Source organism: Rhodococcus sp. ACPA1 (genome assembly GCF_002300195.1).
Taxonomy (GTDB): Bacteria; Actinomycetota; Actinomycetes; order Mycobacteriales; family Mycobacteriaceae; genus Rhodococcus_F; species Rhodococcus_F opacus.
In genome coordinates, this window is record NZ_NSDX01000001.1 from 230,687 (window position 1) to 288,357 (window position 57,671).

Consider the following 57,671-nt stretch of genomic DNA (forward strand, 5'->3'; position numbering starts at 1 on the left):
GCTCCGAGCGCCGCAGGCGACATCCGGTTGCAATGGTCCGGGGACACGGCTGGTCAGGGATACGGAATCAATCCGGACATCGGCGGAATGCGAATCTTCGACACGATGGCCGCGCGCGACCCGCACCTGTTCCTGCACTCGGGCGACGTCGTGTACGCCGACGGTCCGCTGAAGGAGTCCGTCACGCTGCCGGACGGACGCGTGTGGCGGAACACGGTCAGTGAGGCGAAGAGCGCGGTCGCGCAGACGTTGGACCAGTACCGCGGCCAGTACGCGTACAACCTCACCGACGACAACTACCGCAGGTTCAATTCTTCTGTGGCGCAGATCGTTCAGTGGGACGATCACGAGACCGTCAACAACTGGTACCCCGGCGAGATCCTCGATCTCGACGCATACACGGAGAAGAACGTGGACGTGCTGGCGCAGAGGGCATTCCAGGCGTACCACGAGTGGCTGCCGGTGGAGCCGGCCGACGCGGTCGACGGTCGGGTGTACCGCAAGATCGGGTACGGCCCACTGCTCGACGTGTTCGTCCTCGACATGCGCACCTACAAGGACGCGAACGGCGTCAACACCGGTGCGGCCGGGCAGATTCTCGGTGCGGCACAGAAAGACTGGCTGATCCGGGAACTCGGTGCGTCCACGGCGACGTGGAAGATCATCGCCAACGACCTCCCGCTCGGGGTGGTGGTCCCGGACGGCGACACCGCGTTCGAGGGCGTCGCGAACGGGGAGTCCGGTCAGCCGTCGGGCCGGGAATCCGAGATCGCCCAGGTGCTGTCGGCGATCAAGGCGGGGCGGATCTCCGGGACGGTGTGGCTCACCGCGGACGTGCACTACACCGCCGCGCACCGGTACTCGCCCGACCGCGCCGCGTACAAGGATTTCGACGAGTTCTGGGAGTTCGTCTCCGGTCCGCTCAACTCGGGCGGTTTCGGTCCCAACGACCTCGACGCCACGTTCGGCCCCGAGGCCGTGTTCGTGCACGCGCCGCCCGCACCCAACTCGTCGCCGCTCGACGGATACCAGCACTTCGGTGAGGTGTTCATCGACGGGCAGACGTCGGAGTTGCGGGTGGACCTCCTCGACGCGGCCGGGACGGTGCTCTTCAGTCAGCTGCTGCCGCCGCCGGCGCGCTGATCGTCTGAAGCAGGCCAGTCTGGATCTTCTGGACTGCTCGGCTGTTCGGTAAAGATTCCGCCGAGAGGGGCGCCGATCCGGAACTGCTCCAGGCGAAACACGCCGGTACCTCCCTCTTTGGGGCCGTAGTGCGCGACCGCTGCGGCAAGGAGGAGCATGCACGCGAGGGTGATCAGTGTCGTCATGGATTCGAGCTTCGCCAGAACTGGCTTTGAGTTGAATAGCCAAGAGGTTGATACTGGACTGCATGATGACTCGCGTACTCGGTGCACGCTCCCTGGCCAGGGACCTCGGCAACTGGCAGGACGACAGCGGCCGCCGGTCGGCGGCACGGCCCGCCTACCGGGCGCTGGCCGACGGGATCCGCCTGCTCGTGCACGACGGCCGCATCCCGCTGGGGGTCGCGTTGCCGAGCGAGCGCGAACTGGCGTCGATGCTGGAGTTGAGCCGGACCACGATCACGTCATCGTATTCGGTGCTCCGGGACGAGGGGTATCTCATCAGCCGTCAGGGGTCGCGCAGCACGGTCGCGCTGCCGCTCGGGGCACGGCAGAACGGGCTGATGTTCCGGGCGCACCAGCCCGGTTCCGACAGTTCGGTGGTCGATCTCAGCTATGCCGCGATGGCCGCGCCCGCGGAGGCGGTCGAGCAGGCCTACGCCTATGCGTTGCAATCGCTTCCGCAGTTCCTGCCGACGCACGGAATGGAGCCGGTCGGGATCGGCGCGTTGCGGGACGTGATCGCCGCCCGCTACCGGGCACGAGGGCTGGAGACCTCGCCCGAGCAGATCATGGTCACCTCCGGTGCCCAGCACGCGCTGCGGCTGCTCCTCAACGTGCTCACGGCGCCGGGGGAGCGGGTGCTGGTCGATCACCCCACGTACCCCAACGCGCTGGAGGCGATCCGCAGGGTCGGTGCGCGTCCGGTCCCGGTCCCGGTCCGTCCGGAGGGCGGGGCGTCCGGGGCGTGGGATCTCGACGGAATCCGCAGCGCCGCCCGGCAGACCGCGGCCCGGATGGCGTACCTGATCCCGGACTTCCACAACCCCACCGGACTGTGCCTCGACGCGTCCGGGCGGGCCGAATTGGCGCGGATCGCGCGCGACACCCGCATGACCCTGGTGGTGGACGAGACGATGGTCGACCTGTGGCTGGACGAGCCGTCACCGGGGCCGGTCGCGGCGCACGGCAGGGGAGCCGCGAAGTCGGAGGTCGTGACGATCGGGTCGGCGGCGAAGTCGTTCTGGGGCGGGCTGCGCGTCGGCTGGATTCGCGCCGATCCGGCGCTGATCACCCGGCTCGCCGGGGCGCGGGCCGCGGTCGATCTGGGCACGCCGGTGATGGACCAGCTCGCGGCGGCGCATCTGCTCTCCGACGACGAACTCGTCCTCGCACGTCGCCGGGCGGAGCTGCGGGAACAGCGGAGCGCGATGCTCGACGCTCTCGCCGACCGCCTGCCGGACTGGATCCCGACCATCGGTTCGGGAGGGATGTCGCTGTGGCTGCGCATGCCCGCGCCGGTGTCGACGGCGCTGGCCGCGACGGCCCCCAACTTCGGGGTGCTGCTGGCGGCGGGACCGCGGTTCGGTGTGGAGGGAGCGTTCGAGCGGTTCGTCCGGCTCCCGTACGCGCGGACGTCCGACGAGCTGCGCCGCGGTGTCGACTGCATCGCGGCAGCGTACGAGACGCTGGCCGTCGACCGTGAGCTCGCGGAACCGTCCCTCGTCGTCTGAGCCCGTGAGTGGCGAAGCGTGCCGGAACACGCTTCGCCACTCACGTGGGGATCAGGTCCAGACTGTGTCGATGTCGACGCCTTCGCGGGCAGGCGGGGTGGGTGCGCCGGCAGGGGTGCGGGAGAACCGCGGCGCCGGGGCGTGCTGGGTGACGCCGTCGAGGTCGATCAACGACCCGCGGGCGGCGATGTGCTCGTTGGACGGCGCCTCCGCGAACGTCAGCACGGGAGACACGCAGGCGTCGGTGCCGAGGAAGATGGCCGCCCACTCGTCGCGGGTCTTCGACAGGAACTTCTCGGCGAAGACCTTCTTCATCTGCGGCCACGCCGAGATGTCCATCTGCTGCGGCAGTTCGGCGGGGTCGAGTTCGAGGCCCTGCAACAGCAGGGCGTAGAACTGCGGCTCGATCGAGCCGACGGCCATGTACTTGCCGTCGGACGTCTCATAGGTGTCGTAGAACGGCGCGCCGGTGTCGAGCAGGTTGACGCCGCGCTCGTCGGACCAGACGCCGCGGCCGCGGAACGCCCACATCATGTGCGACAGCGCGAGTGCGCCGTCGACCATCGCCGCATCCACGACCTGGCCTTTGCCGGACGACTGGCGTTCCACCAGCGCCGACAGGATCCCGAAGATCAGGAACATCGAACCGCCGCCGAAGTCGCCGACCATGTTCAGCGGCGGCACGGGACGCTCACCCTTGCGGCCGATGGCGTGCAGGACACCGGTCAGCGAGATGTAGTTGATGTCGTGCCCGGCGGCGCTTGCCAGCGGGCCCTCCTGGCCCCAGCCCGTCATCCGTCCGTACACGAGCCGCTCGTTGCGCCCGAGGCAGACGTCGGGGCCCAGGCCCATGCGCTCGGTGACCCCGGGCCGGAAGCCCTCGATCACGACGTCCGCACGTTCGATCAGACCGAGGACCTTCTCGACCTGCTCGGGGTCCTTCAGGTTGGCCTCGACGACGCGACGACCACGCTGGATCTGGTCGTACGGGCCCTCCGGCGGAATCACTCCGGGACGCTGGACGCACACCACGTCGGCGCCGAGATCGGCCAGGAGGGCGGCGGCGTGCGGGCCCGGGCCGAGGCCTGCGAATTCGACGACGCGAATGCCCGCGAGCGGGCCCTTCTTCTCTGTAACTGGAGCAGACACGCGAGTTCCTCATTCCGGTGCGAGACAACCTGTCGAATCGACGTTAACTTGCGGGCGCACGGCCGTGTGCTCCGGGTCACGGGATACCGCCCCGGGTGACTCCGCGCTCTTGCCTGCCTGCGGGTCCGCGGGGCACAGTTGATTCATGAGTTTTCAGGGTGAGCTCGTGAGTTTCGTGGCCAGCACCGATCTGGACGTCTCGGAGATGTTCTACGTGGAGACCCTGGGGCTGACTCTCGTCTCACGGGACGAGTTCGCGTTGGCCCTCGATTGCAACGGCTCCCTGCTCCGGGTCACGCTGGTGCAGGCGAAGGCCGACACCGGGTACACCGTGCTGGGGTGGAAGGTCGCCGACCTGAACAAGGTCGTCGAATCACTGCGCAGCAAGGGCATCGAGTTCACCGAGTACCCGGGGATGGATCAGGACGAGCACGCGGCCTGGCGCGCCCCGGACGGCATCCGCGTCGCGTGGTTCCGGGATCCGCACGACAACGTGCTGTCGCTCTTCGAGGATCCGAACTGACCGGCGTCAGGGGCGGGCCGCACCGCGGCCGGCGAGTAGTGCCTCGGTAGCGTCCCACAACCGGGCCGCGAGTTCGGCGTCACGTGCATCCTTGCTCGCGTGAACAACCTTGCAACCCTTCACGTATTCGCCGGTGAACTTGCCGCTCTCCGTCGCGGTGGCGGTCCAGACCACCGTTTCCGCAGCCTTCGCGACGTCGGCGGTGAACGGGGTCAGGAGCGTCCCCACCACCTGGTGGCCGAACAGCAGACTCCGCCCGAGGGAGGTGCCGCGGACGAAGCCGGGGTCGGCGCAATTGACGACCAGCCTCGCGGGATCGGACCGGCGCGCCAACTCCCGCGTGAACAGGGTCAGGGCGAGTTTGGAGTTGTTGTACGCACGCTGGCCGTGGAACGTGTCCTTCGTGCCGTCGAGGTCGTCGAAGTCGAGGTGCCCGCCCCGATGTCCCGAGGAGCTGACGTCCACGATGCGTGCCGGATGCCGGTAACCGGCGGCGTCGGCGGTCGACGCCGCAGCCATCGCCGGAGCCAGCGACGTCGCCAGCACGAACGGCGCGAGGTAGTTCACGGCGAACATCTCTTCGATGCCGTCGACCGTCAGCTGACGATGCCCCACGTCGATGCCTGCGTTGTTCACCAGCACATCGATCCGCGGGAACCGGTGCAGCAGTTCCTCGGACAGCTTGCGTGCCCGGTCGAGCGAGGACAGGTCGGCGAGCGCCGAGTTCAGCCGGTCGCGGTCGGTGCTCTCGGACAGTTCGGCGATCACCGCGTCGATCTCGTCCTGGTCCCGGCCGACCAGGACGACGGTGGCCCCGCGGCGTGCGAGTTGGCGGCAGGTCTCCAGGCCGAGCCCCGAGGTGGCACCGGTGACCACCATGGTGCGGCCTGCGAGATCGTTCGACTCGGTCATTCTCGCCTCCCGAATGCAGGTCTCTACGAGAGTAGGGCAACCGGGAGGGTCGCACCGTGGAACGAACCGACGGTGCGGCCACGGGTCAGGCCGTTACGTATGCGGCTCGCCGCGGGTTCGGCCTAGCGTCGGTGCTCGTACCCCAGCCAGGCGCGTCGTCGCTCGCCGAGCGGATCGTTCTCCACCCGGCTCGTGTCGTCGATGATGAGCGTCTCCCGGCGCTCCGGCGAGTACCGGGGCCATCCGGGTGCGGGGGTCCCGTGCCGGGCGAAGTGCAGCCAGTGCGACTGGACGGTGTCGGTGACCGCCCGCAACCCGCGGCGGCCCCCGAGCGCGGTGAGCAGCCGCGCCCACGGCCCGGTCAATCCGAATACCGCGTACATTTCCGTCGCGTGGGTGGCGCCCAGTCCGAGGACACGGAGTAGCCGGGGTGCGAAGTCGTACCGGTAGCTGTAGGTCGGTGCGACGGTCGTGTGGCCCTGTGCGCAGAGGACGGACGGTTCCCAGAACGTCACGTCGCCGCCGAGGTCCGCTGCCGCACGCCGACCGGGATAACCGGGGTAGGCGGCGATGGCCCGTTCCTTCACCGACGCGTCCACGTGCGAGAACATCTTGTCGATCCGGGTGGGATCGGTGGGCAGGATGTTCAGGAACCGGGGAAAGACCCTGCCCTCGTGGCGGTTCGTGCCGATGATCAGCGGCACCGGGTGCCCGGAACCGGAAGCGAAGCAGTCGAGCGGATGCGTGGGAAGGAAGAAGCCGTCGACGACGGGCGCGAACGCGCGGGTTCCCGGTTCCTCGTCGGCGCCCCGGTGCGCCAGTGTCGTCCCCGCTTCGACGAAGTCGGCCGGGTCGGCGGTCTCGAGCCACGTCGCGGCCTCGGCGGGCGGGACCCCGGCGATCTCGAGGAACTCGCGCGACCACCGCGCGGCCCGTTCGGGGTGGTACGCGGACGCCACCGGAGGGCTTTCCGCGATGGCCCGAGCGAACAGTCCTTTCGCGGCCGGGGTGGTCATCAGTGTGGTGACGGCGTTGGCGCCCGCGGATTCGCCGAAGACGGTGACGTTGTCGGGGTCGCCGCCGAATTCGGCGATGTTGCGTTGCACCCATTCGAGTGCGGCCACCTGGTCGCGGAGTCCGAGGTTGGAGTCGAAAGGCCGTTCGGGGGTGGAGAATTGGGTGAAGTCGAGGTATCCGAGCGAACCGAGGCGGTAGTTGATCGACACGTAGACGATGTCGCCGCGGCGGACCAGCGACCGGCCGCTGTAGAGCGACGAGGACGAGGACCCGCCGGAGTAGGCGCCGCCGTGGATGAACACCATCACGGGTCGCGGCGATCCGGATGCGGACCTGGGTGCGAGCACGTTCAGGGTGAGGCAGTCCTCGTCGGTCCCACCACCCTGCGGTGCCGGGGACCCGAAGTGGAAGGCCCGCCGGACCCCCGACCACGGCTCGACCGGTTGCGGGGCCCGCAACCGCAGAGGCCCGACCGGGGGAGCGGCATAGGGTATGCCCCGCCAGGCAGTCAGGTCGTCGTCGATCCGGCGCCCTCCGACGGCGCCGGCATCGGTGTGGACCTCGAGAGCGCTCACAGGCCCTGCCCGTAGTAGCCCCGGTACCCCTCCCAGGCCAGCCTGCGCTCCCGGCGCGGATCGTCCTGGACGGTGGTGACGGTGTCGAACACGAGTGTTGCCCTCCTGTCGGTGTCGTACTTCGGCCATGACGCCAACGGTGTTCCCTGCGAGGCGAAGTGCAGCCAGTGCCGCTGCACGGTGTCCGTCACGTCCTTCAGTCCGCGACGACCGCCCGGCAGGGTGAGGCCGCGGCCGATCAGGGTGTCGGCGATGTCGAACACCGCGAACAGCTCGAATCCGTGTGTGGCGTCCAGTCCGAGCCATTTCATGGCGCGCGGGGCGAAGTCGAAACGATAGCTGAAGGTGGGGGCGAACGCGGAGTGGGCCTCGGCCAGTTCGATCGACGGCCTCCAGAACGTCAGATCGCCGCCCAGGTCGACGGCCGCGTCCGGCGCCGGGTAGCCGGGATACGCGGCGGTGACGCGGGCCTCGGCGCCCGGGTCGGTGAGTGCGAACATCCGCCCGATCCGGTCGGGGTCGGTCGGCAGCGCGTCCAGGAGTTTCGGGAACAGGGTGCCCTCGCGGGCATTGGTGCCGATGATCAGCGGAACCCGGTGTGCCGAGCCGTCGGCGAACGCGTCGAGCGGCGGCTTCGGCAGGAAGTCGCCGTCGATCACGGGGCCGAACGGGTGCAGTCCCGGCGTCTCCGACAGCACCTTCGCGCCGAGACGATTTCCGGCCCGGCCCAGTGCGCCGACCGGTGACGAGGTGAGCGCCTCCGCGGCGGTGTCCGGTTCGGCCCCGAGCAGCGTCACGTAATCGGATGCCCACTGGGCGGCGCGGTCGGCGGTGGTGACGAGGCCGGGGGCGGAACTCTCCGAGATCGCCCGAGCGAACAGTCCTTTCGCGGCCGGGGTGGTCATCAGTGTGGTGACGGCGTTGGCGCCCGCGGATTCGCCGAAGACGGTGACGTTGTCGGGGTCGCCGCCGAATTCGGCGATGTTGCGTTGCACCCATTCGAGTGCGTCCACCTGGTCGCGGAGTCCGAGGTTGGAGTCGAAAGGTCGTTCGGGGGTGGAGAATTGGGTGAAGTCGAGGTATCCGAGCGAACCGAGGCGGTAGTTGATCGACACGTAGACGATGTCGCCGCGGCGGACCAGCGACTGGCCGCCGTAGAGCGCGGTGGCCGACATGCCCAGCGTGTACGCGCCGCCGTGGATGAACACCATCACCGGACGCGACCCGGACGTGCCGGGCGTGGCCAGCACGTTGAGCGTCAGGCAGTTCTCGCTACTCGGCTGATACCTGCCCGGCCGGAGTGCGGTGAATTTCTTGTGCTGCACGGCGGCGTCGCCGAATTCGGTGGCGTCGAGTTCACCGGACCACGGTGTGACGGGCTGGGGTGCGCGCAACCGCAGCGGCCCGACCGGGGGAGCCGCGTAGGGAATTCCCCGCCACGCGACCAGGTCGCCGACTCGCCGGCCACGGACCACCCCTGCGGTCGTCCTCACCAGTGTGTCGGTCGTGAGAGTGTCAGACGCCATGTCGGAAACTATACGGAGACCGCCTGAGGGGGCGTTCACCTCCGGCGACGGTCTTCCGTTCGGCTCAGCGCCGCGCCTCCAGCAGTCGCAGCCACACCTCGCTCACGGTCGGGTACGACGGGACCGCGTGCCACAGCGTGTCGAGCGGCACCTTCCCGACCAGCGCGATGGTGGCGGCATGGATGAGTTCGCCGACGTCCGTGCCCGCGAACGTCGCTCCGACCAGGGTGTCGGTGGCCCCGTCGACCACGAGCTTGGCGTGACCGCTGAAATCGTCGCGGGCCAGTGACGAGCCGGCGACGGCGATGTCGACCTCGACGGTCTCGACGTCCACCCCGGCGTCGCGCGCCTCCTGCTCGGTGATCCCGACGGCCGAGACCTCCGGATCGGCGAACACCACCTGAGGGACCTGGCCGTGGTCGGCGATCGCCCGGAATCGGGACCCCTCCAGCGCCCTGCCCTCGGCGCGGGCGGCGATCACGTCACCGCACACACGGCCCTGGTACTTGCCCATGTGGGTGAGCAACGCGCGGCCGTTGGCGTCGCCGACGGCGTACAACCATTCGTCCGCCGTCGTCAGATGATCGTCGGTGGTGAGGTATCCGTGGGAGTTCAGCAGTCGCGCGTCGAGGCCGAGCGCCGATGTCGCCGGAGTGCGCCCGGTCGCGACGACGACCTCGTCGACGACGAGCGGATCCTGTCCCGCCACGTCCAGAGTCACCGGGCCGCCGTGGATACGGCCGATCCCCGTGTCCCGGGCGTCGGGCCGCTCGACGCCGCGAAGGTCCGCGCCGAACAGGATTTGCGCACCCTTCTTCTCCAGCGAGCGGGCCACCCGCTCACCGGCGAACGGCTCGTTCTTCGGGAGCAGTGCCCGGCCGCGCACCACCATCGTCAGTTCCTCGACACCGAGGTCCAGCAGCCACGTCGCGCTCTCACATGCCACGACGCCGCCGCCGATCACGGCGACCCGGCGCGGAACTTCTCTCAGGTTGGTGGCGTCCCGCGAGATCCACGGCAACGCCGCCCGAAGGCCGGGGGTGTCGGGGACCGCGGCGGTCGTCCCGGTCGCGACCACGACGGCGTGCCGGGCGCGCAGCTCGCGGGAATCGCCGACCCTCACCGTGCGGTCCCCGGTGATGCGTGCCGATCCGCGGATGACGTCGATCCCCTGCGAGTCGGCCCACATCACCTGCGACGAGTCGTCGTGGTTGCTGGTGAACGAGTCGCGTCGCGCCAGCACGGCGTCCACGTCGAGCGGACCGGCGGACACCCCGGGCATGTTGCGCGCGGCCCCGAGGACGTCACCCGGACGCAGCAGCGCCTTGCTGGGCATGCACGCCCAGTAGGAGCATTCCCCGCCGACGAGTTCGTGTTCGATCAGCGCCGCGGTGCGGTCGCTGCCCGCGATGGCGTAACTCGCCGCGTTCTCACCCGCGGGACCGCCTCCGATCACGATGACATCGAACTCTTCCGCGCCGCTCCCAGAGTCAGTCATACCTGTAACGGTAAGCCGGTCGGTGCTGGATGTCAGAGGTTCCGGCGGGCCTCTCGCGTTGTTACCCGCGGGTAGATAGTGTGGCGGAATGAGACGGCAGAAGATTCTGATCACCGGGGCCAGCTCGGGACTCGGCGAGGAGATGGCTCGTCGGTTCGCCGCCCAGGGGCGGGACCTCGCGCTGTGCGCGCGACGCGTCGACCGGCTCGAGTCCGTGCGCGACGAGTTGCAGGCGGCGCATCCCGGGATCACCGTCGCCGTCCGCGAACTCGACGTCACCGACCACGACGCGGTGGTCCGGGTCTTCGGCGAACTGCGCGACGAGCTGGGCGGACTAGACCGCGTCGTCGTCAACGCCGGACTCGGCAAAGGGGCCCGGATCGGAACGGGCCGGGCCGACGCCAATCTCGCCACCGCCCGCACCAACTTCGTCGGTGCCCTGTCGCAGTGCGAGGCGGCGCTCGGGATCTTCCGCGAACAGAACTCCGGACACCTGGTGCTCGTGTCCTCGATCAGTGCCGATCGGGGTCTGCCCGGCCCGAAGGCGGCGTACTCGGCGAGCAAGGCGGGAGTGTCGGCCCTCGGCGAGGCGCTGACCGCGGAGCTGGCGAAGAGTCCGATCGTGGTGACCACGCTGCTCCCCGGGTACATCGCCACCGACATGTCGGGCAGGGCCGGGGACAGTGCCAAGATGACGGCCAGTCTCGACGACGGCGTCGATGCGATGGTCGCGGCCATCGAGAAGGAGACGAACCGCGCTGCGCTGCCGGGAATCAAATGGCGAGGAATCGACCTCGCGTTGAGGTTGCTTCCTCATGCGTGGACATCCCGGTTCGTGTAGGACTGACCTATGACGACCGCCCAGGAATCCTCGTCCCTCGGCCTGCAGCGTTCGAGGCCCCGTGTCGTCATCGTCGGGGGAGGGTTCGGCGGGATCCACGCCGCCCGGCGGCTCTGCGACGTCGACGTGGACGTCACCCTGCTGGACCGGGGAACCAGCCACCTCTTCCAGCCGCTGCTCTACCAATGCGCGACGGGGTTGCTTTCCGAAGGGGAGATCAGCAGCCCGCTGCGGCACCTGCTGCGCGGCAACCGCAACGTGCACGTCGCCCTCGGGGAGGCGCACGCCGTCGATGCCGCCAGCAGGGTCCTGACCGCCAGTCGCTTCGACGGATCCACGTTCGACCTTCCCTACGACTACCTGATCGTCGCGGCGGGAATGCGTCAGGCGTACCACGGGCACGACGAGTACATCCGGTGGGCACCGGGGATGAAGACCCTCGACGACGCGCTCGCCATTCGCCGAAAGCTGATCTCCGCCTTCGAGATGGCCGAATCGCTGCCCACCGCGGAGGAGCGCAGGCCGTGGCTGACATTCGCCGTCGCAGGCGGCGGACCCACCGGAGTCGAACTGGCGGGCCAGATCCGGGAACTCGCCGTGCACGCCCTCGCCCACGAGTTCCAGTCCATCGACCCCTGCGAGGCCCGGGTGCTGCTCTTCCACGGCGGCGACCGCGTTCTCCCGTCGTTCAACCGGAAACTGTCCGCGGCGGCGCAGAGAACCCTCGACAAGGTCGGCGTCGAAACGCATCTCGGTGTGCACGTCACCGACGTCTGCGAGACCAGCATCGAGACGACGGCCAAGAACGCGGCCCACACCAAGAAGCGCTACGGGGCTCGCACGATCCTCTGGACCGCGGGCGTCGAGGCCGTGCCGTTCGCGGGAGCTCTCGCGAATGCGCTGGGCGTGAAGCAGATTCAGGGTGGGCGCATCGCCGTCGAACCCGATCTCACCGTGCCCGGACACCCGAACGTCTGGGTGATCGGCGACCTGATGTCGCTGAACGAGCTTCCCGGCGTTGCCGAGGTCGCGATGCAGGGTGGCAGGCACGTCGGTGGATGCATCGCCCGCACCGTCGCGGGGGGAACGCCCGACCGCAAACCTTTCAAATACCGCGACCTGGGGAGCGCGGCCTACATCGCCCGCAGGCACGCGCTGCTCCAGGCCGGCCCGATCCGGATGTCCGGGTTCATGGGCTGGGTCTCGTGGGGTGTCATCCACATCGCGTTCCTCGCCGGGTACCGCAACCGGTTCGGCACCCTGCTGAACTGGGGCGTCACGCTGGCGTCGCGGACGCGCCGGGAGCGGGCGATCACCTACGGCGATCCGCAGTCGGCGCGTCAGCCCTACGCCGAACCCGCGTCCGAGTCCTGACGTCACCAGCTCCGTGCGTCGAGACCGTGGCGGGCGAGGACGTTCGCCGCTCGCTCCCGGAGCGCGGCGTGGTCCGGACTGTCCAGCGACTCGAGCGCGAGGGAGTAGCTGCCGCCGAATCGGCTGAGATAGGCGGAGAGCCGGGTGCGGCTGGTCACGACACCCGGATGCACGGCTCGGGTGGCGATGCCGGTGGCGCGGTGACCGCCGATCGAGACGAGCGCCTCGGGTAGCGGTCCGATGTTGGAACACAGTACGTCCCGTTCGCCGGGGCTGCCCGTGAGGGCATGCGCCACCCGGTCGGGGACCAGTTGCAGCATTTCCTCCGGGAACCCGGCCGGACTCGTCATCGCGGGCGCGGAGAACGCCGCGCGGCTCGCCGCCCGCACGTCGGCGACGGTGTCCTGCGGGCCGACGTCCACCTCGACCATGGCGACGGAGTTCGCGGTACCCGACGAGGTGGCGGCGCCCCGCAGGTCCATCGGCACACTGATCGTGAGCGGCCGGGATTCGCCGTCCCGCCGCGCCAACTCGGCCACCACGGCCAGGAACAGGCTGTTCGGGGTTCCGCCCGCCCGCTCCGCGGCGGCGTCCCACCGTTCGGCGTCCACGTCCAGCACCGCCGACACAGGTGAGTGGCAAAATGTGGCGGGGGACGCTTTGCCACTCACGTGCAGGAAGCGCCGGAGTTCCGCGCGCCGGGTCCCGCTCACCACGAGGCCGGCGACCGCACGCGCGGTTCCCTCCGTCACGCGGCGGGCGAGCCGGGTGGCGTCCCACATGTCCGCGACAGCGCCGTCCGCACCTCCTGGAGCCGACGGGGGCAGGCCCTGCAGCGCCGCCGCGATGGCTGCCGCCAGTCCGCGCGCATCCGCGAGCACGTGCGAACACACCAGCGACAGCACCGTGCCCCCGTCGGCGGGTCGTGCGCACGCCAGCCGCCAGCCGGGACCCCGCTCGGGGTCGACCGGCAACGAGCCCTGCTCGTCCGCCCACGCGAGGACCGTCCCGGCCTCGATTTCCGCGTATTCGACGGGGAAGGCGTCGGTACTCGGCTCGAACCGGGGCCGCGCGCCGGGAATTCGCGGACGCACCACGCGCCTGCCGAGCGGTCCGCGGGCGAAGTCTGCGCTCAGGGAGTCGAGAATCGAGGCGTTCACCTGCCCGTCGGTACGCCACAGTCCCTGCATCACGATCGGCGTTCCCCACCCCCGATGGGTGCGCAGGAACATCTCGTCGACGACGCTCAATCGGGCGCTCACCAGCGAAGTGTACGACCGGTCGAGGTGGACGACGGACGCGGACCTCTGGACAGCCGGCGCATACTGGAAGTGCAGCGCTGTACAGACCGCACACGGAGAACACCATGGTTAGCGTCGAGAAATGGAAGGTGTGGGGTTCCGTCGTGGAAGTCGACGTCACCGAAGGTGCCGCCCTTCCCGAGGCTGCAGCGCTGATCGCGGCCGTCATCGACGAGGCCGAATCGGTCTGCGACATCCACCGCGGCGACGCCGAGATCCACGCCGTCAACCTCTCGCAGGGCGCGCCGGTGAAGGTCAGCCGGCGGATGTCGGCACTGCTGCGTTCGGCGCTCTGGGCCGCCCGGATGACCGACGGGGTGGTGAACCCGCTCGCCTCCGAATCGCCCGACGAGGACCTGATCCCCACCGTGCACCCGGAGCCGAGCTTCCTCGACGTCCAGATCGACGACGACGTCGTGTTCGCGCCGTGGGGCGCCTCGTTCGACATCACCGACACCGCCAAGGCCGACACGGTGGACCGGGCGGCGGAACTGGTCGCCCGCCAACTCGAGTGCGGGGCCGCCGTGCGTATCGGCGACGTCATCGCAACGGCCGGGCACTGTCCCGCCGGCGGCTGGCAGATCCCGGTGCCCGGCGACGGCGAGGTCGAATTGGTGAACGGGACTGCGATGGCGACGGCGTTCGCGCCCCCGGCCGCCGAACCGCCCACCGCCACCGAGTGGGAGACGGTGACGGTGATCGCCGACGACGCACTCTGGGCGTACGCGGCCAGCATCGCCGCCCTCGCCCGCGGCATCGGTGCGATCCGCTGGATCGAACAGCACGAGCTGCGGGCCCGGCTGGTGGACCGGTCGGGCCGGGTCTACACCACCGAGAGCTGGTGAATCAGGCCCGTCCGCGCTGACGGCGGTACCAGCGCACCAGGCTGTCCGTCGACGAATCACTCTGCGCGGCCGGTTCATCCGCGGCAGTGAGTACCGGCTGCAGCTCCACAGCCTGCGTCTTGCCGAGCTCGACACCCCACTGGTCGAACGAGTCGATACCCCACACGACACCCTCCACGAACACCTGGTGCTCGTACAGGGCGATCAGCTGCCCGATCACCGACGGGGTGAGCTTCGGCGCGAGGATCGTGGTGGACGGCCGGTTGCCGGGCATGACCTTGTGCGGCACCAGATGTTCGGGCGTTCCCTCGGCCGCGATCTCCTCGGCCGTCTTGCCGAACGCCAGGACCTTCGTCTGGGCGAAGAAGTTGCTCATCAGCAGGTCGTGCATGCTGCCGGTGCCGTCCGCGGTGGGCAGGTCGTCCGTGGGCTCGCCGAAACCGATGAAATCGGAGGGGACGAGCCGGGTGCCCTGGTGCAGGAGCTGGTAGAAGGCGTGCTGCCCGTTGGTGCCGGGTTCACCCCAGAAGATCTCACCGGTGGACGTGGGGACGGGGGAGCCGTCGGCACGCACCGACTTGCCGTTCGATTCCATCGTCAACTGCTGCAGATAGGCCGGGAACCGCACGAGGTCGTTGGAATACGGCAGCACGGCACGGGATTCGGCGCCGAAGAAGTTCGAGTACCAGAGTCCGATCAGGCCGAGCAGGACCGGCGCGTTATCCTCGAGCGGCGCCGTGCGGAAGTGTTCGTCCACGGCGTGGAAGCCGGCGAGGAACTCCGCGAACCGCTCCTTGCCGATCGCCGCCATCACCGACAGCCCGATGGCGGAATCGACGGAGTACCGGCCTCCTACCCAATCCCAGAATCCGAACATGTTGGCCGTGTCGATACCGAATTCCGCCACCCGATCCGCATGCGTCGAGACGGCGACGAAATGCTTTGCGACCGCTTCGTTTCCGAGGCCGAGGCCGCCGAGCAGCCAGCGCCGCGCGGCGGTGGCGTTGGTGAGCGTCTCGAGCGTCGAGAACGTCTTGGACGCCACGATGAACAGGGTGGTGGCCGGGTCGAGGCCCTGCAGGCTGCGCACCAGGTCGGCGGGGTCGACGTTGGAGATGAACCGGACGCTGATGCCGGCGTCGGCGTAATGCCGCAGCGCGCGGTACACCATCACCGGACCCAGATCCGAACCGCCGATACCGATGTTGACGACGGTCTTGATTCGCTCGCCCGTCGCGCCACGCCATTCACCGGAGCGCACACGATCCGTGAAGTCGCCCATGCGGTCGAGGACCTCGTGGACGTCGGCCACGACGTCCTGCCCGTCGACGACGAGAGACGCGTCGGCGGGCAGCCTCAGCGCGGTGTGGAGGACGGCGCGGTCCTCGGAAGTGTTGATGTGCTCGCCCGCGAACATCGCGTCGCGGCGTGCCTCCAGGTCGGCGCTGCGCGCCAGCTCGAGAAGCAACCCGATGGTGTCGCGGTCGATGCGGTGCTTGCTGTAGTCGATGTACAGGTCGCCGGCCGAGACGGTGAGTTCCTGCCCGCGCGCCGGGTCCTTCTCGAAGAGTTCTCGAAGATGGACGGACTGAATTTGAGCGTGATGATCACGCAATTTCTGCCAGGCAGCGGTTCCGGTGATGTCTGAGCTCACGAGATTTGAGCTTAATGCCCGCGCGTCGAAACTTCCGTGCGAACTTCGGTGCGGCGCATGATGGACGTCATGGATGCTGTCGAACTCATGCGAACCGTTCCCACAACCCTCTTTCTCGGCGGCGAGAAGCGTGACGCCGAGAACGGTGCCACGTTCACCGTTTTCGACCCGGCCACCGGTGACGCCCTCACCGAGGTGGCGGACGCCAGCCCTGCCGACGCGATGAAAGCGCTCGACGCCGCGGTCGCGGTGCAGCGGGAGTGGGCGGCGACCCCGGCACGTGAGCGTGGGGAACTGCTCCGCGCGGTGTTCGAGAAGATCACGGCCCGGGCCGACGACTTCGCGCTGCTGATGACGCTGGAGATGGGCAAGGCGCTGCCGGAGAGCGCGGGGGAGGTCAAGTACGGCGCCGAGTTCTTCCGGTGGTTCAGCGAGGAGGCCGTGCGTATCGCAGGCCGCTACACACCGGCACCCGCGGGAAACGGACGCATCCTGGTGACCAAGCAGCCCGTCGGACCGTGTCTGGCGATCACACCGTGGAACTTCCCGCTCGCGATGGGCACCCGCAAGATCGGGCCCGCCCTGGCCGCCGGCTGCACGATGATCGTCAAACCCGCCTCCGAGACTCCGCTGACGATGCTCCTGCTCGCCGAGGTGATGGCCGACGCGGGGCTTCCGAAGGGCGTGCTGTCCGTGCTGCCGACGTCGAAGTCTGGTGAGGTGACCGGTCCGCTGCTCGACGACCCCCGGCTGCGGAAGCTCACGTTCACCGGCTCGACCGGGGTGGGGCGGATGCTCGTCGAGAAGTCGGCGAAGGGGCTGCTGCGCACGTCCATGGAACTCGGCGGGAACGCGCCCTTCGTGGTCTTCGACGACGCGGACGTGGACAAGGCGGTGGCCGGCGCCGTCCTCGCCAAGATGCGCAACGGGGGCGAGGCCTGCACCGCGGCTAATCGCTTCCACGTCGCGAACAGTGTGCGGGAGGAGTTCACCGCGAAGCTCGTCGACAAGCTGTCCTCGTACACACTCGGACCCGGCACGGATCCCGACACGACGCTCGGCCCGCTGATCAACGCGGACCAACTCGAGAAGGTCGGGGAACTGGTGCAGGACGCCGTCGGCGCCGGCGCCCGGGTGCGGCTCGGCGGGGTCGCCCCGGAAGGTCCCGGTTACTTCTACCCGGCGACCGTGCTGGACGAGATCCCCGCGCAGGCCCGGATCCTGAAGGAAGAGGTGTTCGGACCGGTCGTCGCGATCGCCGGGTTCGGCACCGAAGAAGAAGGGATCGCCGCGGCCAACGACACGGAATTCGGCCTGGCGTCGTACATCTTCACCCGCGACCTGGATCGTGCACTCCGGGTGGCCGACGCCCTCGAATCGGGCATGGTCGGCATCAATCGCGGAGTCATCTCGGACACCGCTGCCCCCTTCGGCGGCGTCAAAGCGTCAGGCTTCGGGCGCGAAGGGGGCAGTGAAGGCATCGAGGAGTACCTGGAGACCAAGTACGTGGCACTCGAGCCGTAACGACCGCCGTCGGGGGATGGGCAGGCCGTTTCGGGAATCAGTGACCGAGGCGGCCGCGCCCGAGGCGCAGCAGCAGCATGGCGAGTGTGTGGCCTTCCTGGCCGAGCTCGTTGAACCGCTCGAGCACCTTCATCTCACGGCTGTGGACGAGGCGGGGACCGCCGGACGCCATCCGCGTGCGCCCGATGAGCTGCGAGACCTCTGCACGGCGCTTGATAGCGGCGAGAATCTCGGCGTCGAGCTTGTCGATCTCCTGGCGGAGAACCTCGATCTCGGCCTCGCTGGTGGGAACAGCGGTTTCCTTGGCGGCTGATGCGACGGTCTGAGTGCTCATTGGTTCGTCTCCCTCTTGTCAGAACTTGGATCGTTGTTTTGGCTCGAGTCGTTACCGATCCAGGCTCGTTTGACGAAAAAAGCCCCGGATCCGGTGCGGACCTCGGGGCTCGTGAGCTGTTCAGTTCACGGGCACCGGAGGCCGGTACCCGTAAAAAAATCGCCACAGGGGGCGCGACGGCGGACTGAACATGTGTACCAGTTTGCCATGGCGGCACCGCGCAGGCCAAGCGGCTGTGACGCTGTCGGTACACGCCGGTAAGTTTGATAGACGATGAACACTATCTCCGGCACCGCTTCTCCTCTGAGCAACGAGACGACCCCGCGCGCCGCCGCACCTGCGCGCACAGGGTCGGACGTGCTCCTCGAGGGCCTCAACCCACCGCAACGGGAAGCGGTCGTGCACGCCGGTTCTCCGCTGTTGATCGTCGCGGGTGCGGGCTCGGGCAAGACGGCTGTCCTCACCCGCCGCATCGCATATCTGCTGGCCGAGCGGGGGGTGATGCCCGGTCAGATCCTGGCCATCACGTTCACCAACAAGGCTGCCGCGGAGATGCGGGAACGCGTCGCCCACCTCGTCGGCCCCAGGGCCAACAGCATGTGGGTGTCCACGTTCCACTCCAGCTGCGTGCGGATCCTGCGAGCCCAGGCGGCGCTGCTCCCCGGCCTCAACTCGAACTTCTCCATCTACGACGCGGACGATTCGCGGCGGCTCCTGACGATGATCGCCAAGGATCTGAACATCGACACCAAGCGCTATTCGGCGCGGCTGCTCGCCACCCACATCTCGAATCTCAAGAACGAGCTCGTCGACCCGGAGCAGGCGAGCGCCGACGCCGACAAGGATCCGGCGGAACTGCCGCGGCTGATCGCCAAGGTGTACGGGCACTACCAGCAGCGGTTGCGTTCGGCGAACGCGCTGGACTTCGACGACCTGATCGGCGAGACGGTCGCGATGCTGCAGGCGTTCCCCCAGGTGGCCGAATACTACCGGCGGCGGTTCCGCCACGTGCTGGTCGACGAGTACCAGGATACGAACCACGCCCAGTACATGCTGGTGCGTGAACTGGTCGGCGGAACCGCCGACGGCGAGGACGCGGACCACCGGGTCGCCCCGGCCGAGCTGTGCGTGGTGGGTGACGCGGATCAGTCGATCTACGCGTTCCGCGGCGCGACGATCCGCAACATCGAGGAGTTCGAGCGCGACTACCCGGACGCCCGCACCATCCTGCTGGAGCAGAACTACCGCTCCACCCAGAACATTCTGTCGGCGGCCAACTCGGTGATCTCGAAGAACACCGGCCGGCGTGAGAAGCGGCTGTGGACCGATTCGGGCGAGGGCGAGCTGATCACCGGCTACGTCGCGGACAACGAGCACGACGAGGCGTCGTTCGTGGCGTCCGAGATCGACAAGCTCGTCGATTCCGGCGACGCCAAGTTCGGTGACGTCGCCGTGTTCTACCGCACCAACAACTCGTCCCGTGCCCTCGAAGAGATCTTCATCCGGCTCGGCGTTCCGTACAAGGTCGTCGGCGGAGTGCGGTTCTACGAGCGCAAGGAGGTGCGGGACATCGTCGCGTATCTCCGAGTCCTCGCGAACGAGGACGACACCGTCAGCCTGCGCCGGATCCTCAACACGCCCCGCCGCGGCATCGGCGACCGCGCCGAGGCGTGTGTGGCCGTCCACTCCGAGCAACGGGGCATCAGCTTCGCCGAGGCGCTGCGGGACGGCGGTGAGGGCCGTGTACCGCTGCTGAACACCCGTTCCCAGAAGGCCATCGCGTCCTTCCTCGAACTCATGGACGGACTGCGGGTGATGCTCCCGCCGGAGACCACTGCGGATGACGTCGTCCCCGACCAGCTCGGCGACATCGGTGACGTCGTCGAGGCGGTCCTGGAGCGGACGGGCTACCGCGCCGAACTCGCGGCGAGCAGTGACCCCCAGGACGGGGCGCGCCTCGACAACCTCAACGAACTCGTGAGCGTGGCGCGTGAGTTCAGCTCCGACGCGCGGAACGCGGCCGGCCTCGTGGAACCGCCGGAGGACGGCGACGTCGACGCCCGGGACGGTGAACCCGACCCCGGTTCCCTCGCCGCGTTCCTCGAACGCGTGTCGCTGGTCGCGGATTCCGATCAGCTACCCGACAACGACGAAGGCGTCGTCACGCTGATGACCCTGCACACCGCGAAGGGGCTCGAGTTTCCCGTCGTCTTCGTCACCGGGTGGGAAGACGGTCAGTTCCCGCACATGCGAGCGCTCGGCGACCCCACGGAACTGTCGGAGGAGCGCCGGCTCGCGTACGTCGGCATCACCCGTGCCCGGCAGCGGCTGTATCTGACGCGGGCCGTCATGCGGTCGGCGTGGGGCCAGCCCATCCAGAACCCGGAGTCGCGGTTCCTGCAGGAGATCCCGTCGGATCTCGTGCACTGGCGTCGTGAGGACCCGGGCACCGGTATCGGTTCCGGTGGTGCGATCGGCGGTGGCCGTGCGCGTGGATCGGGATACGGCGGTCAGGGCTTCGGCGGCGGTTCCGGTTACGGCGGCGGGTCGGCAGGCACGCCGAGCTTCGGCGCAGCCCGTTCCCGCAACAACAACCTGGTGCTCACGGTCGGCGACCGTGTCAGTCACGACAAGTACGGCCTCGGCACGGTCCTCGAGACCAAGGGCGCCGGCCCGACCGCGACGGTCACCATCGATTTCGGCAGCGCGGGCAAGGTCCGGCTGATGTTGATCGGTGGCGTCCCGATGGTCAAGCTGTAGCGACGGCGAAACGACTGCGGCGCATGCATTGCATGCGCCGCAGTCGTGTGTTCGGGTGGTGCCGAAAGGTTTCGGTCAGTCCATCTCGGGGCCGAGGCTGATGCCGCGGGAGGCCAGCCAGGGGAGGGGATCGATCTTGTTCTCGCCGGCGAGGTGGACCTCGAAGTGCAGGTGCGGGCCGGTGGAGAAGCCGCGGTTGCCGACGGTGGCGATCTGGTCGCCCGCCATGACCTTCTGGCCGACGGTGACGGTGGAGGTGTTGATGTGGCCGTAGACGGTGATGGTGCCGTCGGCGTGCTTGAGGCGGACCCACATGCCGAACCCGGAAGCCGGACCCGAGTCGATGACCTCGCCGTCGGCGACGGCCACGATGGGGGTGCCGATGGGGGCGGCGATGTCGACGCCCGCGTGCAGGGTGCCCCAGCGGCTTCCGAAGTTGGAGGTGAAGGTTCCCACGGCGGGGAGGACGAACAGGGGGCGGCGGGCAGCGGCTTCGCGGGCGGCGCGCTCTTCGCTGAAACGCTGTCCCTTGGCGAGCAGGTTGCTGAACTGCGACAGGTCGGTCGGGTTCGCGATGTTGAGGACCTGCGGGGCGTTCGACTCGGACGCGGCGGTGTCGGCGACCGTGGAGAACTGGGCGGCCTGCGGCTCGGCGGTGGTTCCGATGGTGCTCGACTCGTCACTGGCGAGGGCGACCTCGGAGTGGTCGGAGGAGCTGGACGATCCGCTGGTGACGGCGGCCTGGCCTGCGGCGACTACGGCGCCCGCTGCGACTGCGAGGACTGCGGCGCGACCTTTGAGAGCTGAGGGGGGAGTCGGGATGCGGTGGGCTCCGCGGCGGGAGTGGGAGGGTGCGCCCTCGAAGGACTCGGAACCGCTGCGGGGAGTGAAGCCGGGAATCTCGGACTCGGTGTCGACGGTCTCGAAGCCGTTGCCGGCGTCGACGCTGTCGGGGGTGGAGCGTGTGGACTGCGAATTGCGGAAGAGCATGCGTGAAATCTCAGAACTATCGGTCTCGGGATAACGCTCGACCGACCTCGAGGGGTACGTGGGCGCGACTTCGTCGTTGTGACCCCGCAACTCGTCATCGTGGTGACTCACAAAACGGCTGGCCGTGAACTGGCTGCGATGGTGCATACGCCCGTCCCCCTCCTGCTCGTGACCTGCCTGTGACTTAGACCTTGGCGACGGTAACGAAACGGTTGCGATGCGCGCAACCTGTAACGCGGAGGAACGGCTACATGTGACGGGCATCACAAACTGAGCTGGGGAAACGTCGAACCCACTTTTCGTCTCGGTTCAATCTCGCCCCTGAATACGCGTGTCACAACGCGGGGGAGGCAGTGGGTTAGCGCTAGCGTCGGCCTGTGGCGTCATCAACTCGATCTCCGGACGGGCGTAGGGCCGAGCCCGAACGTATTCCCTCGTCCGGCGGCACCGGTCTGACGGCCGTCGAGGAGCCCGATCCCGCCCGTGCGCGCCGGGGGTGCGTGCTCGCGGTCGTCCTGGGTCTCGTCGGGGGTGTGGGAGTGGCCTCGGCGCCCGTCCTGCACGCCGTCCGTTCGGCCGACGGGGTGGCCGCGCCGTCCGCGATCGGCGCAGCCGCACTGTGGGCTGCCGTCTTCGCCCTCGCCGCACCCGTCCTCGCCGTCCCCGCGCTTGTCGCCCGGCGCACCGCGGTGGCGGGTGCGCTGCTGGCCGGTGCCGGTGCGGTGTCCCTCGGCGCCGCCGTGCTCGACACACAGCTGTGGACGGACGCCATCGACGCCAATCGACTCGAACTGTTCCGGCCCGAGACGGCGGCCGAGCTCGCCGCCGGGTCCGGCGCGTACGCCGCCCTCGGCGGACACCTGCTGATCGCCTTCGCCGGCCTCCTCGGCATGGTGGCAGTCCACCGGGAGTCGCTGATGGACGGTTACGGCGACGCCCGCAGCTCCGAACAGGTCGGACGAGCGACCGGCGCCCGTGCCGGATTCCTGCCGTCCGCGGTCGCGGTGGTCGCCGCCGTCGTGCTCGTCGGCGCGCTGTTCGCTCCCGCCTTCGTGTCCGAGGATCCGGTCATCCTCGTCCCGACGGTCGTGGAGTCGGATCTCGCCGCGTCCGCAGGCGCCGGGCTGCTGGCGGCGGCCGTTCTGATCGTGGTCGCCTCCGCACTGGCGTCCATCTCACCGCCCGTCGCGTCCGGTGCGCTCGTCGGGGCCGGTCTGGCCGCACTCGGCGTGGTCGGGACGCGCCTGGTGGCCGGACTCGCCGCGGGCGAACGGATCCAGCCCGGGCCCGGCGCGGTGTGGGGGACCGTCGGCGCCGGTGTCCTCGTACTCGTCGGTGTCTGCATCCCGATGGTCGACCGGGCTCGCGACAGCAGGATCCTGAAGACGCTCGCCACCCCCTCGTCGTCCGCGCCGGCTCAGGGCGCCCCGGCGAAGAAGGGGGCCGTCACCCCGTCCGCGAAGGGCGTCGCCAAGGCGGCGCTGCGAGCCGAGGCCGCCGCGGCCCGCGCTCGAATCGCCCGCTGGCACGTCGCCGCCGGGACCACCGGAATCGTCACCGCCGTGCTCGCCGCCGCCGGTGCCCTGCTCCCCGTCCTCGACATCCCGGCCGACGCCGTGCGCCCCGACATCTACGCCACCCGGGTCGTGCTCGTCGCCGCCCTCGTGCTCGTCGTCGGCTGCGTCTGGCTGCTGCTGTCGGAGTTCGCCTCCACCGTCCGGCCCGCGGTCGGAGTGCTGTGGGTGACGATCCCGTTCTCCGTCGCCTCGGTGTCGCAGTCCGTCGTGCTCGCCACCGACGTCCCCGGAATCGGCGCCGGAATCGGTGCCGCGCTGCTGTGGTGTGCGGCCGTCACCGCCGGCGTCACCGGCGTGCTGACGTGGTTCGCCGGTTCGGCGGAACGCGAGGAGATCGACACGTCCGAGGAGCCGTCCACCTCGATCGCGGTCCTCGCGGTCGGTGGTCTCGGGGCGGTCGCCGCGTTCGTCGGACTGGGACTGCCGCTCTTCCACGGGACCGATGCACGCGGCGACGACTACGCGCCCGCATCGTTCGCGGAGTTCCCGTGGAACCTCGACGTGTGGGGGCGCGTCCTACTGGGCGTCGCGGTGGTCCTCGCAGTGATCGTCGCCTCACGTGCCCGCCCCGCCCGGGCGGTGGCACTCCTGCTCGGTTCGGCCGTTGTGGTGGGGGTATACCTCCTGTCGTGGCCGCTCACCGCGGCCCGGGTGACCGATCCCTCAATGGGGGCCGGTGTCGTCCCGACAACGGTGGGCATAGTGTTGATTGCGGCTGCCGCGGCCCTCACGACACGCAGCAGAAATCGGTGAGGTCCGCCCCGTCGACCGCGGTGAGGCTCTCCTCAGTACTTCTGGTGAGGCTCGCCTCAATGCGTGTTATCGCGTGATGTGGACCACATAGCAGACACGCGGCCGCAGACCGGGCCCGGCAACTGGTTAAAGTCCAAAACAGACCCGCTCCTACCCCTCGAGCGGGTGTCAACGCAGACGAGACGGTGAGCAGATGGATCTCTTCGAATACCAGGCGAAGGAACTCTTCGCCAAGCACGAGGTGCCGACTTCGGCTGGGCGTGTTACCGACACGGTCGCCGGTGCACGCGAGATTGCCGAAGAAATCGGCAAGCCCGTGATGGTCAAGGCGCAGGTCAAGGTCGGAGGCCGCGGCAAGGCCGGTGGCGTCAAGTACTCCGCCGACGCCGATGCCGCCCAGGCCAACGCCGAGGCGATCCTGGGCCTCGACATCAAGGGTCATGTCGTCAAGAAGCTGCTGGTCGCAGAGGCGAGTGACATCGCCGAGGAGTACTACATCTCCTTCCTGCTCGACCGCACCAACCGCACCTACCTGGCCATGTGCTCGGTCGAGGGTGGCGTCGAGATCGAGGTCACCGCCGAGGAGAACCCCGACGCTCTCGCGAAGATCCCCGTGGACGCCGTCAAGGGTGTCGACCTCGCGTTCGCGCGCAGCATCGCCGAGGCAGGAAAGCTGCCCGCCGAGGTGCTCGACGCAGCGGCCGTGACGATCCAGAAGCTGTGGGAGGTCTTCATCAACGAAGACGCTCTCCTCGTCGAGGTCAACCCGCTCGTCCGCACGCCGGACGACCAGATCCTCGCGCTCGACGGCAAGGTCACGCTCGACGAGAACGCTGCGTTCCGTCAGCCCGGCCACGAGGCGTTCGAGGACAAGGACGCCACGGACCCGCTCGAGCTCAAGGCCAAGGAGAACGACCTCAACTACGTCAAGCTCGACGGTGAGGTCGGCATCATCGGTAACGGCGCCGGCCTGGTCATGTCGACCCTGGACGTCGTCGCCTACGCCGGTGAGAAGCACGGTGGCGTGAAGCCGGCCAACTTCCTCGACATCGGTGGCGGCGCCTCCGCAGAGGTCATGGCGAACGGCCTGGACGTCATCCTGAACGACGCGCAGGTCAAGAGCGTGTTCGTGAACGTTTTCGGTGGCATCACCGCGTGTGACGCGGTCGCCAACGGCATCGTCGGCGCCCTGAAGACGCTCGGTGACGAGGCCAACAAGCCGCTGGTCGTCCGCCTGGACGGCAACAACGTCGAAGAGGGTCGTCGTATCCTCGCCGAGGCCGCCCACCCGCTGGTCACGGTCGTCGGAACCATGGACGAGGCTGCCGACAAGGCTGCCGAGCTGGCCTTCGCCGCAAAGTAAAGGGACTCAAAAAACATGGCTATCTTCCTGACCAAGGACTCCAAGGTCATCGTCCAGGGCATCACCGGCGGCGAGGGCACCAAGCACACCGCGCTGATGCTCAAGGCCGGCACCCAGGTCGTCGGCGGTGTCAACGCCCGTAAGGCCGGCACCACCGTCACCCACGACGGCGGCGTCGAGCTGCCCGTCTTCGGCACCGTCGCCGAGGCCATCGAGAAGACCGGCGCGGACGTCTCCATCGCGTTCGTTCCCCCGGCCTTCGCCAAGGACGCCATCGTCGAGGCCATCGACGCGGAGATCCCGCTGCTCGTGGTCATCACCGAGGGCATCCCGGTGCAGGACTCGGCGTACGCCTGGGCGTACAACGTCTCCAAGGGCAACAAGACCCGTATCATCGGACCGAACTGCCCCGGCATCATCACCCCCGGCGAGTCGCTGGTCGGCATCACCCCGGCCAACATCGCGGGCACCGGCCCGATCGGTCTCGTGTCCAAGTCCGGCACGCTGACCTACCAGATGATGTTCGAGCTGCGTGACTTCGGCTTCTCCACCGCCATCGGCATCGGCGGCGACCCGGTCATCGGCACCACCCACATCGACGCCATCGAAGCGTTCGAGAAGGACCCCGAGACCAAGGTCATCGTGATGATCGGTGAGATCGGTGGCGACGCCGAGGAGCGTGCCGCCGACTACATCAAGGCGAACGTCACGAAGCCGGTCGTCGGCTACGTCGCGGGCTTCACCGCCCCCGAGGGCAAGACCATGGGCCACGCAGGCGCCATCGTCTCCGGTTCCTCGGGCACCGCGCAGGCCAAGAAGGACGCCCTCGAGGCTGCCGGCGTGAAGGTCGGCAAGACGCCGTCCGAGACCGCTGCGCTCGCTCGCGAGATCCTGCAGAGCCTGACCGTCCAGGCCTAGGCGCTCCGCGCCCGTGCGTGGTTGACGAGTCTCTGGACTCGTCAACCACGCACAGGCCGTTCAGGCATCGACCCACATCTCCCCGGCCGGATCGAGTGTCCCCGTCCCCGACGTGACGGCAGCGACCAGATCAGCCAGCTCCGCCGAGTCCCGCGCCGCGAGGGTGAGGACCGCGGATTCCCCGTATGTCGTGTCCACCACGACGACGCCCCGCCCACGCAACTCCGACTCGACGCGTCCCGCCTCGGCGTGGCCGACGGCGAGGGTGTGCAGGTGGCGAAGTTCCCTCCGCACGAGCGGTGCGGCATCGACCGCTGTGGCCACCGCGCCGGAGTAGGCGCGCACCAGTCCGCCCGCGCCCAGTTTGATTCCCCCGAAGTACCGTGTCACGACCACCGTGACGTCGACGAGATCACGGGCCTTGAGTACCTGCAGCATCGGAATGCCCGCGGTGCCACCGGGTTCGCCGTCGTCGCTCGCGCGCTCGACCCGGTCGCTGGGCCCGTTTCCGATGATGTACGCCGAACAGTGATGTCGCGCATCGGGATACGCCCGCCGCCGATCCTGGACGAAGGCCTGCGCCGCGTCGGCGTCCTCGACGCGCCGCAGGGCGGCGATGAAACGTGAGTGCTTCACCTCCGTCTCGAGGGTGAGATCGGCGGTGTGGGGAGCGAGGGTGTACGGCACCGAGCCATTGTCTCCTGCGCTGTTCCCGGCGCCGCGGGCCGCGAGTGACGGCAGTGACCGACGGGTATACGTAGGCTAGCGTCGGAAGAGCGCACGCAGACGACCACTTGTCGACTAGGAGAAGTCATGACGTTCACGCCCGGAGGACCGAGTTACGGTCCGCCCGCGCAACCGACTGCAGGGGGAGAACCGAAAGGCCTGGGCTTCTTCCTTCTGATCGGTGTCGCAGTTCTCGGTGTCCTCAACCTACTGCTCGGGTTCGCCCCCTACGCCACGTTGGCGCGAGAGTCCGTGAACTCGTTCGAAGCCAATACGGACGGGCTCGGACTGCTGTTCCTCGGTGGTCTGCTCGCGGCGGCATCCCTTCTTCCGAAGCAGTCCTACGCGGGCGCGGCGGCGGCGGCGTCCGTCGCGGGCTGGGTTGTCGCGTTGTTCGTATTTCTCAACGTCGACGCGGATTCCGGTTGGGGCGCAATCCTGATCCTCGTTCTCGGGTTCATCCAGTCGGCCGTGGCCGTCGCGGCAGTGCTGTTCGACATCGGGCTCCTGAAGCAGCCGGCGCCCAAGCCGGCCGCAGCCGCGGGCTTCGGTCAGCCCGGTCAGGCACCGCAGGGTTACGGCCAAGGCGCCCCTCAGGGCTATGGGCAGAGCCCGCAGCAGTCGTACGGACAGCCGCCGCAGGGCTACGGTCAGAGCGCCCCGCAGGGCTACGGGCAGCAGAGCCAATCGCAGCCCGGTTACGGCCAGCAGAACCAGCCCGGCGGCTACGGCCAGCAGGGTTACGGCCAGCAGGGTCAGCCCTCGCAGAGCCAGCCCGGCTACGGCCAGGGCTACGGGCAGCCCCAGCAACCGGGTTACGGAGCCGCTGCGGGTGCCGGGTCCGCGTCCTACGACGCCCCGACCACCGCCTACCAGCAGCCGCAGTACCAGGGGTACTCGCAGCCGTCGAGCCCGTCGCAGTCCACCGGAACGCCCAGCTCGCAGTACCCGGCCGGGACCAGCTACGGTTCCGCGCAGCACGCGGCGCCTGCGTACGGATCGCAGTCCGAGTCGTCCCCCGTGGAGCGCACGCTGGAGTACGGCGAGCAGCCTTCCACCGAGGCGAAGCCGGCCGACTCGGCCGAGAAGGAATCGGAGGGCTACAGCGCGCCGACCCAGGCGTTCGACACGCGCGCCGACAGAGACGACAAGTAGCGGCCCAACCAGCAGGTGGCCTCTGACCCAACGTGGTCGGAGGCCACTTCTGTGCGGCGCGCCTGACCGCTGCCGCGGCGTCGGAGTGCCACTCTCGAGGGGATGAGTTCTTTGGTTGATCGTGCGCAGCGCGTCGCACAGGGTGCACGACGGCGAGCCGTCGGCGATGACGAGCGGCAAGTCCCGCGACAGCGACCCGTGCCCGACGCCGACGAGATGCGGGCGCTGCTCGCGGTCGCATTCCGGCCCGCGGGTGTCACCGTCGTCCTGTTGTCCGCACTCATCGTCGTCACGCTGGTGGCGGCGAACAGCGACCTCACGGGAACGTTCGGTGCCATCGCGGCGTCGTGGCTGGCGATCCACCAGGTGCCGTTGACGATCGACGGCACGTCACTCGGTGTCCTCCCGCTGATCCCGACAGCCGGGATGATGTGGGTCGTCGCCCGCGGATGCGCCGCCGTGGTGCACCCGGCGTCCTCGCGGCGGCACGCTCTGCAGGTGATCGGCGCTGCGGTGGCCGGACCGCTGGTCGTGACGGCCATCAGCCTCGCCGTCATCGCGGACGCGTCGGCGGTCATCCCGTTGTCCTCCCCGAACGCGCTCGCCGCGTTCGGGTGGGTGCTGTTCGTGCACCTGCTTGCGTCGGCGATCGGTGTGACGGTCGCGATGTGGCCGACGCTCGGTGCGCAGGTTCCGTCGTGGGTCCGGGACGCGGTGCGGCCGGGTCTGCGCGCGTTGACGGCGATTCTCGGTGCCGGCGCGGTCATGGTCACGATCTCGCTGCTGATGGAGTGGTCGACGGTCGGCTCGCTACTCGAACGCGGCGACGGCGTCGTCGGAATGCTCGGACTGACGATCTTGTCGATGCTGTACCTGCCGAACGTCGTGGTGGGTGCCGCGGCCGCGGTCATCGGAGGGACCGCGCAGATCGGGGACGTCTCGGTCAGCGTATTCGGGAACGTCGGTGGTGCGCTACCGCCGCTACCGCTGCTCGGCGCGGTTCCCGACGGGGTGTCGGGTGGCGCCTGGCCTGCGCTGCTGGTGATTCCGTTGCTGATCGGTGTGATGCTCGGACGCGACTGCGGACGTCGCGTCGCCGGGCAGGACGCGCTGTTCACCGTGCTGACCGCCGCCGCGGGGGTGGGCGTGGTGACGGCCGTGCTCGGCCTCGTGTCCGGTGGCAGGCTCGGCGCATTCGGAACGGTCGAGTTGCACTGGTGGGCGTTCGGACTGCTCACGTTCGCGTGGCTCGGACTCGCGGGCGCGGTGACAGCGGTGGTCGTGGCCTGGCATCGGAGCCGGGGCGCCGTGGACGAGGACGACGCCGACACCGAGGACGAGGAGCCGCACCTTCCGGGCGCGGAGGAGGTTCCGGCGATCGCCGCCCCGATCACCGAGGGGCCGGTGGTCGCCGAAGACGTCGCGCCGAGCCGGGTGATCGAAGCCGAACTCGTCGACGACACCGAAGCGCCGGCGGCGCCGGTTGCACCGCAGGACACCGGCGACGAGGCCGAGGTCGTGGTGGACGCCGAGGTCGAGGAAGACACGCCGACGGACGAACCCGAGGGGTCCGGAGACGCCGCCGAGAGCCCGGAAGCCGACCTGCCCCGACGGCCCGCAACCCCCAGCGACTAGGCTCTTGGTCGGTCGACGATGCGACCGCCCCCATTTTCGCCCGTCTGTCGATTCACCCGGCCTTTCGATTGTTCAGGAGTAGAGCGCTGACTTCCTCGCGTGACCACCTGAGGCCCACGACCGGTTCGCCGGCGCGGATCGTCGTACTCGCCTCCGGTGCGGGAACCCTCCTGAGGTCGCTGATCGAAGCAACACACACGGACGGCTATCCCGCCGAGATCGTCGCCGTCGGCGTCGACCGCGACTGTGATGCGACCACCCACGCGAACGCGGCGGGCATTCCCCACTTCCGGGTGAGCCTGCGCGACCACGCCGACCGTGCCGCCTGGGACGTCGCGCTGACCGAGGCCGTCGCGTCCCACCAGCCGTCGCTCGTCGTGTCGGCGGGTTTCATGAAGATCCTCGGTCCCGCCTTCCTGGAGCGCTTCGGCGGTCGCATCATCAACACGCATCCCGCGTTGCTGCCCGCATTCCCCGGCGCGCACGCGGTCCCGGATGCCCTGGCCTACGGCGTGAAGGTGTCGGGATCGACCGTCCACCTCGTGGACGCGGGTGTCGACACCGGCCCGATCCTGGCGCAGGAACCCGTGCCGGTGCTCGACGGCGACGACGAGTCGACCCTGCACGAGCGCATCAAGACTGTGGAGCGACGGTTGTTGGCGGACGTCATCGCCGCTGTCGCCACCCGTGGAGTTGTTTCCGATGGACGAAAGGCCGTGATCCCCAGTGAGTGAACGCAAGGCAGTACGCCGAGCGCTCGTCAGCGTCTACGACAAGACCGGTCTGGTCGAACTGGCTACGGGCCTGCACAAGGCAGGCGTCGAGCTGGTGTCGACAGGGTCGACTGCAGCGAAGATCGCAGACGCCGGCATCCCGGTCACCCCCGTCGAGGCGCTGACGGGCTTCCCCGAATGCCTCGAGGGCCGGGTCAAGACGCTGCATCCGCGGGTGCACGCCGGCGTCCTCGCCGACACCCGGAAGCCGGAGCACCTCGCGCAGCTCGAGGAACTCGGCATCGAGGCGTTCCAGCTGGTGGTCGTGAACCTGTACCCGTTCACGCAGACCGTCGCATCGGGTGCCACCCCCGACGAGTGCGTCGAGCAGATCGACATCGGCGGGCCGTCCATGGTGCGTGCCGCCGCGAAGAACCACCCGTCGGTCGCGGTCGTGGTGGATCCCGCCCGCTACGACGACGTACTGACCGCGGTCGCCGACGGCGGTTTCACGCTGCCCGAGCGCACCGCCCTCGCCGCGCAGGCGTTCCAGCACACCGCGTCGTACGACGTCGCGGTCGCCAGCTGGATGACGTCCACGCTGGTCGAACCGGGTGACTCGCAGTTCCCCGAGTGGGCAGGCGCCACCTGGGACCGCTCGGCTGTCCTGCGGTACGGCGAGAACCCGCACCAGGCCGCAGCCCTCTACGTGAACCCCGCGGCTCCGGCCGGTCTGGCCCAGGCGGAGCAGTTGCACGGCAAGGAAATGTCGTACAACAACTACACCGACGGCGACGCCGCCTGGCGTGCGGCGTTCGACTTCAGCGAGCCGGCTGTCGCGATCATCAAGCACGCGAACCCGTGTGGCATCGCGGTCGGAGCCGACATCGCGGAGGCACACCGCAAGGCGCACGCCTGCGACCCGGTCAGCGCATACGGCGGAGTCATCGCCGCGAACCGCGAGATCACCGTCGAGATGGCCGAGCAGGTCGCCGAGATCTTCACCGAGGTGATCATCGCCCCGTCTTACGCGGACGGTGCGCTCGGAGTGCTGCAGCGCAAGAAGAACATCCGCGTCCTCCTCGCCGAGGCGCCCACCGCGACGGGAATCGAACTGCGTCCCGTGTCCGGTGGAGCGCTCCTGCAGGAGCGTGACGTGCTCGACGCCGAGGGCGACGACCCGGCGAACTGGACGCTGGCCGTCGGCGACGCCGCCGACGAACAGACCCTGAAGGATCTCGAGTTCGCGTGGCGCGCGTGCCGCTCGGTGAAATCCAACGCGATCCTGCTCGCCTCCGACGGTGCGTCGGTCGGCGTCGGCATGGGCCAGGTCAACCGCGTCGACTCCGCGCACCTCGCGGTGCAGCGGGCCGGTGACCGGGTGGTCGGGTCGGTGGGCGCGTCGGACGCGTTCTTCCCGTTCCCCGACGGACTGCAGGTGCTCGCGAACGCCGGCGTCAAGGCAGTCGTGCAGCCGGGTGGTTCCGTCCGCGACAACGAGGTGATCGATGCGGCCAAGGAAGCCGGCATCACCATGTACCTGACGGGCGCGCGGCACTTCGCACACTAGCGTTCGGCAACTCGAACGGGCCTTGGCATCATGCCGGGGCCCGTTCTGCGTCGTCAGGCCGCTGCGGCCCCGTGTGCTCGGCCCGTGCCCTGGAGTTCGCGCGGCGAACCGGTGATGACCACGCGGGCGGCGCCGCGGCTGCGGACCTCGCTGATCAGCTCACCCAGGCCGGCCTCGTGGGCGGCGTCGCAGTGCGACAGGTCGAGGGTGACGGCGTATCCGGTGAGGTCGTCCGGCAGATCGAGATACGGGGGAGAGGTGGACAGTTGGTTGATGCGAAGTTTCATGGGGTGCTCCTGAAAGTGAAAGGTAAAAGAAAAGGCACCCGAGGGGTTTGCCCTGGGTGCCCGAGAATGACTTGGTGTAAGTCTCAACATTCTCGGGGTGCGCCGAACTTGGTGATGTGCTTGTCGGCGGAGCAGCGACGCCATGCGGGTACGGATGCGAAGAGCGCGTGAAGCTGCATCATGTCCGTACCTTTCTGCGTGTCGTTGCTGGTTGGTAGATGACCGTACAGCACCGGTTGAGGGTTTGCACTTCCATTATCCGGCCACTGCGCCGAAATGCAGGGTTGAGCAGCGGCTCTTGGCCTAGAGTTGCCGTCCCGTTCACCTCCGCGCACGGATTCGTCAGATGCACGGTGTGTGGCTGATCGGTGCTCATCTGTCGAATCCCACACTTTGGTCACAGGTTGCTTTCGATCCGGCCTCGGGCTGCCCGCACGCACGGTGCAGCTGATTCACTCGGGGCTGATGTGACTCGAGTGGCACCTGTGGAAGGAGAGTGGCGCCCGGACTGCGACGGTGCGCCCATTCCCGTTATGAACCGATTTGCGATCAAGGCCGGCCTCGGCGCCTGCGTCCTGGGTGCGTCCGTGCTCATCCCTGCTCAGGCTTCGGCGGAACCCGCGGCGACGGCGACCGGCACCGAACTGTCCGGGATGACGGTGTTCCTCGACCCCGGACATCAGGGTTCCGGCGAGGGCCACGACCTCGCGCAGCAGGTGAACGACGGCCGGGGCAACACGAAGGACTGCCAGACCAGTGGCATGACGTCGCTGGGCGGGGTGCCCGAGCACACCATCAACTGGAACGTCTCCCAGCTGGTGAAGAGCAGCCTCGAGAGTCTCGGCGCGAAGGTTGTCCTGAGCCGTCAGGACGACACCGGCTGGGGTGGATGCGTCGACGAAAGAGCGCGTGCGGCAAGCGAATCGAATGCCGACGTCGCGGTGAGCATTCACGCGGACTCGACGGCGCAGGGCGAGGACGCGAGCAAGCACGGGTTCCACATGATCATCCCGTCGCTGCCCATCCCCGACGAGAAGGCGGACGCGGCGCAGTCCGGTGGCGGGCTCGAGGCGTCGAAGATGATGCGCGACGCCTACAAGTCGGACGGATTCGTCCCCGCCAACTACGCCGGCGTGAACGACGGCCTCCAGACCCGCGCCGATGTAGCCGGGCCGGCGCTGACTCAGGTGCCGCTGGTGTTCGTCGAGATGGGCAACGGTTCCAACAAGGAAGACTCCGCCCAGTTGGAGAGCACCGACGGCCAGTTGAAGCACGCGATCACCATCACGACGGGCATCGTCACCTACCTCTTGACGGGGTCGGATTCGGCGCCGGCCGAGGAGCTGGCGGCAGCACCGGCAGCGACCACGACGCCTGAGGCGAGCGAGGACAGCGCGTCGTCGACCACCACCACGACGCCGAAGGCGACCACCCCGAAGGCGACCCCGAAGTCGACGACCCCGGAGTCGGCGGAGTTCTCCGAGTTGATGGAGATGCTCGCGCCGCTGCTCGAGGTCGAGGGACTCGACGGGCTGCAGGACCTCGTCAACGACAAGAACCTGGGGCTCGTGTCCGATCTGGCGAGCACGCTGATGGCCGTGATCACCGGGGCGGGCGGGAACTGATCACAGAGCGGCGATCCACCTGCTGAACGGTTCGGTGAACTCCGCCGAGTAGGGGAGCGGTTCCACGTAATCCGGTCCGGTGGACGGGCGGTCGCCGACGTCCTTGAGGACGTGATTGGCGTTCGTCATCCGCACCGGCGTCAGCGCGGTGTGCGCGAGGGCGTCGTTCAGGCCGTCGACGTCTGCGAGCTGTACCTGAATGTCCTTGGCGGAGCAGCTGGTGAGGACGGGGAAGCCGGCGGGCAGGCGGCCGGCCAGCGCGCGCGGGTCGAGAGCGTCCTCCTCCGCGAGGGCCTTGGCGTTGGCATGGACCAGCCCGGCGTTCTGCAGGGGTTCCGGAAGGTCGTCGGGGATCGTGCCCGACGTGCGGAGTGATTCGACGGTGTCCGCGAGCGCGAGCCGGAGTTCGTCGGCCAGTTCCACCGGCAGCTGGCCGGTGCCGACGACGGCGTCGAGCTGGCCGTGGATCTGCGTGGTGAGGAGATCGAGGAGCCGGACACTCAGCGGTTCGAGCAGTCCGACGGCGCGCACGCGCGACTCGTCTTCCGCGGTGGCGAGCGCGAGGGCGACGAGTCCGCCGTCGCTGTGACCGATGACGATCAGCCTCGACGGGTCGACCCCGGGTTGGGCGGCCAGGAAGTCGAGGCCCGCGGAGGCGGCGTCGACGAAGGTGGTGAATCCGAGACCCCCGACTTCTTCCACCTCGTAGGGGCCGAGGGCGGTCTCGCCGCTGCCGATCTTGTCGTAGCGCAGGCTGGGGATGCCGTGCTGTTCGAGCACGTCGGCGAGGTGGCGGAGCGTTCCGATGTCACCGGGGAGCAGGGCGCTGTCGCCGTTGCGGTCGGTGGGGCCGCTGCCGGCGAGCAGCAGCGCGGCGGGCGCCGACCCGTTCGCGTGGTCGGGGGTGCGCAGGCTGCCGTAGTACGTGACGGCACCGCTGTCGAACGTGATCTCGGTGTCAGGCATGGGGACTGTCTACCAGTTCACGTCGCGCGCAGTCGCCGCACCCGCTGCACCCCTCGCCACGCGAACCACAGCAGGAACGCGAGTAGCGGGATGACGAGCAGCGGAAGCAGCAGGGCGATCAGGGATGTGACGAACGAGACCACGTCTTCGATCACCGACACCACGGGATTGGCGAGCCCGCCGGTGGAGGCCGTGCTCACCGCCCGGGTGCCGGTCTGCGCGGTGCTGAACGCCAGCGCGGTGGGCGCGCCGATGACGATTCCGGCGATCGCGGCGGTCGACGGGTCCACGTCCGCGAAGGCCGCCCAGGTCGCGATGACTCCCGCCACGGGACCGGTGACGTTGCCGATCACGGACAGCACGTTGTCGACGAACGGGATGAGATCGGCGGTCAGTTCCACCACTGTCGCGATCGACAGCGCGACCAGCGCCCCGGTCGAACCGAGCCACCGCATCGACTCGTTCAGGGTGATCCCGAGCATCTCGAAGTGCACCGCGGCGCTGAAAATCAGCAGCGGCAGGAACGTGCGCAGTCCCGACGCGGCGGCGAGGCCGAGGCCGAGCAGTCCGGGCAGAACCCAGGTCTCCATGCACGGAGTGTAGAAGCTCGGCGATCACGGCAGGCGGGCATCGCGGCTGAGATCTCAGAGAAGCATCACAGAACTCACACAATCGACGATTAGCGTCTGCATCACCAGTTGTTCCAACGGATTACGTCCGAGAACAGCCCCCGACTCCAGGAAGGTGCCGCACCATGAACGTCGTACAGCTGACCACCGGTGATGTCGTCGCCGCCATGTTCTCCCTCGACTTCGTCGACGGCGGATTCCGTCGGGAGGCCGTCGAGCGGATTCACCGGGGAGCGATCGACGAGTGGGTGTCTGCGCTCCCCGGGTCGGGTCTGTTCTCGAACCGCGCGGTCGCGGACGTGGTCCGGGCCTGGCTCGAGGATCCGCGAGTCCTGCTCGATTCTCTTCTGGCGGAAGCCGATCCGGTGACACTCGAGCGCTACCGTTGCGCCTGGTACGAGTTGGATGCCATGACCTCGTGCGGTGTCGCCGCGTAGACGGACCCTCAGGGAATGCTGAAGACGTCGGCGAACGTGGCGAGCAGCGCCGGGTCGCCGGTGACGGACACACTGCCGAGGGCGATGGCGTCCTCCGGGGTGATCTCGCGTGCCATCAGTGCCTTCACCGCCGGCCCGGTCTCGATCACGAGGTCGGGCCGGTCGGCTGCGCCCTCGAAGACCTCGAGTGCGCCGCGGTCGATGCGGGCGGACAGCACGATCGGCCCGAGCCGCAATTCGTAGGTGAGGGTGACGTCCCGTGCGGCGTCGGGGTGGAATGTCGACCGCAGCGCCATCACCATGGAGTCGACGGTCACGGCATCGTCCGGGTCGGGTTCGCCGAGAGTGCGGGCGCCCCACCGGCCCAGCGACTTCACTGCGTCCTCCAGAGCGCTGCCGTAGTCGGTCAGTTCGTAGACCACCGCGTTCGACGGCCGGGGCAGCGCGCGGCGCGCGATCACGTCGGCGTCCTCGAGTTCCTTCAGGCGCGCCGACAGGATGTTGGACGGGATGCCCGGCAAGCCCTGCTTGAGATCCGTATATCGCCGCGGTCCGACCAGGAGATCTCGGACGATGAGCAGTGCCCAGCGTTGTCCCACGATGTCCAGGGCATGCGCGAGTCCGCAGTACTGCCCGTATGCCTGCCGTGCCATGGTTTCAACTATAGACCGAAGTTGCCTATTGACATCAATAGGTTTCTTTTTGCAACATTAGTACGTGATCTGCTCCACAAGGTCGCACGGCTCCTCACCCGAATCGGCTCCACTTCACCGACGGAAAGAGAATTCGATGCCCACCATGATCTTCGTGAACCTCCCCGTGAAGGACCTCGGCACGTCGACAGCCTTCTACGAGGCGCTCGGCTACCAGCGGAACCCGCAGTTCTCGGACGAGAACGCGTCGTCGATCGTGATCAGCGAGCACATTCACGTCATGCTGCTGACGGAGAAGTTCTTCTCCACCTTCACCAAGAAGGCCATCGCGGACGCCGGCACGACCACCGAATCCATCCTCTGCATCTCCGCGGACAGCCGCGAGGCCGTCGACGCCCTGGCCGACAAGGCGCTCGCGTCGGGCGGATCGTTCTCCAACGAACCGATGGACGAGGGATTCATGTACGGCCGCAGCTTCCAGGACCCGGACGGTCACCTCTGGGAGGTCATGTGGATGGATCCCGCAGCGGCACAGGGACACCAGTCGTGAGCGCCACCGTCACTCCCGTCACGGTGGAGTCGGGAACCGCACGCAAGGTGGGCTGGGTCCTCAGCGGCCTTGTCGGCGCCTTCCTCCTCTTCGACGCCGTCGGCAAGCTCCTGAAGATCGGACCGGTAGAGGACTCGGCCGCCGAACTGGGGCTGCCGATGCACATCATCGTCCCGATCGGGATCGTGCTGCTGATCTGCACCGCGCTCTACCTGGTGCCGCGAACGGCCCCGCTGGGTGCGGTGCTGCTCACCGGATACCTCGGTGGGGCGGTGCTCACCAACTGGCGCGTCGAGAAGCCGTTGTTCAGCACGGTGCTGTTCGCGGTGTACGTCGGCATCGCGGTCTGGGCGGGTCTGTACCTGCGCGACCGCAAGGTCCGCGAACTGCTCCCGCTGCGCCGCGAGGACTGACCCGGGCGGGTCGGCGCGCGTTAACCGCGTGCCGATTCGCTCGAACCCTCGTAGCGTGGAGTGGTGACGTCATCGGAACACAGACCTTCCACCGTCGGCGAGCTCCGCGAGTCGGGCCACATTCAACGCACCGTCAAGGAAGAGATCCGCGAGAATCTGCTCGCGGCCCTACGCGACGGTCGTGATCCGTGGCCCGGCATCGTCGGTTTCGAGGAGACGGTGGAACCACAGCTCGAACGGGCTCTCATCGCGGGTCACGACGTGGTGTTGCTCGGCGAACGTGGTCAGGGCAAGACCCGCCTCCTCCGCACCCTCAATCTGCTCCTCGACGAATGGACCCCGGTGATCGCCGGTTCCGAACTCGGGGAGCATCCCTATGAGCCCATCACCCCGGCGTCCATCCGCCGGGCACAGGAACTGGGCGACAGCCTCCCCGTCGCATGGCGGCACCGCAGCGAGCGGTATTCGGAGAAACTCGCGACCCCCGACACGTCGGTGGCGGACCTCGTCGGCGACGTGGATCCGGTCAAGGTCGCGGAGGGCCGGAGTCTCGGCGACCCGGAAACCATTCACTTCGGGCTCGTCCCCCGTGCGCACCGGGGCATCGTCGCCATCAACGAACTGCCCGACCTCGCCGAACGCATCCAGGTGTCGCTGCTCAACGTCATGGAGGAACGCGACATCCAGGTCCGCGGATACACTCTCCGGCTCCCGCTGGACGTCCTGATGGTGGCCAGCGCAAACCCGGAGGACTACACGAACCGCGGTCGCATCATCACCCCGCTGAAGGACCGGTTCGGCGCCGAGATCCGGACGCACTACCCGACCCGGCTCGACGACGAAGTCGCGGTCATCCTCCAGGAAGCGCACCTCACCGCGGAGGTGCCCGAGTACCTCCTCGAGATCCTGGCCCGGTTCACCCGTCTGCTCCGCGAGTCGACGTCGGTCGATCAGCGGTCGGGTGTGTCCGCCCGCTTCGCGGTGGCAGGTGCCGAAACCGTCAGTGCCGCTGCGGTGCATCGCGGCGCAGTGCTCGGTGAAGCCGACCCGGTCGCGCGGCCGGTGGACCTCGAGACCGTCGTCGACGTCCTGCGGGGCAAGGTGGAATTCGAATCCGGTGAGGAAGGGCGCGAAATCGAGGTCCTCGAGCACCTGCTCCGGCGGGCGACGGCCGACACCGTCCGCACCCGGCTCGGCGGCATCGACCTGGCGGAACTCGTGGACGCGGTCGAACAGGGCGACCCGGTGGTGACCGGTGAACGGATCACGGCGAAGGCACTACTGAACGAGCTGCCCGAACTCGAGGTCCTCGACGAGCTGGCCGAGCGTCTGGGCGCGGAGTCCGACGGCGAGCGGGCCGCGGCCGCCGAGTTCGCCCTCGAAGGCCTGTACCTGGCGCGGCGCATCTCGAAGAACCCGGACATCAACGGGCAGACGGTGTATTCGTAATGTCCCGCAAGGCGGAGCGCGGACCGCACAACGCGCGGTACGGGCCGTACGAGGGCGGTGATCCGCTGGCGCCGCCGGTGGACCTGCGTGAGGCCCTGGCCGCGATCGGCGACGACGTGTTCGCCGGAACGTCGCCGCGGCAGGCGCTGCGCGAGATGCTCCGGCGCGGCAACCGGGACATGCGCGGCCTGGACGAACTTGCGGCCGAGGCCAATCGGCGTCGCCGTGAACTGCTGAAGCGGAACAACCTGAACGGCACACTCGAAGAGGTCCGGGAACTCCTCGACCGCGCGGTGCTCGAGGAACGCAAGACGCTGGCCCGCGCGCTCGACGACGACGCCCGCTTCTCGGAGATGCGCCTCGAGGAACTGTCGTCGTCCACCGCGCAGGCCGTGCAGGAACTCGCCGACTACGACTGGCGCAGTTCGGAAGCACGCGAGGACTACGAGAAGATCCGGGACCTCCTGGGCCGCGAAATGCTGGACCAGCGGTTCGCCGGCATGAAACAGGCCCTCGAGGGTGCCACGGAAGAAGACCGCGAACGCATCCGGGAGATGCTCGCCGACCTCAACGACCTGCTCGACAAGCATTCGCGCGGCGAGGACACGCAGGAACAGTTCGACGAGTTCATGGACAAGCACGGCGAGTACTTCCCCGAGAACCCGCAAAACGTCGAGGAACTGCTCGATTCGCTGGCCCAGCGGGCGGCGGCGGCGCAGCGCCTGCGGAACTCGCTGTCGCAGGAGCAGCGCGACGAACTGGATGCGCTGGCGCAGCAGGCGTTCGGCGATCCGTCGCTGATCGGACAGCTGGACCGCCTCGACCAGCATCTGCAGGCCGCGCGCCCCGGCGAGGACTGGCAGGGCTCGCAGCGGTTCCGCGGCGACGACGGCATGGGCCTGGGCGAGGGCACCGGGGCGTTGCAGGACATCGCGGAACTCGAGTCGCTCGCCGAGCAACTGTCGCAGCAGTACGCGGGCGCACAACTCGACGACATCGACGCGGAGACTCTGGCCCGGCAACTGGGCGACGAGGCGGCGGCCGATGCGCAGACCCTCGCCGAACTCGAGAAGGCCCTGCGAGACCAGGGCTTCTTCGACCGCGGGGCGGACGGCCAGTGGCGCCTGTCGCCCAAGGCGATGCGCCAACTCGGTCAGACGGCTCTGCGGGACGTGGCGCAGCAGCTGTCTTCGCGTGGCGGGCAACGGGAGACGCGCCGTGCCGGGTCGATGGGGGAGCCGACGGGCGCGTCCCGCGAGTGGGCGTTCGGTGACACCGAGCCGTGGGACGTCACACGCACGATCACCAACGCCGTGCTGCGGGCGGCATCCGATCCGGTCGAGCGCGGTCGCGTCCCGGTCCGGTTGTCGGTGGCGGACGTGGAGGTGATGGAGACCGAGCAGCGGTCGCAGGCGGCGGTCGCGTTGCTGGTCGACACGTCGTTCTCGATGGTGATGGAGGGCCGGTGGGTGCCGATGAAACGCACCGCTCTCGCCCTGAACCACTTGGTGAGCACCCGCTTCCGCAGCGACGAACTGCAGCTCATCTCGTTCGGCAGGCACGCGCAGGTGCTGACGCCGTCGGAGCTGGCCGGCCTGGACGGCGCGTGGGACCAGGGCACCAATCTGCACCACGCGCTGCTGCTGGCGGCCCGGCATCTGCGCCGGCACCCCAACGCCCAGCCGGTGGTCCTGATCGTCACCGACGGTGAGCCGACGGCCCACCTCGAGCCGGACGGCTTCGCGTACTTCGACTACCCGCCGAGCGCCCGGACCCTCGGTCTGACGGTCCGGGAACTCGACACCCTCGCCCGCCTCGGCGCTCACGTCACGTTCTTCCGGCTCGGTGAGGATCCCGGTCTCGCGCGGGTGGTGGACCGGATGGCCGAGCGGGTCGGCGGACGCGTCGTGGCGCCCGGGCTGGACGGTCTCGGTGCCGCCGTCGTCAGCGACTACATGCGTCGCCGCCGCTAGCCCGTGAGTACTTGTTAACCGCCCGCGGTTGACAAGTACTCACGGGCGCGTCAGCGCACAGCGGGCTGGTGCTGGGTGATGCAGTGAATTCCGCCGCCGCGCGCGAAGAGCGGGCGGGCGTCGACCGACACGACCGTGCGTCCGGGGTAGGCGGCCGACAGGATCGCGACCGCTTCCTCGTCCGCGGGATCGTCGAAGCTGCACGCGATGACGCCGCCGTTGACGACGAAATGGTTGATGTAGCTGTAGTCGACGAAACCCTCCTCGTCGCGCAGGACCGTCGGCGCGGGGACGGTGATGATCTCCCACGACTCACCGCGGGCGTCCGTGGTCTGCTTCAGCACGTCGATGACGGCCTTGCTGACCTCGAAGTCGGGGTGTTCGGGGTTGCGCTGATCGTGCACCAGGACCACGCCCGGCGACGGGATGGCGGCGACGATGTCGACGTGCCCGCGCGTGCCGTACGTGTCCTGGTCCCGGGTCAGTCCGCGCGGCAGCCAGATGACCTTCGTGGCACCGATCGTCCGGGCGAGCTCGGCCTCGATGTCGGCTTTCGACAGTTCCGGGTTGCGGCCGGGGTCGAGTTGCACGGTCTCGGTCACCAGCACGGTGCCGAGGCCGTCGACCTGGATGCCGCCGCCCTCGTTGACGATCGGCGAGTCGACGAGTTCCGCCCCCGACCGCTCGACCACCAGTGCGCCGATCTTCGAGTCCTTGTCCCACTGGGCCCAGTCCTGGCCGCCCCAGCCGTTGAAGATCCAGTCGACACCGCCGAGGCGTCCGTCCTCGGACAGCACGAACGTGGGGCCGATGTCGCGCATCCAGGCGTCGTTCAGCGGCGCCGCGACGATGTCGATGTCCGCGGAGAGGTACTCCTCGGCCGCCGACACCTGACCGGGGTCGACGACGACGGTGACGGGCTCGAACCGGGCCACCGCGTGCGCCACCTCGGCCCACGTGGTGCGGGCCTCGTGATGTTCCTCGGGGGTGTCGCCCAGGGAGTAGCCCTCACTGGGGTAGGCCATCCAGGTGCGTTCGTGCAGTTCGCCTTCCGCGGGCATGCGCCAGGTCATCAGGCCCTCCCGAACGGGGAGGCGTGATCGACCGGCTCGGTGAGGACGCCGTACGTGTCGGGGCGCCTGGTGGCCAGGAACGGGAACAGGGCCAGCCAGTCCTCGCGCTGCTGGAGGTCGAGGTCGGCGACCAGGACCGCGGATTCGTCGCGCGGGGCCTGCGCGAGGATCCGGCCGTAGGGGTCGGAGATGAACGACGAGCCGTAGAACGTGATGAGGCCTTCGCTGCCGTGGCGGTTGGGCACTACCATGAAAGTGCCGTTCGCGATGCCGTTGCCGACGATCACCTGCTGCCACAGCGGCTGGGTGTCGAACTGCGGGTGGTCGGGCTCCGAGCCGATCGCGGTGGGGTACACCAGGATTTCGGCGCCGCCGAGCGAGTAGGCGCGGGCGACCTCGGGGAACCATTCGTCCCAGCACGTCGGCAGTCCGAGCTTCACACCGTCCAGCGCCTCGTGCACCGGGTACGGGTTCTCGGCCGGACCGCCCCGGAAGTAGGTGTCCTCGTAGTAGCCGGCGGTGACGGGGATGTGCAGCTTGCGGGTGCGCGCGAGCAGTTCGCCGGAGGGGGCGACGAGGATGGCCGTGTTGAAACCGAGTCCGTCCTCGTACTGCACGCCGTCCTCGGAGTCGTTCCGCTCGTACAGCGAGGCGTGGACGAGGACGCCGTGTTCGGCGGCGGCCTTGGCGGCGAACGTGAACGTGGGGCCGGTGAGGAGGTCCTCGGCGGTACGTCCCGGGTTGTCGCCACCCGGCGTCGACGCGGGGTAGCGGCTCAGTGTGAGTTCGGGGAGGAACACCACGCGCGCCCCGAGTTTCGCTGCCGCGGCGATGCCCTCGTCGAGTTCGGCCCGCAGATCTTGATCGTTCTCGTGCCAGCGGTGCTGGACGAGGCCGACACGGAGCGGGGTGCGTCCCGTCTCGCGCGTCCTCGACAGGGACTCGGGAGGGGTGAGGGCGGTAATCGTCAACATTGTGTTTCCTCGGATGTTCGGTTCGGCGAGCGCCTAAAACGAATTGGATTCGTTAAGTATGGTGGGTGAATGCTCGGCGATCAAGGGGTGGGGCGTGACGAATTCGATTCCTTCGGTATCCGCCCTGGTCGCCGGTGACACACACCGACCAGGAGGGCACCCATGCCACGGCCATCACAGCGACTGCTGTCGCCGGAGATCATCACCGAAGCTGCCATGCGCATGGTGGACCTCACCGGTGATTTCACGATGCCGGGTCTCGCCGAACGGCTGAAGGTGCGGCCCTCCTCGCTGTACAACCACGTGTCCGGGAGGGCGGAGATCATCGAACTGATGCGTGCCCGCATGATGGCGGGCATCGTGGTGGCGGACCCCGACGGCAAGTGGAGCGAGACGGTGGCCGGCCTGGCGCGCGAGTATCGGCGCAACTACGCCGAGCATCCTCGGCTGATTCCTCTGTTCACCGCGCACACAGTGCAGTCCGGTGTGGCGTTCGGGCTGTACAACGCGCTGGCGCAGGCATTCTCGGACGGTGGCTTCACGCCCGAGGAGATTCTGCACGCCATCACGACGGTCGACAGCTTCGTGCTGGGGTCGGCGCTGGACCTCGCCGCACCCGAAGTGGTCTGGGCGACCGCCCCGGAGGCGAACGAGGCCATGCTGGCCGCCCTCGCCACGTCCGGGCCGAACCCCGGACGGGCGGATGCAGCATTCGAGTTCGGGCTGCGGACGCTTATCGCGGGCTTGGTGGCGCAGGCTCCGATCGAGCCGTGAGATCACCCTCGTCCCGCAACGCCGACGTGTCGCGGTTGAGGGTCTCGCCGCGGAAGAAGGCGGGGCTGCTGAACCGCATGATCATCATCAGCACGGCGCCGAGCAGGAGGATGCCGAAGCCGAGGAAGAAGACGAGGCCGATTCCGCCGATGGACGCACCGCTCGCGTTCTCCGGGTCCATGCTCTCGTCGATCGAGATGACGAACACGGCGAACAGCATCAGCCCGCCGAGCAGCGGGAACGCGAACCGGAAGACGGCGTTGCGCACGCTCGTGAACAACCGGCCCCGGAAGTACCAGACACAGGCGAACGCGGTGATGCCGTAGTACCAGCAGATCATGATGCCCAGCGCGGCGATCGTGTCGAGCAGCGTGCGCTCGGACAGAAATGTGACGACGGTGTAGAAGACCGCGGTCACCACACCGGCGACGACGGTCGCGTAGGACGGCACCAGGAACCGCGGCGACACATCGGCGAGCTTCTTGGGGAACGCGCCGTAGGCGCCCATGGCCAGCATCGTGCGCGCGGCGGGCAGGAACGTGGTCTGCAGGCTCGCGACCGAGGAGACGAACACCGCGAGGAACAGCAGCATGCCGCCCCAGTTGCCGAGAACCGGATCGGCGAGGGCGCCGAAGACGTTCTCGGAGTTGTCCGGGTTGCCGAGGCCGAGACCGTCCTCGCCGACGCCCGCATACATCATCGCCGCGACCGACACGAGCAGGTAGGTCAGCAGGATCGTCGCGACGCACAGCAGTCCGGCGCGGCCGGGGGTCTTCTTCGGGTTCTTCGACTCCTCGCCCAGTGTCAGGCAGGTGTCCCAGCCCCAGAACGCGAAAATCGAACCCGTCAGGCCGATCACGAACGCACCGAGGGCCAGTCCCGTGAACGGGTTGAACCAGCTCAGGTCGAACGAGAGCCCGGCGGGGGCGGACCCGTTGCCGACGTGAACCAGTGCCACCACCGCGAAGGCGATGAGCAGCACCATCTGGAAGCCGACGAGCGCGACCTGCAGGCGCTCGCTGGTGGTGATGCCGCGGCTGGCGATCCAGGTGGCCAGGGCGATGAACACGAGCGTCGTCCCGACGTTCACGAATTTGTTGCCGGGGAGGTCGGCGATGCTCGGGGCGTCGAACAGTTTCGCGATGAACAGATAGAAGAACTGGACCGCGATCGCCGCGAGGTTCGAGAGCACGATGATCGTGGCGATCACCATGCCCCAGCCGCACATCCAGCCGACGTACGGACCGAACGCCTTGGTCGACCACGTGAACGACGCACCGCAGTCGGGTGATTCGGAGTTGAGCTCACGGTAGGCGTACGCCGTGAGGAACATGGGAATGAAGCCGGCGATGAAGATGGCGGGCATCTTCAATCCGACGGCCGCGACGATCAGTCCGATGCTGGCCGTCAGCGTGTAACCCGGTGCCACGGAGGAGATTCCGAGGATCGCCCCGGAGAAGGTCCCGACCGCACCGGTGGCCAGCCCCTTGGCGCTCACGGCGCCGTCGGCCGACGCCGGCGCGCCTTCGCTGTTCGTCATGTCTGAACCTCCGGTCGGGAACGAGCGTGGATCCGGGGCGGGTGTCGCGGACGGTTTACTCACTGTTTTCGAACTCCTGCTTGGGGACGACCACCATGGGCACCGGCAGGACGCGGAGCATCTTGGCCGCGGTGGATCCCAGGAACAGTCGATGAGGTTGGGCGAGCCGGCTGGAGCCGACCATCACGAGGTCGCCGTCCTGCCAGTCGAGTGTGCGGACCGCCGATTCCACGGAGGATCCGTCGGCGATCGTGACGGACACGGGAAAGTCTTCGGGAAGAGCGGATTTCGCCGCTTCGAGGGTGCTTTGCGCGTGGGCGACGGCCCGGTCGCGGATGTCGTCGGGGGTGTCCCGGTGATCGCGGAGGTCGTTCTGCGGGTCGAGTGCGACGAGGGAGACGAGGCGGAGCGGGGTCTGCATCCGCTCGCACGTCCGCACCGCCGTCCGCAGCAGCACGTCGGCCCCGGTCCGGGTCCCGAGCGCGCAGGTGACCTCGCGGATCTTCTTCGCGGAGGAGTGCCGCGCCCCGCGGGGCGCGAGGGCCAGCGGAACGTGCGCCGAGTGCAGCAGTTCCGTCGACACGGAGCCGACGGAGTGCCGCCCCAGCAGGCCGTCCCCGGCGGCGCCGACGACGATCGCCTGCGCCCCCAGCCGGGACACCTCGTCGATGAGACCCTGCGCGAACGATTCGTGGAAGCTCAGGTGGACGTCCACGTCGATGTCGCTCGGCACCGACGACTTCGCCTCGTCCAGCCAGCGCTGGGCACGAGAGGCGAGGATGTCGTCGTAGCCGGTCTCTGCCGGAACTCTCGCCGGGACCGTCCGGTCCGGCGGGAGCACCATGCAGATGTCGAGCTGTGCGCCGAGACTGCGGGCGAGCTGCACCCCGAGGGCAAGACCGTCCTCCCCGCTGGGGGTGGCGAGATATCCAACGACCAAACGCATGGTGACGGTTCCGATCTGTCTCGGGGCGGGTGGTTTACGCGAAGCCGACGTACTTGGTCTCGAGGTACTCCTCGATGCCTTCGGTGCCGCCTTCGCTGCCGAGGCCGGACTGCTTGACTCCACCGAACGGCGCGGCGACGTCGGAGATGACGCCGCGGTTGACGCCGACCATGCCGCTCTCGAGCTTGTCGGCGACGCGGAATGCACGGTCGACGTTCTGCGTGTAGATGTACGCGGCGAGACCGTATTCGGTGTCGTTGGCGGCGGCGACACCCTCGGCCTCGGTGTCGAAACCGGTGATCGCGGCGACGGGTCCGAAGATCTCCTCGCGGACGATGCGCGCATTTGCGGGCACCTCGTCGAGGACGGTGGGCTGGAAGAAGTAGCCGGGACCGTCGACGGACTTGCCGCCGGTGCGGACCCGGGCGCCCGCAGCGACGGCGTCGTCGACGAGGGACGCCACGTTGCGGCGCTGCTTCTCGTTGACGAGGGGGCCGACGTTGGTGCCGTCTTCGCTGCCCGGTCCGACGGTGAGTGCGGCGATCCGGTCGGTGAGCTTGGTGGTGAATTCCTCGCGCACCGAGTTCGCGACGATCAGGCGGTTGGCCGCGGTGCAGGCCTCGCCGCCGTTGCGCATCTTCGCGGCCATCGCGCCCTCGACTGCGGCGTCGATGTCGGCGTCGTCGAAGACGACGAACGGTGCGTTGCCACCGAGTTCCATCGAGGTGCGCAGAACCTGCTGGGCGGACTGCTCGATGAGGATCTTGCCGACCCGGGTGGATCCGGTGAACGTCACCTTCCGCAGGCGCGGGTCCGCGAGCAGCGGTTCGGTGACGGCGGCGGCGTTCGACGCGGGCAGCACCGACAGGACACCGGCGGGCAGGCCTGCCTCGCCGAAGATCTCGGCGAGCAGCAGCATGGTGAGCGGGGTGTCCTCGGCGGGCTTGACGATGATCGTGCAGCCGGCGGCGAGCGCGGGACCGATCTTGCGGGTGCCCATCGCGAGCGGGAAGTTCCACGGGGTGACGGCCAGGGTGGGTCCGACGGGGACCTTGGTGACCATGATCCGGCCGCTGCCCGACGGTGACGTGGTGTAGCGGCCCTGGATGCGGACGGCTTCCTCGCTGAACCATCGCAGGAACTCGGCGCCGTAGTTCACCTCGCCGCGGCTCTCCGGCAGGGCCTTGCCCATCTCCATCGTCATCAGCAGTGCGAGGTCGTCGGTGCGCTCGATGACCTTCTCCCACGCGGACCGCAGGATGATCGACCGCTGCCGCGGGGCCGTGGCCGCCCATTCCTCCTGGACGGCGGCGGCGGAGTCGAGTGCGCGCATCGCGTCCTTGCCACCGGCGTCGGCGACGTCGGCGATGAGGGTTCCCGTGGCGGGGTCGTAGACCGGGAAGGTGCCGCCGTCGATCGGGTCGGTCTGGGCGCCGTCGATCCACAGACCGGTGGGCAGGGTGGCGCGGAGCCGTTCGAAATCAGTCATCGGAGTCCTCGTGGTGGGAATGGTGGTGATCGCACGCCTCCGGGGTGGGGGCGACGTCGAGGGCAGGGTTGCGGTCGAAGAATCCGACCGGTTTCAGCCAGAACGACACGGTGTCGGCAGGCATGATCGGCCAGTCCTCCGGCCGGGGAATGTGGTGGATCCCGAACGTGTACCAGAGCACCACGTCGGTGTTCTCGATCGGCCGGTCGGCCGCGGTCCACTCGGGAAGTCCGTGATCGTCCTTGCTCTGGTTCACGAATTCCCCGGCAGGCCAGCGTTCGTCGGGGGAGTTGGGGGTCACCCAGACGGTGTGCCCGATCGCACCGGTGCGCTGGAAGATCGGCGACGCCGGGTCGAACATCGACGGGATCGCGCCGCCGGGAACGAGCTTGTAGGCGGGGGCGGTGCCGAGTCCGGTGGTCGTGTTGTCGTTGACGACCTTCCACGCCCGCTGGCTCTGCCAGTCGAAGTCCTGTCGGCCCTCGAGTTCGGTGCGCAGCGGGGTGTTCTTCTGGCGCAGCGCGAGACCCAGAGGGTTGTCCGGGCCCATCGGCACCACCTCGGTCTCGGTCGCGTACACCGTGTTCTCGGTGCCGTCCACGTCGAGATCGAGGCGGGCCACCAGGAAGTGCTGGTGGAACGGCGCGTACGTGCGGTTGTCGACGAGCGTCCCGCTGGGGTGCTCCCCGCCTTCCGGGAAGTGGCTGACCACCATGATCCCGGTGGCGCGGACCTCGCATTCGATGTTGCCGTCCTGGTAGAACCGCCAGTAGACGAGATATTCGTAGTTCGCGACCGTCACGTGTGTCGACACCGTCAGCCGCCGCATGCGGCGCACCTCGGCGCCCGCATCGTGGTCGACGTGCTTCCAGAGGACGGCGTTGTCCTCCTCGTGGATACAGATCGCGTTCTCGATCGTGAACGGCACACCGTGGCTGTCGTGGAGTACGGCGTCGAGATACCGGATCTCGCCCAGGCAGTCGCAGCCCAGGGTGAGTGACGTGGTCATGAACCCGATGCCCCACTCGCCGATGTCGAAGGCGGTGCGGCGGTAGTGATCGGTGCTGGTGTCGCGGTACGGCACCGCCATTTCCGCGAACGACATCCGGTTCGCGATCGAGCGCACCCGGCCGTTGTCGTTGTAGGTCACCGCGTGCAGGGTCATGCCCTCGCGGTAGTTGAACCCCACCCGCAGCGACCAGTTCTGCCACTCGAGCTTGTTGCCCTCGAGCGTGAACGACGGTCCCTCCGGCTGGACGATGTCCAACGGCTTCAACGGCGGCCGGGTGCTCGCGTCGCGGATCCGTTCCGGGATGTGCCGGGGCACGTATTCGCCCATGACCTCGGGACGTTCGACGCTGAACGTGTCCTCGATCTCGAGCAGTTCCATCTTGTTGACGTCGATCACGCAGTGGAAACCGTTGACCGGGCCCGCATACGGGTTGGCGCCCTCGGCCGCCCGGACCCAGGTGTCCGACCAGCCGAGCCGGCGCCCCTTGTACTTCTCCGGGGTCACCGCGTCGCCGTACGTCCACACGTCCATGAACACCAGGCTCATGTCCGTGACCCCGCGCTTCGCGAGCGCCGCGATCACGTCCGGGTGCCCGCGGAGGAAGGCGTCCGCCTCTTCCCACTCGTCCACCGTGAAATTCGCCTGGACGTCCGGGATGTGCTCCCAGGAGACCACGTTGTCTCCCGTGAGCGAGACGAGCGCCTTGTAGGTGTCTCCGCTGTTGCGGTCGAAGCACACGACGATGGCCCGTCGGTCCGGGACGGTGCCCGACGCGTCGAACGCCGACACCTCGGCCTTGCCCGGCTCGGCCAGTTCGATCGACGCGAACCGCCAGCCGTCCCCGACCCCGTGTTCCCGGGCGAGGACGGCCGCGGCCTGCGCGAATTCGTCCGCCCCCAACGGGTCCAGAGGATGGAACGTGCCGGTGGTCGTCCGGGTCATGGTGTCTCCTCTGGTCGTGGGGTGGGCACTTCGTGCTCGTGCGCCTTTTCGGTTGCGGTGACTACCGAAAAGGCGCACGGGTCAGACGAGCGAGCGCACGATCTGCTCGATGACGGTCAGGGCGTCGTCGAGCAGGTCGTCGCTGATCACCAGCGGCGGAAGCAGTCGGATGACGTTTCCGTAGGTACCGCACGTCAGCAGAATGACACCTTGTTCGAGCGCATGTGCGGCAATCGCCTTCGTCAGTTCGGCGTCCGGCTCGTCGGTGCCGGGCTTGACGAACTCCATCGCGAGCATCGCGCCACGCCCGCGCACGTCACCGATGACGCCGACGTCGGCGGCCAGGGCCTTCAGCCGCGGCAGGGCCAGGTCGCCGATGTGCTGTGCGCGAGCGGGCAGGTCGAACTTCCGCATGCTGTCGATCGCGGCGAGTGCGGCGGCACACGCGACGGGGTTGCCGCCGTACGTGCCACCCAGACCGCCGGGGTGCACTTTGTCGAGGAGTTCGGCGCGGCCCGTGATCGCGGACAGCGGCATGCCGCCCGCCATGCCCTTGGCCATCGTGATGATGTCCGGGACGATCTCCTCGTGCTCGCACGCGAACCAGGCGCCGGTGCGGGAGAACCCGGTCTGCACTTCGTCGGCGATGAACACGACGCCGTTGGCGCGGGCCCAGTTCACCAGGGTGGGGAGGAATCCCTCGGCGGGAACGATGAATCCGCCCTCGCCCTGGATCGGCTCGATGATGATCGCCGCGAGTGAATCGGCGCCGATCTGCTTCTCCATCTGGCTGATGGCGCGCTGGGCGGCCTGCTCGCCGGTCAGTCCGTCCTGGTCCCGGTAGGGGTAGGACATGGGGAGCCGGTACACCTCGGGTGCGAACGGACCGAAGTGGGCCTTGTAGGGCATCGACTTGGCGGTGAGGGCCATCGTCAGGTTCGTCCGACCGTGGTAGGCGTGGTCGAACGCGACGACGGCGTCGCGGCCGGTGGCGAGGCGAGCAACCTTGATCGCGTTCTCCACCGCCTCCGCGCCCGAGTTGAACAGGACGGTGCGCTTCTCGTGGTCGCCGGGGGTGAGGGCGGCGAGTTCCTCCGCCACGCGGACGTAGCCCTCGTACGGGGTGACCATGAAACAGGTGTGGGTGAAGTGCCCGACCTGCTCCCGAACCGCCTCGGCGACGGCCGGATCGGACGCGCCCACGCTGGTGACCGCGATGCCCGAGCCGAGGTCGATCAGGGAGTTGCCGTCGACGTCGACGACCACACCACCGTCGGCATCCGCCGCGTACACGGGGACGCTGGAGCCGACGCCCGCGGCCACGGTGGCGCGGCGGCGTGCGGTGAGGGCCGCCGACTTCGGGCCGGGGAGCTCGGTGACCAGGGCGCGCTTCTGCGGCAGCCGGTACTGGATGTCGTTCATGATGGTGCAGTCCTCAGGGTCGTGACGTGGATGGGTATGGGGTGGGCGACGTCAGTCGTGGGAACTCATGACGTGCTTGATGCGGGTGTAGTCCTCGACGCCGTAGCCGGAGAGGTCCTTGCCGTAGCCGGAGTACTTGAATCCGCCGTGCGGCATCTCGGCGACGAGCGGGATGTGGCAGTTGATCCACACGGCGCCGAAATCGAGTGCGGCCGAGAGGCGTTGCGTGACGCCGTGATCGTTGGTCCACACACTCGACGCCAGACCGTACCGGACGTCGTTGGCGAGGGTGACGGCCTCCTTCTCGTCGGAGAAGCTCTGCACGGTGAGGATGGGCCCGAACGTCTCCTCCTGCACGATGTCGTCGCGCTGGTCGACGCCGGTGATCACGGTGGGTTCGAAGAAGAATCCCTGCTCTCCCGAACGCTTTCCGCCGGTGACGATCTTGGCCGAGGTGGAGAGCGAGGCGATCTTGGAACTGACCGCGTTGAAGTGGTTGACGTTGTTGAGCGGGCCGTAGAACGTGTCCGGGTCGTCCGGCAGGCCGGGCTTGAGCGTCTCGGCCTTGCGGACGAGGGCGTCGACGAGCTGGTCGTGGATGGACTCGTGGACGAGGACGCGGGTGGCGGCGGTGCAGTCCTGGCCGCCGTTGAAGAAGGCGGCCTCGGCGATGCCGCTCGCGGTCTTCTCGATGTCGACGTCACCGAAGACGATGGCGGGGGCCTTGCCACCCAGTTCGAGGTGGGCGCGCTTGAGCTGGCGGGCGGCGGAGACGGCGACGGCGATACCGGCGCGCACGGATCCGGTGATCGACACCAGTCCGAGGGCCGGGTTCTCCACGAGGGTGGCGCCGGTCTCGCCGTTGCCGAGGACGACGTTGAAGACGCCGTCCGGCAGGATCCCCTTGGTCAGCCGGGCCAGGACGAGTGTGCTGTTCGGGGTGGTGTCGCTGGGCTTGAGCACGATCGTGTTGCCTGCCGCGAGCGCGGGGCCGATCTTCCACAGCGCCATCATGAACGGGTAGTTCCACGGGGTGACCTGACCGACGACACCGATCGGCTCGCGGCGCACGTAGGACGTGAAGCCGTCCATGTACTCGCCGGCGGCCTTGCCTTCGAGCATCCGGGCCGCGCCCGCGAAGAAGCGGAGCTGGTCGGCGCCCACCTTGATCTCTTCGTCGGCGATGACCTGCTTGGGCTGCCCGGTGTTGCGGCACTCCGCCTCGACGAGTTCGTCGCTGTGTGCCTCGATCGCGTCGGCGAGCTTCAGCAACGCGGTCTGCCGCACGCTCGGGGTGGTCTTGCCCCACGAGACGAAGGCCCGCTCGGCCGCCTCGACGGCGGCGTCCACGTCGGCCTTGGTGGAGACGGGCGCACGCCCGACGACGCTCTCGTCCACGGGGTTGATCAAGTCCAGCGTCTCCGTCGCGGATGAGGCGACGAACTCACCGTTGATGTAGTTCTCGAGTACGTCGATCGACATTCGTACCGGTTCCTCTCGTGGGGTCGAAACTCGTGGTTCGGAACGGACCGTCGGTCGAACAGTCCGACCGGGGTCCGGAGTTGCAGAGCATCTGAAAACAAGTGTGCGCTGCCTCACAAGCCAGGGGCAGCTGACAAAATGGTGAAAGACGCGCCCCCCGCCGCGCCGAGTTGTCCAATCCGGCGTCACCCGTGCGAGCAGGTGTGGCCGGCCGCGCCGGAGCCGGCGAACGGCACGTCCGCAACGGCGCTCGCGGAGGCGGCGTCGTGCACGATCGCGCCGCCGACGAGGGTGAGGTCGGCCCGCTGGTCCAGCAGTTGCCCGGGCTCGAGCGTGTAGAGGTCCGCGGACCAGACGACCAGGTCGGCGCGGGCACCCGGACGGATCACTCCGAGCTCGTCCTCGGCGTGCCACGCCCACGCGCCACCCCGGGTGTATGCCCGCAACGCCGAATCCAGGTCCATCCGTTCGCGCGGAGTCCAGCCGGTCCGGCCGTCCAGGCCCGAGCGGGTGAGGGCGGAGTACAGGCCGACGAGCGGATCCATCTCCCCGACCTGCCAGTCGCTCGAGAACGCCAGCGCCGCCCCCGACTCGGCGAGCGAACGGAATCGCCACGCCCGGTCCCACCGGTCCTCGCCGACGTTCTCCATCCACGTTCCGGCGACGAGGTCGGGAGAGCAGTGCCGCGGCTGCATCGCCGCGACCACGCCGAGCTCCCGGAAGCGGGGAAGGTCCTCGGGATGGAGGCATTCGACGTGGACGATGCCGTGCCGCCGGTCGACCGTGCCGTTCGCGCGGCCGGCGTGCTCGATCGAGTCGAGCGCCAGCCGGATACCCCAGTCGCCGGTGGCGTGGGTGTGCGTCTGGAAGCCGAGACGGTCGAGTTCGGTGAGCATCGCGGTGAACTCCTGCGGCGGCAGGCTGGGCGCGCCGCGGTGCCCCGGCCGGTTCGCGTAGTCGGACAGCATGGCCGCGGTGTGCGGTTCGATCACGTCGTCGGCGTACAGCTTGACCGGCCCGAGCCGGAGCATGTCGTCGACGGGTGCGCCGTCGACGGCCTCCCGCAGGTCGCGGCGGAACGCGGCGTCGGCACCGACGGGGTGGAACAGGGCGGTGATCACCCGCGAGTTCATACGCCCCTCGGCGCGCGCCCGGTACATCAGATCGAGTTCGGCCAGCGGGACCTGCGGTTCGACGACGGTCGTGATACCGCTCGCGGTCGCCATTTCCAGACTGGACGTGATGCGCCGATAGCGGCGGTCGGGGGAGTACATCGGGATGTCGCGTTGCAGACCGGCCAGACCGGCCCGCGTCATCGCGCTGGTGTAGAAGTCCGTGACCCAGCCGGTGGGGACGCCGTAGTCGTCGAATTCCGGCCGTCCCCAGGGGATCTGGGTGCCGCGGTCGATTCCGAGGACACGCAGTGCGGCGTCGTTCAGCCACACCGAATGCTGGTCGTAGGTGGTGATGAAGACCGGACGGTCCGTGAGGCCGCGCAGGTCGGCGGCGTTCGGGCGGCGCCCGGTCACCACGGAGTAGACGGCGTTCTCGGCGCAGATCCAGTCGAGGTCGGGGCGGGCGGCCGCGTGTGCGCCGATCCGTCGCCGGACCTCGGTGAGGTCGTGTGCGCCTTCGAGGCTCACGGCGTCGGGATCGAATCCGAGGAGAAGGTGGTTGTGGCTGTCGATGATCCCGGGGGTGAGCAGTCGCCCTCGCAGGTCGATGGTGCGCCGGGCGGTGGGGGCGTCCTCGGTGGTCCCGACGTACCGGATCCGGCCGTCCGCGATGCCGACGGCCTCGGCCCGGCCGGTGGTGTCGAACGTGCGCACGACGCCGTTGGTCAGAAGCAGGTCGAGCATCAGCAGTTCTCCTCGGGGGCGGCGTTCAGCAACAGCAGGTGGGTGTTCTTGCGCGGTCGCAGGTACAGGGCGAAGTAGACGAAGCCGGCGGTGACGAGTCCGAGGGAGATGCCGAGGCTGAGCCACTGCTCCGGGTCGAGCAGCGTGACGACGAAGACGAGGCCGAGCGCGGCGATGCAGATTCCCGGGGCCAGCGGCCACAACGGCATGCGGTAGCCGGTTCGGGTGGTGCCGCCGCGGCGGTGGTTGATCGCGGCCAGCGCGATGAACAGGTACGTGAACGTCAGGGTCGACCCGGTGGCGGTGAGCAGGACGTCCAGCGGGACGAAGCACGCGGCGAACGCGATGGCGCCCATCACGACGGTGGCGAGGACGGGGACGCGGCCCTTGGCGCTGACGGTCTGCAGCGGCGCGGCGACGGTCTCGGGGAGGGCGCGATCGCGGGCTGCGGCGTAGAGAAGCCGGCCCGCCTGCAGCGTGATCGCGATGATCGCGTTGATCACGGCGAGGGCGATCGAGAGCAGGACCACCATGGCGACGGCGTGACCGGCGCGTTCGGTGAGGAATGCCTCGACGGGAAGGCTGGAACCGAAGAGTTCGGTCTGCGAGCGGGCGCCCACCATGATCGCGATGAGCGGGACGAGTTCGGTGGCGACGGTGATGACGGCGCTCCAGATCACTGCCTTCGCGATCGAGCGGGCCGCGTTCTTGGTCTCCTCGGCGAAGTAGACGGCGCCGCCGTACCCGTTGTACGCGAAAATTCCCTGGGTGACGGCCAGCATCAGTCCGGAGATCGCCAGTGGTGCGAGGTTGCCGGTGCTCGGATCGAGAACCTCCGGGCTGAGGAGGCTGGTCAGTGGCCGTTCCATGTGGACGAAACCGAGGACGGTGAGCAGAGCCAGCGCCGCCATCTCGACGCCCAGGAAAACCCCGGTGAGCCACGCGTTGGTGCGGATGTCGAAACATGCGGTCACGGTGGTGATCCCGACCACGACGAGCGCGGTCTGCTGCGGCGACAGGCCGTGGATCGCGACGCCCAGGTAGTCGGCGACCCCGAGGGCGAAGACGGCGATGATCAGCGGCAGGGAGATGAGACTGATGAAGAACGTGGCGACGCCGAAGGCCGGTCCGAGTGCCCGCGACACGAGCGAGTAGTCGCCGCCGGCAACGGGATACGCGGACGCGAGTTCGGCGTAGCAGAAGGCGATGAGGATGCTCACGACGCCGGCGACGAGGAACGCCCAGAACACGCCGGTGCCGAACAGGGCGAGCGCCGAACCGCCGAGGATGAAGACGCTCGACGCCGGCGAGATCGACGACAGGGTGATCAGGATGTTTCCGCCGACGCCGATGCTCCGGGAGAGCGAGGCCTCGTAGGTGCCGGGTGCGGCGGGGGGAGTGGCGGTGGGTGGCCGGGCGGTCTGGTCCATGAGCTGTCCGTTCGGGGAGGGGGAGGGGCGAAATAGTTTTTTGACAGGTCCGTCAAACAACTGGGCCGAGTGTCACAGATCACGTCGGCTAGTGTCAACGGCATGGCGCGACCGAACACTCAGAAGCAGCGGCGTTCCGAGCTCATCGAGGCGACACTCCAGGCGGGATCCGCGCACGGGCTCAGGTCGCTGTCCCTGACCGATGTCGCGAAGCGCGCGGGCCTGACGCGCGGCGCGCTGCTCTACTATTTCGACGATCTGGATTCGCTTCTCGTCGAGGCCCACCGGGCGGGCACCGAGCGCTATTGCGATCTGCGCGACGAGGCGGTGGCCGCGCAGTCGTCGTACCCCGCCAAGCTGCGGACGGCCATCGACGCCGGACTGCCGAGCGGTCCCGACGACACCCTGATGCGGTTGCTCTACGAATTCGATTTCATGACAGGCACTTCGGCGCTGCACGACGAACTTGTGCAGAAGATGTATCTGCGGCAGCTCGCGACGTACCGCGCCATCCTCGGCGACGGGCACGCGGCGGGGGAGTTCGCCGTGCGCGGCGACATCGACCAGGCGGCAATGAATCTGGTGGCCCTCGAAGACGCCTACGGGCTGCACATCGTCGGGGGAAACAGTCTCATCACCGTCGGTGCCGCGCGCGCGGCGATGCTGGGGTTCTGTGAACAGATCGGCTGCGGCGTCACGGAAGACGCCGCAGCCGAACGGGACTGACCGGGCCGGCTGCGTCGGCTACGCCGGGTGGCTGCCTGCCACCTCCGCCTCGTGGCGCACCGAGCCCGCCACCACGGTCAGCTGCACCCGCGCGGTGAGAAGGGAATCGGCGCCGGCGGTGAACGGATCACCGTCGAGGACCACGAAGTCGGCGGCCTTGCCCGTGACGAGTTGACCGGTGAGGTCGTCCCAGCGGCACGAGTAGGCGGCGTCGCGGGTGGCGTGCGCGAGCGCGTCCGCCATCGGCAGTGCGTACTCGGGCAGGTTGGGTGCGAGCCCCGGATCGATCGCGGACTTGCGCGTCGTCGCGATGTACATGTTGGGCAGCGGGGGATGCGGCGCCGTGGGGGCGTCGGACCCCAGCGCGAGGACGGCGCCCGCGGCGGTCATCTCGGGCCACGGGAACGCCCGCTCGACCCGATGATCGCCCAGCATCGCCCGCCAGTTGTCCTGAATCGCCGGATCGGCGTGGACCGGCTGCATCGACGCGACGACGCCGAGGCGCGCAAGCCGCTGCACGTTGTCTTTCGTGATCGTCTCCAGGTGCTCCATCCGGTGCCGACGCGGGCGAATCCCGTTGGCGGCGATCGCCTGTTCGAGCGCGGCGAGCGCGATCTCCGACGCCTCGTCGCCGATCGCGTGCAGCGCCACCTGCAGGCCGGCGGCATCCGCCGCGACGACCACCGGTGCCAGCGAGACGAGATCCCAGATCGGTTCGGCGTTCGTGCCGTCCGAGTACGGCTCCTTCATCGCCGCGGTGCAGCTGTCGATGACGCCGTCGATGATGATCTTGATCCCGGCCATCCGCAGCCACGGACCCTGCAGTCGCCTGTGGTGTTCCACCGCCTCGTGCACCTGGCGGACGTTCTCCTCGTCCGAGTCGGTTCGTTCGATCAGCCAGTGCCCGGCCAC

General features: G+C 68.6%; 49 protein-coding genes (2 of these 49 running past the window's edge). 23 read left to right on the forward strand and 26 right to left on the reverse strand.

What is annotated here, in order from left to right:
• Positions 1–1,143, forward strand: partial view of an alkaline phosphatase gene (locus CJ177_RS00940; protein WP_095867108.1) — the 3' portion only. 396 nt of this gene lie to the left of the window's left edge; only the last 1,143 of its 1,539 coding nucleotides appear in the window; its start codon lies off the left edge, out of view; its stop codon occupies positions 1,141–1,143.
• On the opposite strand, the gene CJ177_RS00945 is transcribed toward CJ177_RS00940, so the two are convergent.
• Positions 1,116–1,328 (reverse strand): hypothetical protein, encoded by a 213-nt coding sequence (locus CJ177_RS00945; RefSeq protein WP_061700200.1) that lies wholly within the window; start codon positions 1,326–1,328, stop codon positions 1,116–1,118. The genes CJ177_RS00940 and CJ177_RS00945 overlap by 28 nt on opposite strands.
• A 62-nt stretch (positions 1,329–1,390) precedes the next feature.
• Here CJ177_RS00945 and CJ177_RS00950 point away from each other — a divergent pair, with 62 nt between their 5' ends.
• On the forward strand, positions 1,391–2,875 hold the full coding sequence (locus tag CJ177_RS00950; RefSeq protein WP_025432089.1) for a PLP-dependent aminotransferase family protein: 1,485 nt from the start codon (positions 1,391–1,393) through the stop codon (positions 2,873–2,875).
• Between the two features lie 51 nt (positions 2,876–2,926).
• Here CJ177_RS00950 and CJ177_RS00955 read toward each other — a convergent pair whose 3' ends face one another.
• A complete protein-coding gene (locus CJ177_RS00955; protein ID WP_095867109.1) occupies positions 2,927–4,024 on the reverse strand; it encodes a CaiB/BaiF CoA-transferase family protein in 1,098 nt (365 codons plus the stop codon).
• 145 nt (positions 4,025–4,169) lie between these two features.
• On the opposite strand from CJ177_RS00955, the gene CJ177_RS00960 reads away from it, so the two are divergent.
• Positions 4,170–4,547, forward strand: coding sequence for a VOC family protein (locus CJ177_RS00960; protein ID WP_095867110.1), 378 nt, complete (start codon positions 4,170–4,172; stop codon positions 4,545–4,547).
• 6 nt (positions 4,548–4,553) lie between these two features.
• Here CJ177_RS00960 and CJ177_RS00965 read toward each other — a convergent pair whose 3' ends face one another.
• The 4 genes from CJ177_RS00965 to CJ177_RS00980 form a co-directional block, all read right to left on the reverse strand.
• Positions 4,554–5,459, reverse strand: coding sequence for an SDR family NAD(P)-dependent oxidoreductase (locus CJ177_RS00965; protein ID WP_095867111.1), 906 nt, complete (start codon positions 5,457–5,459; stop codon positions 4,554–4,556).
• A 122-nt stretch (positions 5,460–5,581) separates the two neighbouring features.
• Complete coding sequence (locus tag CJ177_RS00970) at positions 5,582–7,051, reverse strand: carboxylesterase/lipase family protein (protein WP_095867112.1); 1,470 nt, start codon at positions 7,049–7,051, stop codon at positions 5,582–5,584.
• Entirely contained in the window at positions 7,048–8,577 is a 1,530-nt protein-coding gene (locus CJ177_RS00975; protein WP_095867113.1) for a carboxylesterase/lipase family protein, read from the reverse strand. Before CJ177_RS00975 ends, CJ177_RS00970 begins: the two co-directional genes overlap by 4 nt.
• Positions 8,578–8,641: 64 nt before the next feature.
• Entirely contained in the window at positions 8,642–10,075 is a 1,434-nt protein-coding gene (locus CJ177_RS00980; RefSeq protein ID WP_095867114.1) for an NAD(P)/FAD-dependent oxidoreductase, read from the reverse strand.
• An 88-nt stretch (positions 10,076–10,163) separates the two neighbouring features.
• Here CJ177_RS00980 and CJ177_RS00985 point away from each other — a divergent pair, with 88 nt between their 5' ends.
• Both CJ177_RS00985 and CJ177_RS00990 read left to right on the forward strand, forming a co-directional pair.
• Positions 10,164–10,916, forward strand: coding sequence for an SDR family oxidoreductase (locus CJ177_RS00985; RefSeq protein ID WP_061042637.1), 753 nt, complete (start codon positions 10,164–10,166; stop codon positions 10,914–10,916).
• A gap of 9 nt (positions 10,917–10,925) precedes the next feature.
• Entirely contained in the window at positions 10,926–12,290 is a 1,365-nt protein-coding gene (locus tag CJ177_RS00990) for an NAD(P)/FAD-dependent oxidoreductase (RefSeq protein WP_005238511.1), read from the forward strand.
• Positions 12,291–12,292: 2 nt separating this feature from the next.
• On the opposite strand, the gene CJ177_RS00995 is transcribed toward CJ177_RS00990, so the two are convergent.
• Positions 12,293–13,552, reverse strand: a complete 1,260-nt coding sequence (locus tag CJ177_RS00995) for a hypothetical protein (RefSeq protein WP_095867115.1) — start codon at positions 13,550–13,552, stop codon at positions 12,293–12,295.
• Between the two features lie 104 nt (positions 13,553–13,656).
• On the opposite strand from CJ177_RS00995, the gene CJ177_RS01000 reads away from it, so the two are divergent.
• Entirely contained in the window at positions 13,657–14,436 is a 780-nt protein-coding gene (locus CJ177_RS01000) for an FAD:protein FMN transferase (RefSeq protein WP_025432092.1), read from the forward strand.
• 1 nt (position 14,437) lies between these two features.
• Here the strand turns inward: CJ177_RS01000 and pgi are convergent, their stop codons facing one another.
• Entirely contained in the window at positions 14,438–16,090 is a 1,653-nt protein-coding gene (gene pgi / locus CJ177_RS01005; RefSeq protein ID WP_095867116.1) for a glucose-6-phosphate isomerase, read from the reverse strand.
• A gap of 69 nt (positions 16,091–16,159) precedes the next feature.
• Between pgi and CJ177_RS01010 the strand changes: the two genes are divergently transcribed.
• Complete coding sequence (locus CJ177_RS01010; RefSeq protein WP_179443142.1) at positions 16,160–17,614, forward strand: NAD-dependent succinate-semialdehyde dehydrogenase; 1,455 nt, start codon at positions 16,160–16,162, stop codon at positions 17,612–17,614.
• 37 nt (positions 17,615–17,651) lie between these two features.
• Here the strand turns inward: CJ177_RS01010 and CJ177_RS01015 are convergent, their stop codons facing one another.
• Positions 17,652–17,948 (reverse strand): chorismate mutase, encoded by a 297-nt coding sequence (locus CJ177_RS01015; protein ID WP_005238528.1) that lies wholly within the window; start codon positions 17,946–17,948, stop codon positions 17,652–17,654.
• Positions 17,949–18,221: 273 nt separating this feature from the next.
• Here CJ177_RS01015 and pcrA point away from each other — a divergent pair, with 273 nt between their 5' ends.
• On the forward strand, positions 18,222–20,708 hold the full coding sequence (gene pcrA / locus CJ177_RS01020) for a DNA helicase PcrA (protein WP_005238535.1): 2,487 nt from the start codon (positions 18,222–18,224) through the stop codon (positions 20,706–20,708).
• A 75-nt stretch (positions 20,709–20,783) separates the two neighbouring features.
• On the opposite strand, the gene CJ177_RS01025 is transcribed toward pcrA, so the two are convergent.
• Positions 20,784–21,845: a M23 family metallopeptidase gene (locus CJ177_RS01025; protein ID WP_005259979.1), complete on the reverse strand. Its 1,062-nt coding sequence runs from the start codon at positions 21,843–21,845 to the stop codon at positions 20,784–20,786.
• Between the two features lie 230 nt (positions 21,846–22,075).
• On the opposite strand from CJ177_RS01025, the gene CJ177_RS01030 reads away from it, so the two are divergent.
• The 3 genes from CJ177_RS01030 to sucD all read left to right on the forward strand — a co-directional run bounded on the left by CJ177_RS01030 (position 22,076) and on the right by sucD (position 26,309).
• Positions 22,076–24,028 carry a hypothetical protein gene (locus CJ177_RS01030; RefSeq protein WP_095867117.1) on the forward strand — a complete coding sequence of 651 codons (1,953 nt, stop codon included), beginning with the start codon at positions 22,076–22,078 and terminating at the stop codon, positions 24,026–24,028.
• Between the two features lie 193 nt (positions 24,029–24,221).
• The gene (gene sucC / locus CJ177_RS01035) at positions 24,222–25,391 is read left to right on the forward strand and encodes an ADP-forming succinate--CoA ligase subunit beta (RefSeq protein WP_005238541.1); all 1,170 of its coding nucleotides are present in this window, start codon (positions 24,222–24,224) and stop codon (positions 25,389–25,391) included.
• 15 nt (positions 25,392–25,406) lie between these two features.
• Positions 25,407–26,309 (forward strand): succinate--CoA ligase subunit alpha, encoded by a 903-nt coding sequence (gene sucD, locus CJ177_RS01040; protein WP_005238543.1) that lies wholly within the window; start codon positions 25,407–25,409, stop codon positions 26,307–26,309.
• 60 nt (positions 26,310–26,369) lie between these two features.
• On the opposite strand, the gene CJ177_RS01045 is transcribed toward sucD, so the two are convergent.
• Complete coding sequence (locus CJ177_RS01045) at positions 26,370–26,996, reverse strand: YigZ family protein (RefSeq protein WP_095867118.1); 627 nt, start codon at positions 26,994–26,996, stop codon at positions 26,370–26,372.
• A gap of 126 nt (positions 26,997–27,122) precedes the next feature.
• Here CJ177_RS01045 and CJ177_RS49155 point away from each other — a divergent pair, with 126 nt between their 5' ends.
• The 4 genes from CJ177_RS49155 (at position 27,123) to purH (ending at position 32,108) form a co-directional block, all read left to right on the forward strand.
• The gene (locus CJ177_RS49155) at positions 27,123–28,190 is read left to right on the forward strand and encodes a DUF5336 domain-containing protein (protein ID WP_005238547.1); all 1,068 of its coding nucleotides are present in this window, start codon (positions 27,123–27,125) and stop codon (positions 28,188–28,190) included.
• A gap of 111 nt (positions 28,191–28,301) precedes the next feature.
• Complete coding sequence (locus CJ177_RS01055; RefSeq protein WP_095867436.1) at positions 28,302–29,825, forward strand: DUF6350 family protein; 1,524 nt, start codon at positions 28,302–28,304, stop codon at positions 29,823–29,825.
• 68 nt (positions 29,826–29,893) lie between these two features.
• A complete protein-coding gene (purN, locus tag CJ177_RS01060) occupies positions 29,894–30,559 on the forward strand; it encodes a phosphoribosylglycinamide formyltransferase (RefSeq protein ID WP_061700190.1) in 666 nt (221 codons plus the stop codon).
• Complete coding sequence (gene purH, locus CJ177_RS01065; protein ID WP_005238563.1) at positions 30,552–32,108, forward strand: bifunctional phosphoribosylaminoimidazolecarboxamide formyltransferase/IMP cyclohydrolase; 1,557 nt, start codon at positions 30,552–30,554, stop codon at positions 32,106–32,108. The genes purN and purH overlap by 8 nt, the downstream gene beginning before the upstream one ends.
• 53 nt (positions 32,109–32,161) lie before the next feature.
• Here the strand turns inward: purH and CJ177_RS01070 are convergent, their stop codons facing one another.
• A complete protein-coding gene (locus CJ177_RS01070) occupies positions 32,162–32,395 on the reverse strand; it encodes a hypothetical protein (protein ID WP_005238564.1) in 234 nt (77 codons plus the stop codon).
• Positions 32,396–32,928: 533 nt separating this feature from the next.
• Here CJ177_RS01070 and CJ177_RS01075 point away from each other — a divergent pair.
• A complete protein-coding gene (locus CJ177_RS01075) occupies positions 32,929–34,020 on the forward strand; it encodes an N-acetylmuramoyl-L-alanine amidase (protein ID WP_095867119.1) in 1,092 nt (363 codons plus the stop codon).
• On the opposite strand, the gene CJ177_RS01080 is transcribed toward CJ177_RS01075, so the two are convergent.
• Positions 34,021–34,986: a serine aminopeptidase domain-containing protein gene (locus CJ177_RS01080; protein WP_061699656.1), complete on the reverse strand. Its 966-nt coding sequence runs from the start codon at positions 34,984–34,986 to the stop codon at positions 34,021–34,023.
• A gap of 17 nt (positions 34,987–35,003) precedes the next feature.
• Positions 35,004–35,576 carry a DUF4126 domain-containing protein gene (locus CJ177_RS01085; protein ID WP_095867120.1) on the reverse strand — a complete coding sequence of 191 codons (573 nt, stop codon included), beginning with the start codon at positions 35,574–35,576 and terminating at the stop codon, positions 35,004–35,006.
• Positions 35,577–35,740: 164 nt separating this feature from the next.
• Between CJ177_RS01085 and CJ177_RS01090 the strand changes: the two genes are divergently transcribed.
• On the forward strand, positions 35,741–36,052 hold the full coding sequence (locus CJ177_RS01090) for a hypothetical protein (protein ID WP_095867121.1): 312 nt from the start codon (positions 35,741–35,743) through the stop codon (positions 36,050–36,052).
• 8 nt (positions 36,053–36,060) lie between these two features.
• Here the strand turns inward: CJ177_RS01090 and CJ177_RS01095 are convergent, their stop codons facing one another.
• On the reverse strand, positions 36,061–36,705 hold the full coding sequence (locus tag CJ177_RS01095) for a winged helix-turn-helix transcriptional regulator (protein WP_005238579.1): 645 nt from the start codon (positions 36,703–36,705) through the stop codon (positions 36,061–36,063).
• Between the two features lie 136 nt (positions 36,706–36,841).
• On the opposite strand from CJ177_RS01095, the gene CJ177_RS01100 reads away from it, so the two are divergent.
• The 4 genes from CJ177_RS01100 (at position 36,842) to CJ177_RS01115 (ending at position 41,090) form a co-directional block, all read left to right on the forward strand.
• Entirely contained in the window at positions 36,842–37,255 is a 414-nt protein-coding gene (locus CJ177_RS01100) for a VOC family protein (RefSeq protein WP_025432096.1), read from the forward strand.
• Complete coding sequence (locus CJ177_RS01105; protein WP_025432097.1) at positions 37,252–37,668, forward strand: DoxX family protein; 417 nt, start codon at positions 37,252–37,254, stop codon at positions 37,666–37,668. Before CJ177_RS01100 ends, CJ177_RS01105 begins: the two co-directional genes overlap by 4 nt.
• A 63-nt stretch (positions 37,669–37,731) precedes the next feature.
• Entirely contained in the window at positions 37,732–39,117 is a 1,386-nt protein-coding gene (locus tag CJ177_RS01110; protein ID WP_005238585.1) for a sigma 54-interacting transcriptional regulator, read from the forward strand.
• Positions 39,117–41,090: a VWA domain-containing protein gene (locus tag CJ177_RS01115; RefSeq protein ID WP_061042652.1), complete on the forward strand. Its 1,974-nt coding sequence runs from the start codon at positions 39,117–39,119 to the stop codon at positions 41,088–41,090. Before CJ177_RS01110 ends, CJ177_RS01115 begins: the two co-directional genes overlap by 1 nt.
• Positions 41,091–41,140: 50 nt before the next feature.
• Here CJ177_RS01115 and CJ177_RS01120 read toward each other — a convergent pair whose 3' ends face one another.
• Positions 41,141–42,163, reverse strand: coding sequence for an agmatine/peptidylarginine deiminase (locus tag CJ177_RS01120; protein WP_061699652.1), 1,023 nt, complete (start codon positions 42,161–42,163; stop codon positions 41,141–41,143).
• Positions 42,163–43,137: a nitrilase-related carbon-nitrogen hydrolase gene (locus CJ177_RS01125; RefSeq protein ID WP_005238592.1), complete on the reverse strand. Its 975-nt coding sequence runs from the start codon at positions 43,135–43,137 to the stop codon at positions 42,163–42,165. The genes CJ177_RS01120 and CJ177_RS01125 overlap by 1 nt, the downstream gene beginning before the upstream one ends.
• 162 nt (positions 43,138–43,299) lie before the next feature.
• Between CJ177_RS01125 and CJ177_RS01130 the strand changes: the two genes are divergently transcribed.
• Complete coding sequence (locus tag CJ177_RS01130; protein ID WP_005238594.1) at positions 43,300–43,911, forward strand: TetR/AcrR family transcriptional regulator; 612 nt, start codon at positions 43,300–43,302, stop codon at positions 43,909–43,911.
• On the opposite strand, the gene CJ177_RS01135 is transcribed toward CJ177_RS01130, so the two are convergent.
• The 8 genes from CJ177_RS01135 to CJ177_RS01170 form a co-directional block, all read right to left on the reverse strand.
• Positions 43,871–45,451, reverse strand: coding sequence for an APC family permease (locus CJ177_RS01135; protein ID WP_095867122.1), 1,581 nt, complete (start codon positions 45,449–45,451; stop codon positions 43,871–43,873). The two genes, CJ177_RS01130 and CJ177_RS01135, sit on opposite strands and share 41 nt — an antisense overlap.
• Positions 45,452–45,506: 55 nt before the next feature.
• Complete coding sequence (locus CJ177_RS01140; protein WP_095867123.1) at positions 45,507–46,397, reverse strand: universal stress protein; 891 nt, start codon at positions 46,395–46,397, stop codon at positions 45,507–45,509.
• 34 nt (positions 46,398–46,431) lie between these two features.
• Entirely contained in the window at positions 46,432–47,886 is a 1,455-nt protein-coding gene (locus CJ177_RS01145; RefSeq protein WP_095867124.1) for an NAD-dependent succinate-semialdehyde dehydrogenase, read from the reverse strand.
• Positions 47,879–49,840, reverse strand: coding sequence for a primary-amine oxidase (locus CJ177_RS01150; protein ID WP_095867125.1), 1,962 nt, complete (start codon positions 49,838–49,840; stop codon positions 47,879–47,881). Before CJ177_RS01150 ends, CJ177_RS01145 begins: the two co-directional genes overlap by 8 nt.
• A gap of 81 nt (positions 49,841–49,921) precedes the next feature.
• Positions 49,922–51,262: a 4-aminobutyrate--2-oxoglutarate transaminase gene (gabT, locus tag CJ177_RS01155; protein WP_005238605.1), complete on the reverse strand. Its 1,341-nt coding sequence runs from the start codon at positions 51,260–51,262 to the stop codon at positions 49,922–49,924.
• A 51-nt stretch (positions 51,263–51,313) separates the two neighbouring features.
• The gene (locus CJ177_RS01160; RefSeq protein ID WP_095867126.1) at positions 51,314–52,744 is read right to left on the reverse strand and encodes a gamma-aminobutyraldehyde dehydrogenase; all 1,431 of its coding nucleotides are present in this window, start codon (positions 52,742–52,744) and stop codon (positions 51,314–51,316) included.
• 185 nt (positions 52,745–52,929) lie between these two features.
• On the reverse strand, positions 52,930–54,603 hold the full coding sequence (locus tag CJ177_RS01165) for an amidohydrolase (RefSeq protein ID WP_095867127.1): 1,674 nt from the start codon (positions 54,601–54,603) through the stop codon (positions 52,930–52,932).
• Positions 54,603–56,033: an APC family permease gene (locus CJ177_RS01170; protein ID WP_061700243.1), complete on the reverse strand. Its 1,431-nt coding sequence runs from the start codon at positions 56,031–56,033 to the stop codon at positions 54,603–54,605. The genes CJ177_RS01165 and CJ177_RS01170 overlap by 1 nt, the downstream gene beginning before the upstream one ends.
• A gap of 102 nt (positions 56,034–56,135) precedes the next feature.
• Between CJ177_RS01170 and CJ177_RS01175 the strand changes: the two genes are divergently transcribed.
• Positions 56,136–56,759: a TetR/AcrR family transcriptional regulator gene (locus CJ177_RS01175; RefSeq protein ID WP_179443143.1), complete on the forward strand. Its 624-nt coding sequence runs from the start codon at positions 56,136–56,138 to the stop codon at positions 56,757–56,759.
• A gap of 18 nt (positions 56,760–56,777) precedes the next feature.
• Here the strand turns inward: CJ177_RS01175 and CJ177_RS01180 are convergent, their stop codons facing one another.
• Positions 56,778–57,671, reverse strand: partial view of an amidohydrolase gene (locus CJ177_RS01180; RefSeq protein ID WP_095867129.1) — the 3' portion only. The gene runs 756 nt beyond the window's last position; 894 of the gene's 1,650 nt are visible here — the last part of the coding sequence; the start codon falls outside the window, past its right edge; it ends in the stop codon at positions 56,778–56,780.

Excerpts from the sequence above, each read along its gene's own strand:
- CJ177_RS00945 (WP_061700200.1), bottom strand. The coding sequence starts at position 1,328 with ATGACGACACTGATCACCCTCGCGTGCATGCTCCTCCTTGCCGCAGCG.
- CJ177_RS00950 (WP_025432089.1), top strand. The coding sequence starts at position 1,391 with ATGATGACTCGCGTACTCGGTGCACGCTCCCTGGCCAGGGACCTCGGC.
- CJ177_RS00960 (WP_095867110.1), top strand. The coding sequence starts at position 4,170 with ATGAGTTTTCAGGGTGAGCTCGTGAGTTTCGTGGCCAGCACCGATCTG.
- CJ177_RS00965 (WP_095867111.1), bottom strand. The coding sequence starts at position 5,459 with ATGACCGAGTCGAACGATCTCGCAGGCCGCACCATGGTGGTCACCGGT.
- CJ177_RS00975 (WP_095867113.1), bottom strand. The coding sequence starts at position 8,577 with ATGGCGTCTGACACTCTCACGACCGACACACTGGTGAGGACGACCGCA.
- CJ177_RS00980 (WP_095867114.1), bottom strand. The coding sequence starts at position 10,075 with ATGACTGACTCTGGGAGCGGCGCGGAAGAGTTCGATGTCATCGTGATC.
- CJ177_RS00985 (WP_061042637.1), top strand. The coding sequence starts at position 10,164 with ATGAGACGGCAGAAGATTCTGATCACCGGGGCCAGCTCGGGACTCGGC.
- CJ177_RS00990 (WP_005238511.1), top strand. The coding sequence starts at position 10,926 with ATGACGACCGCCCAGGAATCCTCGTCCCTCGGCCTGCAGCGTTCGAGG.
- CJ177_RS01000 (WP_025432092.1), top strand. The coding sequence starts at position 13,657 with ATGGTTAGCGTCGAGAAATGGAAGGTGTGGGGTTCCGTCGTGGAAGTC.
- CJ177_RS01010 (WP_179443142.1), top strand. The coding sequence starts at position 16,160 with ATGGATGCTGTCGAACTCATGCGAACCGTTCCCACAACCCTCTTTCTC.
- CJ177_RS01015 (WP_005238528.1), bottom strand. The coding sequence starts at position 17,948 with ATGAGCACTCAGACCGTCGCATCAGCCGCCAAGGAAACCGCTGTTCCC.
- pcrA (WP_005238535.1), top strand. The coding sequence starts at position 18,222 with ATGAACACTATCTCCGGCACCGCTTCTCCTCTGAGCAACGAGACGACC.
- CJ177_RS01025 (WP_005259979.1), bottom strand. The coding sequence starts at position 21,845 with ATGCACCATCGCAGCCAGTTCACGGCCAGCCGTTTTGTGAGTCACCAC.
- sucC (WP_005238541.1), top strand. The coding sequence starts at position 24,222 with ATGGATCTCTTCGAATACCAGGCGAAGGAACTCTTCGCCAAGCACGAG.
- sucD (WP_005238543.1), top strand. The coding sequence starts at position 25,407 with ATGGCTATCTTCCTGACCAAGGACTCCAAGGTCATCGTCCAGGGCATC.
- CJ177_RS49155 (WP_005238547.1), top strand. The coding sequence starts at position 27,123 with ATGACGTTCACGCCCGGAGGACCGAGTTACGGTCCGCCCGCGCAACCG.
- CJ177_RS01070 (WP_005238564.1), bottom strand. The coding sequence starts at position 32,395 with ATGAAACTTCGCATCAACCAACTGTCCACCTCTCCCCCGTATCTCGAT.
- CJ177_RS01075 (WP_095867119.1), top strand. The coding sequence starts at position 32,929 with ATGAACCGATTTGCGATCAAGGCCGGCCTCGGCGCCTGCGTCCTGGGT.
- CJ177_RS01080 (WP_061699656.1), bottom strand. The coding sequence starts at position 34,986 with ATGCCTGACACCGAGATCACGTTCGACAGCGGTGCCGTCACGTACTAC.
- CJ177_RS01085 (WP_095867120.1), bottom strand. The coding sequence starts at position 35,576 with ATGGAGACCTGGGTTCTGCCCGGACTGCTCGGCCTCGGCCTCGCCGCC.
- CJ177_RS01090 (WP_095867121.1), top strand. The coding sequence starts at position 35,741 with ATGAACGTCGTACAGCTGACCACCGGTGATGTCGTCGCCGCCATGTTC.
- CJ177_RS01095 (WP_005238579.1), bottom strand. The coding sequence starts at position 36,705 with ATGGCACGGCAGGCATACGGGCAGTACTGCGGACTCGCGCATGCCCTG.
- CJ177_RS01100 (WP_025432096.1), top strand. The coding sequence starts at position 36,842 with ATGCCCACCATGATCTTCGTGAACCTCCCCGTGAAGGACCTCGGCACG.
- CJ177_RS01115 (WP_061042652.1), top strand. The coding sequence starts at position 39,117 with ATGTCCCGCAAGGCGGAGCGCGGACCGCACAACGCGCGGTACGGGCCG.
- CJ177_RS01120 (WP_061699652.1), bottom strand. The coding sequence starts at position 42,163 with ATGACCTGGCGCATGCCCGCGGAAGGCGAACTGCACGAACGCACCTGG.
- CJ177_RS01125 (WP_005238592.1), bottom strand. The coding sequence starts at position 43,137 with ATGTTGACGATTACCGCCCTCACCCCTCCCGAGTCCCTGTCGAGGACG.
- CJ177_RS01130 (WP_005238594.1), top strand. The coding sequence starts at position 43,300 with ATGCCACGGCCATCACAGCGACTGCTGTCGCCGGAGATCATCACCGAA.
- CJ177_RS01135 (WP_095867122.1), bottom strand. The coding sequence starts at position 45,451 with ATGACGAACAGCGAAGGCGCGCCGGCGTCGGCCGACGGCGCCGTGAGC.
- CJ177_RS01140 (WP_095867123.1), bottom strand. The coding sequence starts at position 46,397 with ATGCGTTTGGTCGTTGGATATCTCGCCACCCCCAGCGGGGAGGACGGT.
- CJ177_RS01145 (WP_095867124.1), bottom strand. The coding sequence starts at position 47,886 with ATGACTGATTTCGAACGGCTCCGCGCCACCCTGCCCACCGGTCTGTGG.
- CJ177_RS01150 (WP_095867125.1), bottom strand. The coding sequence starts at position 49,840 with ATGACCCGGACGACCACCGGCACGTTCCATCCTCTGGACCCGTTGGGG.
- gabT (WP_005238605.1), bottom strand. The coding sequence starts at position 51,262 with ATGAACGACATCCAGTACCGGCTGCCGCAGAAGCGCGCCCTGGTCACC.
- CJ177_RS01160 (WP_095867126.1), bottom strand. The coding sequence starts at position 52,744 with ATGTCGATCGACGTACTCGAGAACTACATCAACGGTGAGTTCGTCGCC.
- CJ177_RS01165 (WP_095867127.1), bottom strand. The coding sequence starts at position 54,603 with ATGCTCGACCTGCTTCTGACCAACGGCGTCGTGCGCACGTTCGACACC.
- CJ177_RS01170 (WP_061700243.1), bottom strand. The coding sequence starts at position 56,033 with ATGGACCAGACCGCCCGGCCACCCACCGCCACTCCCCCCGCCGCACCC.
- CJ177_RS01175 (WP_179443143.1), top strand. The coding sequence starts at position 56,136 with ATGGCGCGACCGAACACTCAGAAGCAGCGGCGTTCCGAGCTCATCGAG.